At 34.5% G+C, this 57,671-nt stretch carries 48 protein-coding genes; 21 read left to right on the top strand and 27 right to left on the bottom strand.

The window, feature by feature from the left end; translation table 11 throughout:
• Nucleotides 1-9: 9 nt before the first annotated feature.
• Together JST55_09645 and JST55_09640 are read right to left on the bottom strand one after the other, a co-directional pair.
• Nucleotides 10-711, bottom strand: a complete 702-nt coding sequence (locus JST55_09645) for an SDR family oxidoreductase (protein ID MBS1493765.1) — start codon at nucleotides 709-711, stop codon at nucleotides 10-12.
• A gap of 438 nt (nucleotides 712-1,149) precedes the next feature.
• Nucleotides 1,150-2,991 carry a T9SS type A sorting domain-containing protein gene (locus JST55_09640; protein ID MBS1493764.1) on the bottom strand — a complete coding sequence of 614 codons (1,842 nt, stop codon included), beginning with the start codon at nucleotides 2,989-2,991 and terminating at the stop codon, nucleotides 1,150-1,152.
• Nucleotides 2,992-3,735: 744 nt separating this feature from the next.
• Between JST55_09640 and JST55_09635 the strand changes: the two genes are divergently transcribed.
• From JST55_09635 to JST55_09610, 6 genes are all read left to right on the top strand, one after another.
• Complete coding sequence (locus JST55_09635; GenBank protein MBS1493763.1) at nucleotides 3,736-4,200, top strand: thermonuclease family protein; 465 nt, start codon at nucleotides 3,736-3,738, stop codon at nucleotides 4,198-4,200.
• A gap of 455 nt (nucleotides 4,201-4,655) precedes the next feature.
• Nucleotides 4,656-5,162, top strand: a complete 507-nt coding sequence (locus tag JST55_09630; protein MBS1493762.1) for a hypothetical protein — start codon at nucleotides 4,656-4,658, stop codon at nucleotides 5,160-5,162.
• 8 nt (nucleotides 5,163-5,170) lie between these two features.
• A complete protein-coding gene (locus tag JST55_09625) occupies nucleotides 5,171-7,534 on the top strand; it encodes a TonB-dependent receptor (GenBank protein MBS1493761.1) in 2,364 nt (787 codons plus the stop codon).
• Nucleotides 7,535-7,626: 92 nt separating this feature from the next.
• The gene (locus tag JST55_09620) at nucleotides 7,627-8,133 is read left to right on the top strand and encodes a hypothetical protein (protein MBS1493760.1); all 507 of its coding nucleotides are present in this window, start codon (nucleotides 7,627-7,629) and stop codon (nucleotides 8,131-8,133) included.
• A 47-nt stretch (nucleotides 8,134-8,180) separates the two neighbouring features.
• Complete coding sequence (locus JST55_09615) at nucleotides 8,181-8,849, top strand: phosphatase PAP2 family protein (protein MBS1493759.1); 669 nt, start codon at nucleotides 8,181-8,183, stop codon at nucleotides 8,847-8,849.
• A 68-nt stretch (nucleotides 8,850-8,917) separates the two neighbouring features.
• A complete protein-coding gene (locus JST55_09610; protein ID MBS1493758.1) occupies nucleotides 8,918-9,328 on the top strand; it encodes a hypothetical protein in 411 nt (136 codons plus the stop codon).
• Between the two features lie 207 nt (nucleotides 9,329-9,535).
• On the opposite strand, the gene JST55_09605 is transcribed toward JST55_09610, so the two are convergent.
• Complete coding sequence (locus tag JST55_09605; GenBank protein MBS1493757.1) at nucleotides 9,536-12,655, bottom strand: PD40 domain-containing protein; 3,120 nt, start codon at nucleotides 12,653-12,655, stop codon at nucleotides 9,536-9,538.
• Between the two features lie 247 nt (nucleotides 12,656-12,902).
• Here JST55_09605 and sprA point away from each other — a divergent pair, with 247 nt between their 5' ends.
• Together sprA and JST55_09595 are read left to right on the top strand one after the other, a co-directional pair.
• The gene (gene sprA, locus JST55_09600; GenBank protein MBS1493756.1) at nucleotides 12,903-19,514 is read left to right on the top strand and encodes a cell surface protein SprA; all 6,612 of its coding nucleotides are present in this window, start codon (nucleotides 12,903-12,905) and stop codon (nucleotides 19,512-19,514) included.
• A gap of 89 nt (nucleotides 19,515-19,603) precedes the next feature.
• Complete coding sequence (locus tag JST55_09595; GenBank protein ID MBS1493755.1) at nucleotides 19,604-20,158, top strand: GNAT family N-acetyltransferase; 555 nt, start codon at nucleotides 19,604-19,606, stop codon at nucleotides 20,156-20,158.
• Nucleotides 20,159-20,219: 61 nt separating this feature from the next.
• Here JST55_09595 and JST55_09590 read toward each other — a convergent pair whose 3' ends face one another.
• The 5 genes from JST55_09590 to JST55_09570 all read right to left on the bottom strand — a co-directional run bounded on the left by JST55_09590 (nucleotide 20,220) and on the right by JST55_09570 (nucleotide 24,458).
• Entirely contained in the window at nucleotides 20,220-21,260 is a 1,041-nt protein-coding gene (locus JST55_09590) for a BMP family ABC transporter substrate-binding protein (GenBank protein MBS1493754.1), read from the bottom strand.
• A 41-nt stretch (nucleotides 21,261-21,301) separates the two neighbouring features.
• Nucleotides 21,302-21,859: a thymidine kinase gene (locus JST55_09585; GenBank protein MBS1493753.1), complete on the bottom strand. Its 558-nt coding sequence runs from the start codon at nucleotides 21,857-21,859 to the stop codon at nucleotides 21,302-21,304.
• 38 nt (nucleotides 21,860-21,897) lie between these two features.
• Complete coding sequence (gene cdd, locus JST55_09580) at nucleotides 21,898-22,311, bottom strand: cytidine deaminase (GenBank protein MBS1493752.1); 414 nt, start codon at nucleotides 22,309-22,311, stop codon at nucleotides 21,898-21,900.
• Between the two features lie 189 nt (nucleotides 22,312-22,500).
• Nucleotides 22,501-22,782: a hypothetical protein gene (locus tag JST55_09575; GenBank protein MBS1493751.1), complete on the bottom strand. Its 282-nt coding sequence runs from the start codon at nucleotides 22,780-22,782 to the stop codon at nucleotides 22,501-22,503.
• A 692-nt stretch (nucleotides 22,783-23,474) separates the two neighbouring features.
• Entirely contained in the window at nucleotides 23,475-24,458 is a 984-nt protein-coding gene (locus JST55_09570) for a hypothetical protein (protein MBS1493750.1), read from the bottom strand.
• A gap of 173 nt (nucleotides 24,459-24,631) precedes the next feature.
• Here JST55_09570 and JST55_09565 point away from each other — a divergent pair, with 173 nt between their 5' ends.
• The 7 genes from JST55_09565 (at nucleotide 24,632) to lepB (JST55_09535) (ending at nucleotide 30,949) form a co-directional block, all read left to right on the top strand.
• Nucleotides 24,632-25,504: a DUF4238 domain-containing protein gene (locus JST55_09565; GenBank protein MBS1493749.1), complete on the top strand. Its 873-nt coding sequence runs from the start codon at nucleotides 24,632-24,634 to the stop codon at nucleotides 25,502-25,504.
• A 149-nt stretch (nucleotides 25,505-25,653) separates the two neighbouring features.
• Entirely contained in the window at nucleotides 25,654-26,841 is a 1,188-nt protein-coding gene (locus tag JST55_09560; GenBank protein ID MBS1493748.1) for a glycosyltransferase family 9 protein, read from the top strand.
• Nucleotides 26,842-26,852: 11 nt separating this feature from the next.
• Nucleotides 26,853-27,974, top strand: a complete 1,122-nt coding sequence (locus JST55_09555; GenBank protein MBS1493747.1) for a Glu/Leu/Phe/Val dehydrogenase — start codon at nucleotides 26,853-26,855, stop codon at nucleotides 27,972-27,974.
• A 147-nt stretch (nucleotides 27,975-28,121) separates the two neighbouring features.
• Entirely contained in the window at nucleotides 28,122-28,283 is a 162-nt protein-coding gene (locus JST55_09550; protein ID MBS1493746.1) for a hypothetical protein, read from the top strand.
• Nucleotides 28,284-28,323: 40 nt separating this feature from the next.
• A complete protein-coding gene (locus tag JST55_09545; protein MBS1493745.1) occupies nucleotides 28,324-28,668 on the top strand; it encodes a DUF3127 domain-containing protein in 345 nt (114 codons plus the stop codon).
• Between the two features lie 73 nt (nucleotides 28,669-28,741).
• Nucleotides 28,742-29,842, top strand: coding sequence for a signal peptidase I (lepB, locus tag JST55_09540; GenBank protein MBS1493744.1), 1,101 nt, complete (start codon nucleotides 28,742-28,744; stop codon nucleotides 29,840-29,842).
• A gap of 36 nt (nucleotides 29,843-29,878) precedes the next feature.
• A complete protein-coding gene (lepB, locus tag JST55_09535; GenBank protein MBS1493743.1) occupies nucleotides 29,879-30,949 on the top strand; it encodes a signal peptidase I in 1,071 nt (356 codons plus the stop codon).
• Nucleotide 30,950: 1 nt separating this feature from the next.
• Here the strand turns inward: lepB (JST55_09535) and JST55_09530 are convergent, their stop codons facing one another.
• The 9 genes from JST55_09530 to JST55_09490 form a co-directional block, all read right to left on the bottom strand.
• A complete protein-coding gene (locus JST55_09530; GenBank protein MBS1493742.1) occupies nucleotides 30,951-31,559 on the bottom strand; it encodes a deoxynucleoside kinase in 609 nt (202 codons plus the stop codon).
• A gap of 118 nt (nucleotides 31,560-31,677) precedes the next feature.
• Complete coding sequence (gene rplS, locus JST55_09525) at nucleotides 31,678-32,076, bottom strand: 50S ribosomal protein L19 (GenBank protein MBS1493741.1); 399 nt, start codon at nucleotides 32,074-32,076, stop codon at nucleotides 31,678-31,680.
• Nucleotides 32,077-32,300: 224 nt separating this feature from the next.
• On the bottom strand, nucleotides 32,301-32,969 hold the full coding sequence (trmD, locus tag JST55_09520; protein MBS1493740.1) for a tRNA (guanosine(37)-N1)-methyltransferase TrmD: 669 nt from the start codon (nucleotides 32,967-32,969) through the stop codon (nucleotides 32,301-32,303).
• 124 nt (nucleotides 32,970-33,093) lie between these two features.
• Entirely contained in the window at nucleotides 33,094-33,633 is a 540-nt protein-coding gene (gene rimM / locus JST55_09515; protein ID MBS1493739.1) for a 16S rRNA processing protein RimM, read from the bottom strand.
• A gap of 5 nt (nucleotides 33,634-33,638) precedes the next feature.
• Complete coding sequence (locus JST55_09510; GenBank protein ID MBS1493738.1) at nucleotides 33,639-33,893, bottom strand: KH domain-containing protein; 255 nt, start codon at nucleotides 33,891-33,893, stop codon at nucleotides 33,639-33,641.
• 200 nt (nucleotides 33,894-34,093) lie between these two features.
• The gene (gene rpsP, locus JST55_09505; protein ID MBS1493737.1) at nucleotides 34,094-34,504 is read right to left on the bottom strand and encodes a 30S ribosomal protein S16; all 411 of its coding nucleotides are present in this window, start codon (nucleotides 34,502-34,504) and stop codon (nucleotides 34,094-34,096) included.
• 47 nt (nucleotides 34,505-34,551) lie between these two features.
• Complete coding sequence (gene ffh / locus JST55_09500; GenBank protein ID MBS1493736.1) at nucleotides 34,552-35,904, bottom strand: signal recognition particle protein; 1,353 nt, start codon at nucleotides 35,902-35,904, stop codon at nucleotides 34,552-34,554.
• A gap of 229 nt (nucleotides 35,905-36,133) precedes the next feature.
• On the bottom strand, nucleotides 36,134-37,165 hold the full coding sequence (locus JST55_09495) for a hypothetical protein (GenBank protein ID MBS1493735.1): 1,032 nt from the start codon (nucleotides 37,163-37,165) through the stop codon (nucleotides 36,134-36,136).
• On the bottom strand, nucleotides 37,166-38,173 hold the full coding sequence (locus JST55_09490; GenBank protein ID MBS1493734.1) for a hypothetical protein: 1,008 nt from the start codon (nucleotides 38,171-38,173) through the stop codon (nucleotides 37,166-37,168). It abuts the gene before it with no gap.
• Between the two features lie 169 nt (nucleotides 38,174-38,342).
• Between JST55_09490 and JST55_09485 the strand changes: the two genes are divergently transcribed.
• Complete coding sequence (locus JST55_09485) at nucleotides 38,343-38,882, top strand: hypothetical protein (protein ID MBS1493733.1); 540 nt, start codon at nucleotides 38,343-38,345, stop codon at nucleotides 38,880-38,882.
• 90 nt (nucleotides 38,883-38,972) lie between these two features.
• Here the strand turns inward: JST55_09485 and JST55_09480 are convergent, their stop codons facing one another.
• From JST55_09480 to JST55_09465, 4 genes are read right to left on the bottom strand one after another with little or no spacing between them, the layout of a single operon-like run.
• Nucleotides 38,973-39,374 carry a response regulator gene (locus JST55_09480; protein ID MBS1493732.1) on the bottom strand — a complete coding sequence of 134 codons (402 nt, stop codon included), beginning with the start codon at nucleotides 39,372-39,374 and terminating at the stop codon, nucleotides 38,973-38,975.
• A gap of 9 nt (nucleotides 39,375-39,383) precedes the next feature.
• Complete coding sequence (locus JST55_09475; protein ID MBS1493731.1) at nucleotides 39,384-42,053, bottom strand: PAS domain S-box protein; 2,670 nt, start codon at nucleotides 42,051-42,053, stop codon at nucleotides 39,384-39,386.
• A 3-nt stretch (nucleotides 42,054-42,056) separates the two neighbouring features.
• The gene (locus JST55_09470) at nucleotides 42,057-42,500 is read right to left on the bottom strand and encodes a response regulator (GenBank protein MBS1493730.1); all 444 of its coding nucleotides are present in this window, start codon (nucleotides 42,498-42,500) and stop codon (nucleotides 42,057-42,059) included.
• Nucleotides 42,501-42,509: 9 nt separating this feature from the next.
• Nucleotides 42,510-44,414: a PAS domain S-box protein gene (locus tag JST55_09465; GenBank protein MBS1493729.1), complete on the bottom strand. Its 1,905-nt coding sequence runs from the start codon at nucleotides 44,412-44,414 to the stop codon at nucleotides 42,510-42,512.
• Nucleotides 44,415-44,885: 471 nt separating this feature from the next.
• Between JST55_09465 and JST55_09460 the strand changes: the two genes are divergently transcribed.
• The 5 genes from JST55_09460 to JST55_09440 all read left to right on the top strand — a co-directional run bounded on the left by JST55_09460 (nucleotide 44,886) and on the right by JST55_09440 (nucleotide 50,766).
• A complete protein-coding gene (locus JST55_09460; GenBank protein MBS1493728.1) occupies nucleotides 44,886-47,939 on the top strand; it encodes a PAS domain S-box protein in 3,054 nt (1,017 codons plus the stop codon).
• Nucleotides 47,940-47,963: 24 nt separating this feature from the next.
• Nucleotides 47,964-48,377 carry a response regulator gene (locus JST55_09455; protein MBS1493727.1) on the top strand — a complete coding sequence of 138 codons (414 nt, stop codon included), beginning with the start codon at nucleotides 47,964-47,966 and terminating at the stop codon, nucleotides 48,375-48,377.
• A gap of 845 nt (nucleotides 48,378-49,222) precedes the next feature.
• A complete protein-coding gene (locus JST55_09450; protein ID MBS1493726.1) occupies nucleotides 49,223-49,471 on the top strand; it encodes a hypothetical protein in 249 nt (82 codons plus the stop codon).
• Complete coding sequence (locus JST55_09445; GenBank protein MBS1493725.1) at nucleotides 49,471-50,310, top strand: S9 family peptidase; 840 nt, start codon at nucleotides 49,471-49,473, stop codon at nucleotides 50,308-50,310. The genes JST55_09450 and JST55_09445 overlap by 1 nt, the downstream gene beginning before the upstream one ends.
• 18 nt (nucleotides 50,311-50,328) lie before the next feature.
• Nucleotides 50,329-50,766, top strand: a complete 438-nt coding sequence (locus JST55_09440; protein ID MBS1493724.1) for a BrxA/BrxB family bacilliredoxin — start codon at nucleotides 50,329-50,331, stop codon at nucleotides 50,764-50,766.
• 61 nt (nucleotides 50,767-50,827) lie between these two features.
• Here JST55_09440 and JST55_09435 read toward each other — a convergent pair whose 3' ends face one another.
• From JST55_09435 to JST55_09410, 6 genes are all read right to left on the bottom strand, one after another.
• Nucleotides 50,828-53,164: a response regulator gene (locus tag JST55_09435; GenBank protein MBS1493723.1), complete on the bottom strand. Its 2,337-nt coding sequence runs from the start codon at nucleotides 53,162-53,164 to the stop codon at nucleotides 50,828-50,830.
• Between the two features lie 15 nt (nucleotides 53,165-53,179).
• A complete protein-coding gene (locus JST55_09430) occupies nucleotides 53,180-53,608 on the bottom strand; it encodes a response regulator (GenBank protein ID MBS1493722.1) in 429 nt (142 codons plus the stop codon).
• Between the two features lie 39 nt (nucleotides 53,609-53,647).
• The gene (locus JST55_09425) at nucleotides 53,648-55,333 is read right to left on the bottom strand and encodes a PAS domain S-box protein (protein ID MBS1493721.1); all 1,686 of its coding nucleotides are present in this window, start codon (nucleotides 55,331-55,333) and stop codon (nucleotides 53,648-53,650) included.
• 22 nt (nucleotides 55,334-55,355) lie between these two features.
• Nucleotides 55,356-56,495, bottom strand: a complete 1,140-nt coding sequence (locus JST55_09420) for an FIST C-terminal domain-containing protein (protein ID MBS1493720.1) — start codon at nucleotides 56,493-56,495, stop codon at nucleotides 55,356-55,358.
• Between the two features lie 25 nt (nucleotides 56,496-56,520).
• The gene (locus JST55_09415; protein MBS1493719.1) at nucleotides 56,521-57,114 is read right to left on the bottom strand and encodes a GNAT family N-acetyltransferase; all 594 of its coding nucleotides are present in this window, start codon (nucleotides 57,112-57,114) and stop codon (nucleotides 56,521-56,523) included.
• 253 nt (nucleotides 57,115-57,367) lie between these two features.
• Nucleotides 57,368-57,671 (bottom strand): T9SS type A sorting domain-containing protein (locus tag JST55_09410; protein MBS1493718.1); only part of this gene is annotated, 304 nt, incomplete at its 5' end.

Below are 57,671 nucleotides of genomic sequence, written 5' to 3'. Positions count from 1 at the left end.
TAAAATTAGTTAAAACGGATTCGTAGCCCATACAGTTACTTCAGGAATGAATCCTTTATTTTCCATTTCAAGAACAGATTTTATAGTATAAGCAATTTCCATTGAAGATAATTTTTTTCTGTCTTCTTTTCTTTCAATTCTTGAATCGTTATTGAAGGCAGTTGTAACTTCGCTTGGATTTATCAGGCATACTCGTACATTAAATTTTCTTAGCTCTGCCTGCCAGCATTGAGTCATTCCTCTTAATGCAAATTTTGAACCGACATAAATGGTGCCGCCTTCAAAACCTTTAGATGCAGCAGTTGAAGCAATGTTAATTATGTTGCCTGAATTTTGCTTCATGAAAATTTTCGACATTTCTTTTGTTAGCAAGGTAAGCCCGAATACATTTGTCGCAAAAACTTTTTCAAGATCTTCTATTTCAATTTTTTCCAGTCTTTTAAATTCACCTATACCGGCGTTGTTTATAAGTACATCTATTCCTCCAAGTTTTTCAATTATTTTTTCTGAGTTTGATTGAATACTTTTATAATCCGAAATGTCGAACAAAAAAGGCTCTGCCCCGGTGTATTGTGCAGCTTCCTGAAGACGGGCTTCATCTCTGCCGGTAATAATCACTTTTGCACCGATATCTACTAATAATTTTGCTGTTTCTTTTCCTATGCCGAGGCTGCCGCCTGTGATTAGGACTTTTGATTTTTCAATTTTCATAATTTTTAAGATAAATTAATATTACTCGCGATATGGTTAATAGGGGAGAATAATTCTACAATAATGTATGATAAGAATTTAAATTTAACAATGTAGAATTAATTAGAATTGTAATGTAACGCATTAATATGTCACCACCGCTGCCCCTCCTCTTTACATCAACCTAAATACGAGGAAGAGGTGCGAGATGATTGGTTGGAATTTTGTGATGAAAAAATAATTTATTCCAATTAACATAGTTAAAAGCTAAGGAATAAAAATTTTATGAAGTCTCCCCCTCCTTACCAAGGAGGGGGATTAAGGGGGTGGTTAAAGGTAAGCAAATTTGATTTGCTCTTATCTTAACCCCTCCCTAACCCTTCCCTTAGTAAGGGGAGGGAACTTTACAAAATAAATTTTAAGAAATTTTAATAACCGGTTAAAAATTAAATACTATATCTATTTCAACAGCATCATCTTTTTTGTTTCTCTGAAATCTCCTGCAGTGATTGTGTAGAAATATACTCCACTGGCAAGTGTTGTTGCATTGAATGATACTTCTTTTGTTCCTTCGCTGACTATTTCATCATTGATTAATGTCGCTACTTCCTTTCCATCTACTCCATAAACTTTAAGAGTTACATTAGCAAGTTTTGGTAATGAGAATCTTATGTTTGTTACAGGATTAAAAGGATTAGGATAATTTTGCTTAAGTTCAAATTTATCGGCAATTGAACTTACAGGATTTATTCCTACTGGTGCCGGATAAGATACTCTTATATAAAAAGGGTCTGCATATGTGTCCGTATTAGGGGTATTAACATTCGCTCCAGGAATTGTATCTCTTTGGCAAATCATATTTATATAATCAGTATTTGCAGTTTTATCGTTTATAGGTGAAACTGTTACATAAGCCCAGTCCATTCTTGGAGAAGTGGGAGTAATAATAAATGGTCTCTTCCATGATGCGCCATTATTTCCGGAGACAGTCAGATAAATATCAGTATAAGATGAAGAATCTGTTCCTCCTACTGCTTCATTCTGTACCATAAATGCAACATACAAATCAGAACCGTCTGAAGCTTGTCCTATTGACGGTCTGCATACAGGACCTTCAACATCATTAGAGCCAACCATCGGTGCATAAGGAACATTATTAGAGTCCGCAATTATTATGCTTCTGTTTGGATCTGCTCCCGGTAAAGACGTCGACCAGAAGCGAATGTTATTTGGTGCGCCTCCGAAATAATTTCCTGCTGTTGTTTGCTTTATTGTTTCAAAAACTACCTTTGGAGTGTTTCCCTGATATAAAAGAGAAATACCTCTTAATCCTCCAAGAGAATCTGTTCCGAAATTAGCAGAGAAAATTTTTGTTGCTGCAGAGAACGTGTTACCATTATCAGTTGATTCTGTGAAGAAGACACTTCCGTAATCTGAAGGGAATCTGTTTCTATCAACAATATAAGCAAGACCTATTCTTCCGTCTGCAGCTCTTGCAAGTGCATATGTCTCAGCCTGACTTGAATTAATTAATTTATATCCGGTAAAGTCAGGAGACGTAAAAGATCTGCCGATATTCATAAAAGCTGAATCCTCAGGCTGTCCTGCAAGTGAAAGAGAAGATGCACAAAATACAAATTTATTTACCGGTGAGCTTGACTGAGTTAATACTAATCTGGGCCATGAATATTTATTTGCAACACCGCCTGCGTCTAAGATAGCAAAAGAACCAAGTCCGGTGAAAGCATCCACAAGTATTTGAGTTCTTACATTTGTACTTGCACCAAATCCTCCGTGAAGAGCTATTATAGCTGCACCGGATGGAAGACCTGTAACCATTCCGTAACCTGCACGGCCTGTTGACGGCACTCTTGAAACATATGTCCACGTAGTTCCTCTGTCAGAGCTGAAGTAATACTGCATGGCTCTATCGGGCCATGTTGTACCGGGATCTGAAGATAGCATATATACAGCATGAATATTATCAAGATTGTTAGGGTCCTGCCAGATCTGCATTGCAGTACCGTTAGACTGAATATCATAATAATTTCTTACATCGGTCAATCTATAAAATGTTGCAGTTGCATTATCCGTAAAATAACTTTGGGTCATCCCGTTTTTATTTACTGCTATGCGGGGAGCACCACTAACATATTCACCTTTAATTGCATCACCGTTCAAGATAATTTTACTTTGAACGCGGGAAAGCTCATCTATCTGCTCTTTTGTATAAATAGAATTTCCAAAAGAAACAGCAGACATACTGAATAAAACCAGGAGTAAAAATAATTTTCTGAACATAACAATCTCCTTTTTCAAAATTAATTGAAATTTAAGTTGAAGAAAACTGAGGGAGTGTATGTATTGAAAAGGGTATTAAAATCCGAGGGTTTTGAATTATAAAGAGATGTACAAATTTTCTTAGAGGAAGATAATACAAGTGAGGGAAAAAATTGAGGGATTAGTATATGTGAGCATGACTTAACAATATATTATAAGAAATATAATTATTCAATGGAGTAAATCGTTAATTTTTTTAAGTAAAAAAGAAGGTTCTGTACTACTAAGGTTATCTATCTAAAAATTGAAATTTAGTTCAAAAAATTAATTTTATTTTAAAAAGCGCAATAGTAGCTAAAAATCAATATTTTTTCCTTAAAATGTATATAGTATCCAAACTACAGTAAATATTGGAATACTATCTGAGAGAAATGTAAAAAATCTTAAATCCATTGTAATTCCCATGTATTTTCACACTTTTGCTTTGGCACAGGAAATGTAATAAAGGGTGTATCAGTTAACCAAAAATTATAAAAACCATGTTTAAACCATTTATTAAACTTTCCAGCAGAGTGCTTGAAGTATCAGTTTCGGTATTATTTGTTTTGATATATCTTATAATGATATTCACGATTTAATACTGTTTTAGACTGCGAGATTTATTATTTTAAAATTCCAATTAAAGCAAAATAACTCGCTCTGAATTACAAAATACTTCTAATACTTTTTTTAGCATCTGCAAATATTATTTATTCACAGGATTCTTTGCAGGTAAGAGTAAAAAAAATTCTAAGCGGGGATCGGTTCCTTACAGATAACGGGTTAGAAGTAAAGCTTATTGGAATTAACACACCTCCAAAAGATGATTCCCTAAAAATAGACGAGCTCTCACAAAGTACAGGAATTAATTCCGATACTATAAAACTGCTCGGCGCTCTTTGCGCAGAATTCACTGAGAACTATCTTAAGAACGAGAAAGTATTTCTTGTTAAAGATATTAACAATGAAGATACTGATTCAACAGGCAAAATTTCCCGTTATGTTTTCCTTGATGACGGGACAATGTTCAATAAAACAATTTTATTATACGGATACGCATTTGTAAATCCGGACGAGAGAAATTCTTTCAGGGAGTGGAAGGATTTTTCGAGTATAATGCTTTATATACGAAGTTACTTTCTGGGATTGTGGATAAATCCAAACTTCAGAAAACTCCAGCCGAAATTATAATCATTTCAACGTTCAAGAACAATTAATACAAAAAATACTTACTGAGTTTTTCTTTTCGCATATCTAATACTTATTAAAAAAATTATTTTTGAGAGTAATTTTTATTAAAATATTGTGGTTTATTCATTTTATAGCTTTTTTTAAGGGTTTTTAAAATATGATATAAATCACATTTTTTTTTGAGTAAAGTCATAGGATAGCTTACTAACTTGTGACTATTTTTGTATAAGCTTTTTAGATAACCTAACCTTCTTGATACTCTTACGTATTAAGAATAAATAAAAAAGATAAAAATTAGGTTTGAAAATAAAGCAGGTTTTAGTTATTTTTAATTAGACTGTGTATAAATAAGAAACCAAAAATATTTAAAATTAGTTTATTTTAAGCTTTTTTATTTCTCGCACACCTAATCATCCATAGAAAAAAACATTTCATTAATCAAACGTTTTAAAAAATTGAAAACAAAATTCTTCGGTAATCTTGTATTTGTTCTCTGCGCAGTAGCTTTAATAACTATTGCTTATAGCTGTAAAAGTGACGACACTGTAGTAACTCCATCAGGTCCTGATGCGAACTCAATCAATGGTACATTAACATTTGTAGATACAGGCTTTGTATCAACAGGCGGAACATATCTTATCGCTGCTTATTCATCATGGCCTCCGACAGCTGGTCCATCATCTTATGATACAGTAAGAATCTCAAGAAATTCTTCAACTGGAAAATGGAATCAGTCATACTCATATAAGTTATCCAATGTTGCAAATGGAAATTATGCCGTGTCTGTTGGTTTCAGAAAGAACACCGGCGGTCAAAGCCCTATCATGGGTGTTTACGGATGTGATACAACACATAACTCATGCGTTGTAACAACAACATCAAGAGCAACTATCACAAATAACGCTGGCGTTACCGGTATTGATTTCAAATGCTGGGCAGATACCACTAAGAAATTATATTAATCCTTATAATGGATAATCTTATAAATATTTTAAGAAAATTTTCAGGCAGAGCATTATATGCTTTGCCTGTTTTTTTTCTTTTCCTGAATATCGCTTTCTCACAAAGCGAATATGAAAATTATGAAACAGGTATAAAAGGTATTGTTCTCGATAATGAAACAAATGAAGTTGTAAATTCCGTTCAAATTATATTACAGGATGAAGGCGGAAAAAAAGTATTCGAGACAACTACTGATTTAAAAGGAATTTTTACTATTAACAGTCTCAGACAAGGTATTTATAAATTATTAGCAAAGCGGATTGGTTATAAACCAGCTGAGAAGGATATAGTACTTACTGAAAAAGCTTCTTTAGATGTAAAGATTGAACTCTCACCCGATGTAATCAACACAGAAAAAATAAATGTCACTGCTACTAAAACTGAACAGACTCTGCAGCAGACTCCTTCATCTATTTCTATAGTAACTTCTGATGATATTAAATATAAAAATATTTTAACATTCGATAACGTATTGCAGGGAGTTGAAGGTGTTGCAGTTACACGCACAAGCGGAATAAATGTAAACTCACTTTCAATCCGCGGTTCATCTGATGTTGCCGGCGGGGGTATAGGGAACAGAGTTCTTCTTCTTTTAGATGGAAGACCATCTTTAACCGGTGATTCTAAAGGAGCATTATGGGCACTCATCCCGGTATCAATTATTGAAAGAACTGAAGTTGTAAAGGGAGCTTTCTCTTCGCTTTACGGTTCATCTGCAATCGGCGGAGTTGTAAATGTAATAACAAAAAAGCCTACTTATACTTCTTACACAGGAATAAATCTAAATTACGGATTCTATAATAAGCTTAACGACAGCTTAAAGTTTTCAAATTCACTGCAGACATTCAAAGGTGTTGATGCAATCAATAGCAACACACTTGGAAAATTTTCATATCTATTAAATTTTAACTATAAAAAGAACGACGGACATGCTGAACAAACTGACTATGAATTTTACGGCGGTATGGGAAAGTTTATGTATGATTTATTTGCAAACAGAGATTTAGAGTTCACCGTTCAATATACAAAATCAAATTCTGCATATCCCCATTACTGGAGAAAAGATGCAGGAAGCGGTTCTGAGCCATATAAAACAGCACCGATGTATTTGGGCGACAGGATAAGAAAAGAAACATCAAGCTACGATTTATATTACAGAGCTGTTCCGAATGCAAATTCAAAATATACTTCAAGATTTTATTATTACAGCTTAGCTAGTGAATCATTCTATAATCCGAATAATCCGGTATCAGCTCAATTTGGTTCAACAGTTGACGGGTTAAATACATATATTAATTCATACAACTTCGGAAATATTTCACAGGTAGATTTTCAGCTGGGAAGAAAAAATTATTTCATTACAGGCTTTGATGCTCAATGGAATATAGTACGTTCAAATCCCGAAGCAATTCTTTATGGCGACCAGCAGCAGAATAATTTTGGCGTATATGCGCAGGATCAGTTTAAAATTATTACAAATAATGTTGGAGATGAAGTTTTAACTTCAACTATCGGTGGAAGAATTGATAGAAATCTATTTGTCGGCGGAACTGCAACTACTCAGTTCAGTCCTAAATTTTCACTGGTGTTCACACCTGAAGTCAGCGGGAATTTATTAAATAATGTATCATACAGATTACTGGTTGGAAGAGCTTTCCGTTCACCTTCAATAGCTGAATTATTTTTCAAGAAAGAATTATTCGGCGGTTTTGATTTTGTTTACAATCCAAACCTGAAGCCTGAAGAAATGGTAAGTTATGAAATCGGATTTATGAAACAATATAAGAACAGATTCACGATTGATTTTTCTGCATTCATAAATGAATACGATAATCTTATTCAATACGTAAATATCGGAGGCGGAATATACGGACCGTTCCAGGTTCAGAATATTGCAAACTCACAGATAAAAGGTGTGGAATTTATGATTGATTACAAATCAGGATTCCGATTTATGCAGCATGATTTAGGCTATCACTTCAGCGTAAATTATACTTATATGGATGCTAGAGATTTATCTCCTAACCGCTCAGATGATTTTTTACCATACAAACCAAACCATCTTATAAATTTTACAACTGATTTAAACTACAGAGATTTTTATTTTAATGTTACCGGAAAATATGTAAGCAAAATTGACGAGGACTTATTTTATAAATACGAAGAACCGAAAGCTTATCTTGTAGTTGATAGCAAAATTTCAAAAAGATTTTCAAATAAGTTCACAGTATTTTTTGCAGTAAGTAATTTATTTGATGTTCAGTATCAGGAGCTTGAAAGAACACAAGCCCCTAACAGAAACTTTAACTCAGGTGTAAGTATAGAATTCTGAATCACTTAGTACAATTTTCTCACGCAATTCTTCCCCCTCCTTTATAAGGAGGGGGATAGGGGGAGGTATAAGCCAAATGGAATTATAAATTTATGCTCGAAAACTTTTCAAAATATAATCTCAATTTTAGAAAAATCATTGAAGGTTACTCTCCTATTTCTATCTCATCCTTAAATTTAGATCAAGAATATTATCAGGAATTTTTAAATAGTAAAATTTATTATAACAATGGATATTACACTACTGATGATAAAATAATTGATACAGATTTACTCAGGAGTACAAATTTTTATGATGATGATTCAAGATATGAATATTCTGCTAACAAATTATTTGTTAACGATTTTTTAGCTGATAATATACGGGACAATAGATTGTTATTCATTGGAGTTGAGCTTATACTTAAGTTAAAAGATAAATTGACGTTTACATTTCCCAACAAAAAATTTAAAATGGTTGTTTCATATGATATGATTAATGAAGGCGGGTTTGAAGATTGTATTATTACGTTTTATAAATACAGAGAGAGTGATGGAGACATTTTACTTGAAGATTTAAACTTGTATACTAATTCAGCAATTGCCGTTATTGAAACTTAAACCTCCTCCTATTCCCCCTTATGAATGAGGGGAAGACAGAATAGTAAATGAATAGTTACTCATCCATCTGGAAAACGTTTTTTTCTGACAGGAAGAATATTTATCTTTTCCCGCTCACAGTAATATTTTTAGTTTTTACAATGAGCAGCTTTGCAAGATTTCTTGTATTCAACGAAGCAAGGACTTACTCGGTAAAAATCAATGACCCGCTTTTCAATTTCTTCAATGCGATAGATCTAAACATCATTGCATTTCCTGTAATTTACGTCGCCCTCATCACATTTATAATTTATAATTCATTCAGGCCGAGAACATTAATGTTTGCATTTAACTGCTATGCTCTTATGGTATGGATAAGAATGTTTGCAATGTATATAACTCCGCTTGATGTATCTGCCGGAGCAATTGACTTAAGAGACCCTATAGTATTTTTTCTAGGGACAGGAGGTATGGTTCAGAAGGATTTGTTTTTCTCCGGTCACACTGCATCACTGACTCTTCTTGCAATAATAGTTTTTAATGCGAAAAAAATATCGGGGCAAGACTATAATCTGAAGGCAGATACATTTATGAAGTTCTTTTTTTTCTTTTGCTTAATAATTGTCGGTTCAAGTGTTGTTTTGCAAAAAGCGCATTATACCATTGATGTTTTTGCTGCCTTATTTTTTGCATGGGGAGCGTATTCAGTTGTTAAAAAAGTGTACAGGATAAGTTAAATATATATTATATATATGGAAATAATACAAAAAGATATTTATATTGATATTCAAAAAAAATCAGCAGTATGAATAAGTTTTTATTATTAATCATAATAGTTTTTTGTTTTTTATCAATTGACTGCAAAGCTCAGGATATAATAAAATTTCGTGCAAAATATACATCTGATATGGAATATAAGCACGGCCGGTGGAGCGAATGGTCAGACTGGGAGACAACTAATATTCTTATCACTATAGATATAGTAGACCAGCGGATTAAAATATTTGCCAGTTCAACAAACGTTTTGGACATCTATGACTATGAAACAAAAGAGAGTTCAGGCTCTTCTGTACTTTTTTTGTATTGTATTGATGATGCCGGAGATAAGTGCAGGGTGAGATTCAGATATAATGAAGATGAAGATGACAGGGAATTGTATGTTGATTACCCGACGTTCACTGTTGCTTATGCATTAAAACCGTTATCCAATTATTAATTTAACATTTGCTACATGGATTATCCCGTAAGTGGAAACAATTTAACTGGAAGTAGTAGTACCCACCTTAACTTTCTTCATATAAATAACAATTGAATAAAAAAAGACCTGACAGTTCGCCGCGGCGAATAAATCCTGTCAGGTCCTACAATCAATTTCGTAGAGACACAAAATTTTGTGTCTCTACGATATATCCAAAATTCTTATTTAAAAATCAAATCCAAAGAGCACGCCGAAGTAAACTCTCCACTCTTTACCGTAAGTTACATCTGTACCCTGAAAGCGTTTTGTAAACTGATCAAAGCCGTATGCTGTGTTCAGGAAGATACTTGTAGGGAATACATACCAGCTGAATGCCTGCAATCTTAACTCTGCGCCCACATCTTTTTTGAAGTCGGCAAAATTTACACTGTTACCATCCCATGCATTACCATAATCTCCATAGATTGATAAATAAAGCTTATCAAGATACAGAGGAGAAATTCTGGTGTCAATTTTTTGTATTAATGGCATTCTGTAAGTAAGAGTTGCAACTCCCATTCTTCCGCCGCCGATTGCATAGAAAGGATATCCTTTCATTCCCGGCAATCCGGATGCATAGAAGTTATAGAAATCTTCTACCTGAGGTCCGAAGATTGTAGCGCCTTTTAATTTTAAGCCGAGTGAGTGTGTCTTAAATAAGCTGATGCTCTGGCTTAGTTCAGCCTGAAGTTTATGAAGCTTTCTGTTCTCGTATAATGTTGTTGTAGTTCCGTCATCATTAACAACAATATCGGGATTTATTTTACTTACTTCATAGTCATATTGAATATCAACTTTTCTACCTATGGGATTTATATCAGAGTTCTTTCCGGGCTGCTCATAATTATATCTGTAACCGAATGAAAAATTGCTTGCAAGGAAATAATTTTCAGAGGAAGAACGGACTGATACTCCAGACGGCAATGCAAATGCATCAAGCTTGTAAGCGTATTTGCTATATGTATAGAGGAATCTGAAATCGTGATTAACATTTATCATCTTCCATGACATCCCTGCATCAAATGAAAGCAAATCATATGTAATAGGAACGTTTAATGTATCTGCGCCTGCAAGAAGTTGTCCTGTTGAAGAACGTGATACGTTATATCCTGCAAATGTAAATTTTGGTTCAAAGCCAAGTTTTCTAGTAAAGAATTTATCGAAGATAGGCATACCGTTATCATACTCGAACTGAGCGAATAAATCTCTTTCACCTTTTCTGTTTATCGCTGCTCCGCCGAAAATAGAATAGCGGTTAATAACTTCACTGGAGAAAAAGTATAATCCGGGCTTTATAGCGTCAAGGAAGTTTCCGTCTTTATTATAATTATCAATTCTTAATAACGGGACTAAGAATAAAGGAGTGAACTGGCTTCTGTATTCTTTCTTTTCGTTCTTAACAAAATTCTTATCGTTGAATGCTTTAAGTGAATCCCAGTTATAATTATTTTCAGGAAGATTCGGGTCATAGTTCTCCGCATATTTCTGAATTAATCTCGGAGGTTTATCGTATGCTTTTAATTCTCCTGCAGCATGAGTTTTATAATTATTAAGCAAAGCAATTTTGTAACCAGTTGAAGTGTATTCAGAAAATGTTATGTTGCCTTTGCCGTCAACTGATGGCATAAAAGCGCCGCCTGTTACGTTAGTGATTTGCGATGTCTGCTTCGAATCGAAATCATATTGATAGACATTAAAAATTCCTGTAGCGTTACATGAATAATATAACTTACTGCCATCTTTAGAAAACACTGCGCTTCTGTAGTCGACACCTTTATCACCAAGAACATCGGTAAGCACTCCTGTTGCAATATCTACACTTACAATTTTTCTTGACTCTTCAAATGCATAGTCGAAGATGATTGATTTTCCGTCAGGTGAAAACTTCGGATTGAATACCTGCTCTCCGTTATTAAAAGCGGTAAGCGGCTCATAATTTTTTCCGTTAGCATCTGCGTATTCAAGATTCATTGTTCCGTCACCGTTAACCACAAAACAAATTTGTTTTCCGTCAGGTGAATAAGAAGGGGAGTATGCTCTTAAGTTTTCTGTTAAGCGGGTTTCTTTTTCTGTCTTTAATTCATAGTGATATAAATCATATACAACTGCGCCATGTATTGTCGGCGGAGTATTTCTTTTTGCAAAAATTATTTTTGAACCATCAGGTGACCAGTTATAATTTGTAGAAACCGGCGCAGTTATCAATTTTGATTTCTTAGTTGCCAAATCATATACAAACAATCCTGTCGCACCGTAATCATAATCCTGATTTGATAGATATGAAATTTTTGTACCATCGGGTGAGAACTGAGGATAATAGTTTGCAAAGCCGAGTTTCTCTATTAAGTCACCTTTGACTTCTGTTTCTTTAACGCCTTTCATTCTTTGAGCGTAATCATTTTCTAAGTACTTTTTCCATTCTAAGTAAACATCTTTGCCGTCTTTTCCCAATGCGTCTTTCATTGCTCTATCCATAGAGAAGTTTGTTAAATCACCAAGAGCATGTGAAATTGTTCTCAGCTTATCTTCTCCGTACGTTGCGGCAATATATCTTACAAGTCCGAATCCTAAATTATAAATTGATTCAGCTTTCAAAGATGTTATAGAAGAGAACTGTCCCATTTCTTCCCATGATAGCAGATTACCGTCAAGAATATAGCTTCTTAAAATCATATCTCGGTTAGCATCCCAGTAATCGTAGCTTAATTGTTGTCTCTGATACTGCGCAGTACCTTCTGCATACCAGGCAGGAACGCCTACGCCCGATATTGGGTAAGAGACAATGACATTAGGATAACCATATAACACGTCAGGTCTTCTTTCTTTTTCATAATTAAGCCATTGAAGGTAAATAGCCGGTACGTTCTGTGAAAACTTTAATGATGATTGAATCTGCACTGCGTGAGTAAACTCGTGAGTGATAACATTACGCAGCCAGTTATGGGTACCGCGAAGATCATAATCCAATGCAGAAGCAAAGATTTCAATTCGGTTTCCGTAGTAGTCCGTTGCTCCGTTTGCAATATCGGAAACGTCATTAATAACGAAAGTAACTTTTTTATCGGGTTCGTAATGATAGAGGGCTGTAATAGGTCCATATATTTCCTCGGCAATCTTAGCGATTGTATTGGCTGTTCTCTCTGTTCCGCTGTGATATGTAATAAAGAAGTGCGGAGTTTCAATAGTGAACCAGTCAAGCTCCGGATGCGGTTCAAACTGAGAGAAAACATTGCCAGAGTTAAACAATGGAACTAAATTAAAAAATAAGCATAAAAACAGAACAACAATAACTTTGCTTTTTAACATTAAAGATTTTTTTTTGGTTTTGCAAATCGGATTAAAATTATTTTTTATTTAACGAAGCAATGAAACTCTTAGTTCCTTTGATTCGGATTTTTTAGCGGAAGTGAATTCAGCAGGTAGAAATTTTTTTCTATATTTTAAAGATTTGATTTTATATTATTGTTAAGCAATCAGGCACAAAAAACAAATTAAACCTTAAACAAAACTTATCGAGACGACCTCTACGATTTTTAATTTAAGCAGAGTGTAATTGAAATTAAAGTCAAACATTACATTTCAATCGACTTTATTCCTTCTTGCCATCTTCATTACTTTTATTGCTTCCTTCGGCGATGCACATGCTCAGGGAAGAAGAGGGAAAGATATCGTCATTATTACCGGTAATCCGCTGGATTCGTCGTTTACTTCAGTCCTGGATTCCGTTGATAAGGCCCGGCAGGACTCTATCCGAAAGTTACCTGTTGACTCCACAGCGCGTATAAAATATTTCAAGTACATTGCTCCATATACTTACGGAACAAAGCCAAATACCACAATTTCACCAATAATTTTAGGAAATTCCGAAGAAATAAAATATGAAGTAACATTCGATTCGCTTAACCATGTTATAGTTCGGCAGACATTCAACGGTGAAGATATAAAAGCGCCTCTTGTTATGTCTATTGATGCATATTTAAAATTACTGGGTGAACAGAAGCAAAGAAGCATATTTAATGATATCGTCTCCGCAAAATTTCAGGGAAATACTCAGGATGACCTCAGTAAGCTCTTTGAAAAAATTACAAATATTACAATACCGCTGCCGTTTAAATCGGAAACAATCTTCGGTCCGCCTACAATTAATCTTAGTATAAACGGGATTATAGATATCACTGCCTCTTATCAGAAAATTACAAGTGAGCAGACCAACACACAGGTTTCAGATAATACTCAAAACAATATAAACTTTAAGCAGGATGTTCAGGTAACAGCCCGTGGTAAAGTAGGTGATAAACTTAGCATTGATGCTGACTGGAACACAACAAGAACATTTGATTTTGAAAACCAGTTGAAACTGAAGTACGAAGGTTATGCCGATGAAGTTATTCAGAAAATAGAAGCAGGTAACGTATCTCTCGATACCAGAAGCAGCTTGATACAATCTTCACAGGCTTTATTTGGTATCAGAGGCGAATTTAAACTCGGCCCTTTAACACTTACAACCGTAGTTTCTCAGAAGAAAAGTAAGCAGGAGACAAAGGATTTTTCAAGCGGTTCCTCACAGACTTCAGATAACATTGCTGTTTATAATTATTCGGATAATCATTATTTCTTAGATACGGCTTACAAGAGTAACTTTGTGGATTTTATGGAAGACGGACAGCTGCAGTCAATTGAAAATATTGCAAGGCAGGTATCCAATACTAATTTTGAAGTCTGGGTGCAGACACAAAATACAACAGCAGACAGAAAGAACGCTTCGTTGTTAATAGATTTACCCCCTTTGCCTCCGGGGGCAAATACAAATTATCGTGATTCTTTCTATACGCCTAAGCAAATTCCCGGACACAGATATTTTGGTATTTTCAGAAAATTATCACCGACAGAATATACCGTAAATTATCAGGCAGGATTTATTAGCTTGAAAACCCCTGTACAGGATAATGATTATATAGGCGTATCATATTCTACTCTTGGCTACGGAACTATTCCTTCGCAGACATATGGAACGAACTCTAACTCTTATGCTCAGGATACTTTAGTGTTAAAAATGGTTAAGGCGGGAAGTATTGTGCCTCAGACGGATACACTTGCATGGGCGTTGAAGATGAAAAATATTTATCGTTTAAATGTTTCAAGAATAGTAGAAGATGGTTTTGAATTTAAAGTTAACTATGTAGATCCATCCAATCCTACACCATCTCCAAGTTTGCCGAACGGAAAGTCGTTATTGGAAGTGACCGGTCTCGATAGATTCATAGGTAAAGGTCCGCAGTTAGGTCAGGATAATAACTTTGACTTCTTGCAGGGCAGAACCGTAAATACTGAAACAGGAGATATAATTTTCCCTACGCTTGAACCGTTCAATCAGCCTATTCTTACTGCAACGGGTGATACAAGTTTAGTCTTCAGAGATATTTACACAAAATTAAAATCTGAAGCAGGAATTGCTCCTAATAACTCAAAATATATCTTAAGTTATAAAGCAAGAGGGGAAGCAGGGGTAAACAGTACAATTAACCTTGGCTTTAATGTTGTTGAAGGAAGCGTAACTGTAAAAGTCGGAGAAACTCCGTTAGTATTAAATCAGGATTACTCTGTTGATTATACCACGGGTACAGTTACAATTAAAAATGCCGCTGCGCTGCAATCTAAAGATTTGAAAATCTCTTATGAGCAGAACGAATTATTTTCTCTTGCATCAAAAACATTCATAGGAGCCCGCGGTGATTACAAAATAAGCGATAAAACATCATTAGGATTTACTTATGTTAACCTGAAACAGGAGACGCTAAACGACAAGGTAAGAATAGGTGAAGAGCCTACAAATAACTCAATGTTCGGAGTAGATTTTACAACTGAAATAAAATCAAAATTCCTTACTAAAGTTGTTAATACTCTTCCCGGATTTAACTCTAAAGAAGAATCAGGATTTACTTTTAAAGGTGAGTTTGCAATGATAACAGGTGACCCTAATACAAAGAAGAGTCAGATTCCTTCCGATAATAATGAGTCTGTAGCATACGTTGATGATATGGAAGGCTCTAAGAAAATTATTTCAATGGGCTCTAACTACAGTTCATGGACTGTAAGTTCTATCCCTGCAACTTATAAAAACACTTCAAATATATCTCTGCCGGATTCAGTTACAAGAAAGTTTCAGCCTTTCAGGGGACGTATGCGCTGGTATAATATTCCTAATGATGTCAGCATAAAAGATATTTATCCGCTGCGTGATGTTGCAGCAGGTCAGGATAGAATTACTCCTTTCTACATTACGTATGACCCGAATAACAGAGGACAATATAATTATAACCTGAAGTACAATAACCCTGATTTTGGAGATACTATGGCAACCCATAAAGCTGAAACGTTTAATGGGATAATGAAATATCTGAATTCGACAACTACTGATTTACAAAGTGAAAATATAAATTTTATTGAGTTCAGTATGCGTGTGGATAGCAAAGTATCACTGGTTGGTAATCAGAATGCTAAACTGAATATTGATTTAGGTTTAATTAGTGAAGATGCCATTCCAAACGGAATTTTAAATACAGAAGATAAGAACAATAATGGAACATTAGAAGTTGATGAAGACATAGGTCTTGATATGCTTCCTGATAGTTTGGAAGTAAGACAGTATCCGGGACTGGGAGGTGACCCGAGTTTGGATGATAATGCTAATGGAAATATTAATTACGATGTAATTAATGGAACGGAAGGAAACAGATTTTATGACGGCGGAAATAAACCTGATACTGAAGATTTAAACAAGAACGGAACACTTGATTCATACGATTCATATCGTTCATATTCTATTTCGCTTGATACTGTAAATAATTCAAGAATTGTCGGTAAAGGAGCTAACGGCTGGGCGCAGTACAGAATACCGCTCTCTGAGTTTACTCAAAATATAGGGAATGGAAGTCTTAACAATGTTCAGTATGTAAGAATATGGGTTACAGGATTAACAGATACAATAAGAATTTCATTGGTAGATTTAAATTTAGTTGGTAACCAATGGGTAAAACCAAACAAAGGTGATACTTCATACAGTATTTCTGTAGTAAGTATTGAAGAAAATCCTCAGATATATCAAAGTCCTGTAGGCGGCGATATTCTAAGACAGACAATTATAAATCAGAATTCAGCGAATACAAAATCAAACGAGCAATCCTTATCTATTGATGTAAGAAATCTTTCAACAAGCGGAGATAGAAAATATGCGCGTAAAGATTACGGCTCTGCCCCATTGGATTTGTTTAATTATAAAAGATTAAAGTTATTTGTTAACGGTGACCCGACGTTTAATTATACAAATGAAAATATTTACGATGCTGCAATGGTTGTACGTTTCGGTACTGACTCAAATAACTATTATGAGTACCGCGCGCCGGTTCATCCTGATGTTCGTCCGGGGCAGCCATGGAATTCACAGAATGAAGTTACAATTAATTTTACAGACCTGACTGCTATAAAACTAGCAAGAGACTCCTCCGGAATTTCACAGGCATTCCCTGTGCCAAACGGCCCTCCGGGGGCATACTATATTATAAAAGGAAATCCGGCATTGAATATTATACGGGAAATTGTTCTCGGTGTGGAAAAAAACCGGAGTGCACTTAATTCTACAATTACGGGAAGTACATGGTTTAATGAAATCCGGCTATTGAAAGTAAATGATGATAATGGTTATGCATATAATTTTTCGGCAGGTTTAAAACTCTCTGATTTGATGCTCATGAACCTTAACTTCTCCAAAGTGGATCCGAACTTCCATTCAATTGATGCCAGAGTTGGCAGCAGAAATACAGGACAGAACTGGGATCTGAGCGCAACATTCAATGCTCATAAGCTGATTAATAATGCATTGGTTTCATTATTCGGTTCTGATAAGTGGGGTAATTTTTTAACGCTGCCTATTACATTCAGACACAGCGAAAATTTATTGAAGCCTAAATATTTCCCGGGAACAGATGTAGATGTAACCACTGCATCCGACCAGAAATATCAGCAGGTTCTGGCTTCAACCGGTAATACACAGCTTGCAAAAGACCAGAGTGAAAATCTTATTTTCGAATCGCAAACGTTGGGTGTTCAGAACAGTATTAATATATCAGGAATGCAATTTAATATTCCTGTAGATAATTATCTTGTGACTCATATACTCAACAGATTTCAGTTCAATCTAAATGCTAATCTCAATAACTCAAGAGATAATACATATTCATCTCAGAGCCAGTTTAACCTTACCGGAGGTGTAGCATTTGCAACAGATTTTGGTTTAGCAGATAAAGTTAATATTCACTTAGGGAAACTTCTTCCTTTAGGTGAAAAATATAAAGATGCTAAATTATATTTCTTCTTTCCTTTTATAGGAATGGCTCCTTTATTTACATCTAATTTTAATGCAGGGACTGATTTCAGCAGAACTAAAAATGAATCGCAGCAGCGCAGACTTTTAAATGCAGATGCGACAACTCGTATATTCAGTGCCAATAGAAATTTCGGATTTGATTGGAAATTTATTGAGAACTGGATTGTAGATATGACAGGAAGCTATCAGTTCAGAGTTGGCAGTGATTTGACCGGACTTGAAACCAATCCTGACAGTTTAAGAACTCAAAGATTTACAAATGAGATTTTCGGAGATATATTTTTCAATAACGGAGTCATTAATTTCGGTAAAGACCTCAACTATACTCAGTCAGTACTTATGCATCCGAAATTTAATTTCCCGGTCATAGATAAATTTATGACATTTAATCTTGATTATAATGTTACGTACGGATGGACTAACCCTAATACGACTCAGAACATTGGTTATAATGTAGGATTTCAAAATTCCGTTACATCCGGGGCTAATATAAAATTATCCGAGCTTTTTAATATTTTCAAGAAAGGTGACACTCAGCCACCGGGTACAACTGATCCCAATGGTAAATTCAGGATAAAGTCATATTTGAGAAGTGATTCTACAACAGGCGGAAAAACTGATCCCGCAGAATTGTTTAAAATTTTTAAAACATTTTTCCCTGATAATATTACAGTTTCGGTAACACAGACAAATCAGGTATTCAATACGAATATCTCAGGCATTCCCGGTTTTGCCAACTTCTGGTTCTATCCTACAACAAATGATAAATATGGACCTTCGAGAATGTACCAATTGGGATTGAACAGAGACCCGGGTCCAAGATATCCTAATGTAAATAATATGTCCGATTCTTATAACTTAAGTAATGATTTACAGTTCAGCACTACTATAAGTCCTATTTTTCCTGAAGCTATTAGAATGAGTGTCAATTTCAAGACCTCGTGGGGAAATAATACATCACGTTTATTCAATACAGGACCTTTTGGAAATGATACAGGTACGACAAGTGTTTCGAACTTAAGAACCAAAGGTTACTCAACTTTCTTCGTTGGGAATGTAGAAAATTTTACTGTTGAAGGCGATTCTATTACAGGTACTGTTTTTGCTGATGCAATTAAATCAAAATTAAAGGGTTTTGCATTCCCGAACTGGACTCTCACTATTACTGGTCTGGAAAAATTCCCGTTGTTTGCTCAGTTTGCTCAGTCAGTTACTCTTGATAACAGCTTCCAGTCTGAATACAGCGAAGGCACTTCATCTGACAAAACAGATATTACTACAGTTACTAATCAAAGGGTTGTACAAAGCTTTAATCCCTTAATCGGATTAAACTTTAATTTCAAACAGTTATTGGGCGGTAATATGACTGCGAATTTTAAATACAATAAAGCTACCTCGTATATAATAAATCCTCAGTCAAATCTTATTCAGGCTACAAATACAAGCGACTGGAGTATTAATGCTAACTTTACAAAGTCAGGTTTTGATATACCACTGTTTGGATTATCTTTGAAGAATGATATTTCTTTTGCACTCACTATTGCCAGGACTTTAAATGACCCCATAGATTATGTTTATCCAAGAGGTATAAGAGATAAACGACCCGGTGCAGGTTCTACTCAGATGACCATAAATCCGTCTGTACAGTACAACCTTAGCTCTAAAGTAGCCATGCAGTTGTTCTATAAATATATCAAAACAGAGCCTACTGAAAATACAGTTGCCATTACTCCGCGTACATCAAACGAAGGTGGTTTAAATATTAAAATCACTATTCAGTAGCGGAGTACAACTTCCTTTAATATAAGGGATTTATATAAGCGCATATAAAATATTTTGAGGGGCGAAAGCCCCTTCTTTATTTCACTAAAATGTTCGAATATAAACAGGCCGAGACTGACAAAGAACTAAAGCAAATCCTTGAGCTTCAGAAGAAAAATCTTCCCAAAAATCTTACTGGAGAGCAAAAGAATTCACAGGGATTTGTAACGGTCAATCATGATTTTGATACTCTCCATAAAATGAATTTGTTGGAAAACGCCGTTATTGCTAAAGCTGATGATTCCGTAATTGGTTATCTGCTTGCAATGAGACCCGAGCTGAGAAATGACATTGAAGTGCTTGTTCCCATGTTTAATACTTTTGATAAACTGGAATACAAAGGAAAGCAGCTTTCGGATTACAATTATATTGTTGTTGGTCAGGTTTGTGTTGCCCGTGAATACAGGGGAGTTGGAATTCTGGATGAGATGTACAAAAAATACAAGGAACTGCTTTCAGGTAAATATGACTTTGCTGTAACGGAAATCGATACTGAAAATTTACGTTCAATAAATGCACACAAGCGGATTGGATTTGATTTGCTGCATAACTACACTTCACCTGATAAAAGAAACTGGGATATTATAATCTGGGACTGGACATAAAAAAAGGAAAGCCTCTTTCAAAGCTTTCCTCTTTCTGCTTAATACTTTCTAATTAAAATTCTTACTTAGCGCTTACTTTAATCTCTCCGCTGATGATTTTTGCTCTTACCTCTTCAACTTTTTTGCGGATATCATCCGGAATTAAATTCTTGTTTGTGTCATCATATACATAATCTACACCTTTCTCTTTTAAGCCTAAAGTCTTCGCTCCTTTGGTAAAAGAGTTTTCTCTTAACTCCTTTATTGCTGTGTAAACTGCCTGGTCAACCATTTTTACCATGCTTGTAAGAACATATCCCGGAGCTTCTTTTGACTGGTCAAGATCAACTCCGATTGCAAGCTTCTTTTTCTCTCTTGCAGCTTCAAATAATCCTAAGCCTGATAATCCTGAGGCATGATAAATAATATCTGCGCCTTTATCGTACTGGCTTAAGCAGATTTCTTTTCCTTTGCCGGGATTTTTAAATCCGTCAGGATTAACGCTTACATACGCTGAATATACTTCGCAATTCGGATTGCCATACTTAACGCCTTGCTTGTAACCTGCTTCAAATTTCTTTATTAAAGCAGATTCCATACCGCCTAAAAATCCTACTTTGTTAGTCTTAGTAGTTAATGCTGCAAGGTAGCCGACTAAAAATGAACCTTCTTCTTCTTTAAATTCCAATGCCTGAAGATTTGCAGGTATCATTGTCTTTTCATCGATAGAATAATCCACGCATGCGAATTTCTTATCCGTAAATTCTGTAGCAACTTTTGTGATGTCTTCAGTGAAAATAAATCCTACACCGAATACAATCGAAATTCCTTTTTTGAAAGCAAGTTTTCTTAAAGCAGATTCTCTGTCGGCGCCGTCACCCGGATCGATAACTTCGTAATCAATTCCCATATCTTTCTTAGCGCGTTCAAGTCCGTTGAATGCAGCATCATTGAAAGATTTATCACCGCGTCCTCCTATATCAAACACAAGTCCTGCTTTTATTGGAGCATCTTTCGGCACATCCGATTTATCTTTTTCAGAGCATCCGTTCAGTGATGATAAAAAAATCACTCCGGGAATTAATAAAAGCGAAAATAGAAACAGTCTAAGAGAATTTTTCATGTATGAGTTTTCTATTAATTTGTTATAAAAATTTTCTAAAATTATTCGTTGGGGATTGTATGATGCAGCCTGCATCTTGCTTCGTAATGGTCTTTTGCGCCGACAAGCACTTTATCGCTGCTCTGTGTATTGCGCTGAGTCCTGTTTGCAGGCGCTCCGCAGATAACACATATAGCCATTGCCTTGGTTACGTACTCTGCAACTGCAAGAAGCTTCGGCATCGGGTCAAACGGCTGCGCGCGGTAGTCCTGGTCAAGTCCCGCAACAATTACACGCTTGCCTGAGTCAGCCAGTCTCTGGCAGACATCTACAAGGTTATCGCTGAAAAACTGCGCTTCATCTATTCCGATTACTTCGTAGTCAAAACTTTTTTCTAAAATCTCCTCTGCGTTCTCAATCATTTCCGAAGGATATGACTGCTCGCTGTGAGAAACGATTTCAACATCGCTGTAGCGTGTATCTATCTTAGGTTTAAAAACTTTTACTCTTTGTCGCGCAATTTCTGCGCGGCGGATTCTTCTTATAAGCTCTTCTGTTTTGCCCGAGAACATGCTTCCGCATACAACTTCAATGTGTCCGCTTTTTTTGAACGTGCGGATTTGTAAAGATTCATTCAAAGTAATTCGCTCAGTTAAAATTATTTTAAAGTAAAACTATATGGGAGTAAATCTTTTAACTTATGTATTTCGTACTTCTCTGCCGAGAGCGCAAGTATGACAGTAAGCTGAGGGTTGAATTCAACCATGAACTGCCTGCAAACTCCGCACGGGAAAACAAATTCATCGTACGATGACGTGATTGCAATTGCGCGCAAGTCCTTTTCGCCCTCTGATAGCGCTTTTGTAAATGCAACTCTCTCTGCGCAGATTGTGGCAGGGAAGGAAGCATTTTCTATATTGGTACCTGTGTAAATTTTGCCGCTTGATGCAAGCACTGCTGCACCGACTTTGAAGTTTGAGTAGGGGGAATACGAGTATTTCCTTACTTTCAGCGCCTCTTCAATAAGCTCTGTGTAATCCTGTTTGTCTTCTGTGTTGCTGTCTTTTGTCAAAATATAAGTCTTAAATTGATAATATATTTATTTCAAGTGTCATTGTCAGTGCAAAATAAATTTTTGCCGTTTGTAGTATTGTAAGTATCGTAATTGTACTCGCAGGATTTGTCATCCCTGCCCGCATCAATTGCTGAATAAATTCCGTAAGGGATTCAGACATGTTTTCAGTGGACAAAGTGCTTTTATTTATGTTTCACTAAACAACACAATGTTTGTCATCCCTGCGAAGGCAGGAATCCAGTCATCTATATCGCTATGTAGAGACGCAATACTTGCGTCTCTTGTTCTTTTTGTCTTGATACAAAAAGAACCAAAAAAATCAATCCGCCTAGGCGGACTATAAATTTCCCTAAAAATCACTCCGAAAATCGCGCTCGAAGTAAACTCGCTTCGCTCAGACATACTTCTCGCTAGCGATTGTTCTCGTGATTTTCTTAACGGAAAATTTATAAGGCTGGCTTTGTTCATTTTGTTCTTTCAATATCGAAAACATTTATTTTAAAAATAGTCGGGTAAAAGTCGGATTCTTTTAATTTCAAATTTGTAATTTCAGAAATCAAATTTTTAAATTTTGATGAATAATTGTCGGGTTTTATAAACCCCAATATTGTTTTTTCAATACCGATATTTTTATTTTTAAAAAAAGTCGGAAAAAAGTCGGGTTATTATTTCATTTACAAATTTCAAATTACGAATTACGAGTTATTAAATTTTTTTCAAAATTGATGATTAATTGTCGGGTTTTATAAACTCCGATATTGTTTTTTCAATACCGATATTTTTATTTTTAAAAAAAGTCGGAAAAAAGTCGGGTTTTATTTTCATCAGACCTGACAGGTTTTTAATCCTGTCAGGTCATTTTACGAATTAAACTTAACCTGACAGGATCTCCGAACCTGTCAGGTTTATATTAAAAGTCGTGAAATAGTCGGATTTTATTTTGCTGTTCATTGCTAATTGTTAATTATTAATTGCTAATTGAGAAAGGTTATTATGTAAAGTTGAGATTATACCCGAAGAACATTCGGGCGGTAATAATATAAACAGAATGGATTTATAAAAAAAGAAAAGCTTACCTATTAGTAGGTATAGGGAATAAATGTAAAGTAGAATTTTTTTTTTAGGTGATGGTAAAGTTAGAATTTAAAAAATTCAATTTTTTACCAAAATACTCTTTCATCCCCGCAAGGTCCATAATCAGTATATAAATCATTCAATGTCCAGTTTTCGGTTAAATATAAATAATACAAGCAATTTAGATTTTCTTTGATTTTTATATTTCTGTCGTTGTTGGGGTGTTCATAATATCTGAGACATTCTTTAACATACGCAGCAATCCAATTTTTTTCATTCAATTCACTTTTAGGATCAATAAATTTTAGTTGTACCCCTGCACCATACCACATATTCCAATTAACAATTTTTGTGTAAACATCAACTAAAATCCATAGTGGTGTTCGCGTATATGGAGAATAATAATTGTCATTTGCATCTTCAATTTTTGCATCATTTTTTTCCAAAATATTTGTAAGTTTGAAATTATTGAGTAAATAAGTACTATCCGAAGTTTCTCTGTACAATAATATTCTTAAACATCTCTCGACTCTTTTCTTATATAATCCTTTATCATAGTATTTTCTATTAATCTTATATCTTGGGAAGGTAACTAGAGTTTTAAACATAGTATTATGAATATTCGCTATGACCTCGAATAATTTTTCTTTTTTTAAAGAATCGTTAGAGTTTTTAATTATATTTTTTAAAAAAGGTATTCCTGAAGAGTCATTATTTGTCTCTATATATTTGATAGCTAAATCTTCATATCCTAACATTCTATAAGCTTCATACCCCATTTCTCTTTCACTTACGTTTGTAGAGTTAAGGTATTTTATAAATTTATCAGTCACATCAATTTTTTGAATCTGATTTTGATTTTCGTAGTTTTGTTTTTGAAGATCTAATTGATTTGAATTATAACTAATCGTAAAAACTAACGCTATTAATCCAATTATTCCCCCAGATATTAAACTAGAAATTGAGTTTAATTTATCCCACCAATCTTTCTTTTTATCTAATTTATATAAAGCATCAATTTTTTTCTCAAGCACCTCTATCCTAGCTTTTACAGTGGTTCTTTTCAGCATAAAGTTATATTTAACCAAATATACAAATATTTTTTTATTTTCTTATGGTAATTAATAAGTGTTATTAGGAATAAGTGAATTTCAAAATATTTCTTTTTCTTAATAACAAAGTCTATGTTAACAAAAACACTTATATTTCTTTACTAATTAAATATTACTACTTTTGTTAAAAAGTGAATATTAAAAAGAACAGTAATCCAAAGAAACAACATTATATTTCAGATTTTTATTTGAAATATTTTGCTGATACAAATTCAAAAATTCATATTTATGATAGAGAAAAGAATGAATATAGATATCAATTAACAGAAAAAGTTGCAAAAATTGATAATTATTACACCCTTTATAAGGCAAATGGTGAAAAGGATTTTACAGTAGATAATATTATTGGAGACCTTGAAACTCAAGCTAAACCAATATTTGAAAGAATACTTAAAAGAAAATTAATTAATAAAGAATCAAAAAAGATATTAGCTCAATTCATTTCCTTATTTAAAAATAGAACACCAGAATTTGAAAAATTTTTAGAAGATTTTGATGATAAAGCAAATAGGGAATTAGAATGGAGAATGCCGGAAATTAAAGATGGACGTAAACCTTTAGAAATACTTTTTGGTTATTCTGGAAATACTAGAGAAACAACTATGTATGTGATGTTAAGAATGTTAGAAAAAATGCCATACCATTTATTAAATAAAGATTGGAGTATTTTACTTTCAAATAATGAAGAAACTTTTATTACTTCTGATAATCCCTTTATATTGATACCAAACGAGACTCATATTAACAGTAGATATGGATATGGTATTGAAACTCCAGGAGTAATTAAATGTATTTCTCTTTCTTCAAAGCATTGTTTAACAATCTGGGATGAAGGGACTATTTTCAGATATGGAGAAATAGGAGGAAAAAATATTGAAGAAATTAATTGTAATATTGCCATAAATTGTAATAGATTTTTATTTTGTAATAATAAAGCAACTTTGGAGAAAATAGTTGTTATGACTGGTATAAATGAATATCAAAAAGGTCCAAGAGTTGTATAGAAATATAAGTGAATTTATAGCAAATAATCTTTAAACCTCCCCCTGCCCCCCTCCTTATAAAGGAGGGGGAAGGCATCCTCACCCATTGTTACTATTCCCCCCAAAATTATGAACTTTAAACCCTGCGGAAATAGTTGTAAATTATATAAATGAAAAGACGGGCTTTATTCAGAATATTCGATAGATACGTTGGGATTCCAATTGTAATACTTCTTGCCTTCTTCTTAAAAAGCAGGAAGCGCCTTCCGATTGAAAACATCCATAACATTTTATTCATCAAGCTTGCAGCAATAGGGGATGCCATATTATTAATTCCTACGCTGCGGACTTTAAAGCATAAGTTTCCGAACTCAAAAATTACGTTTGTATGCTCGCCGATAAATTATTCTATCTTAAAAAAAATTCCTTATATAGATGAATTAATCAGCGTAGATATTCATTCATACTTAAAGCATCCGCTTCACTTTTTTGATTTTTTAAAACAGATAAGAAAAAAGAAATATGAAGTCGTTATAGATGCCGAGCAGTGGCCGAGGATTTCCGTAATGATGTTCGCTCTTACAAAATATGATTACGCAATCGGCTTTTCTACAGAGGGACAGTACCGTCATTTCCTTTTTAATGCAGTGATTACCCATACAAGAGACCGTCATGAGCTGGAAGATTTCCTTGCATTGCTTGAGCCTTTGGGAATAAATATCACGGAAGAGGATAAAAAATTAGAGTATTTTTTAAATGATAAAGACTTTAAATTTGCAGAGGAGTTTTGGTCTACTCACAATTTTGAAAACCGTACCGTAATTTGCTTGCACCCCGGATGCGGGGAGAACGGATTACCCCGTGAGTGGCCGGTCAAAAACTATATTGCGCTTGGTAAGAGACTTATAAAATATGATAAGAATATTATCATACTGATAACCGGAGCGAAGTTTGAAAAGGCAAGATGCGATGAAATAGCCGAAGGCATTGGCGAAAATGTTGTGAACACTGCCGGGCAATATGAGATTGATAATGTAGTAGCTCTTGTAAAAAAAGTGAAGCTTATAGTCTGCAGTAATACAGGCATGCTGCACATAGCTTCCTGCGTAGGAACAAAAACGCTGGGTCTTCACGGTCCCACAAATCCAATCAAATGGGGTTCTTACAATAAAAACTCTGTTCTTATTCAAAGCGATAAATTTTGCAGTCCCTGTTTGTATCTGGGACACGATTACGGCTGCCAGGAACCGACTTGCATGAACCATATTTCAGTAGATGACGTATTTATAAATATAAGAAAGGCTATACAGCCGGAATTATTTCCGGTCTTTAATATACTTAATAATCAGTTAATCTAATTAAACACTTTATGGAAAATATTTCACAAACACCTTTTGAATTGATTGATGAATTGGAACACGAACAGGTTGTCTATTGCTCGAACAAAGAAACAGGTTTAAAAGCAATTATCGGTATTCATAATACTGCTTTAGGTCCTGCGCTTGGCGGAACGAGAATGTGGCATTATGCAAATGATAAGGAAGCACTTGTTGACGTATTAAGACTCTCCAGAGGTATGACCTACAAAGCCGCAGTAGCCGGGCTGAATTTGGGCGGCGGTAAAGCAGTAATCATAGGAGATTCACGCACACAAAAATCCGAGCAGTTATTCAGAGCATTCGGAAGGTTTGTTGAAGGTCTCTCAGGCAGATATATCACTGCTGAAGATGTGGGCACTAACGTAAAGGATATGGAATATATAATGATGGAAACACGTCACGTAACAGGTATTCCTGAAGAAGTAGGCGGAAGCGGAGATCCTTCTCCTGTAACAGCATACGGAACATATGTTGGTATGAAGGCATGCGCGCATGAAGTATATGGTTCGGACTCATTGAACGGAAAAAAAGTTGTAGTACAGGGCGCAGGCGGAAACGTTGGAAAGCATCTATGTAAGTTTTTACATAAAGAAGGCGCAGTACTTTTTGTAAGCGATATGTATGAAGAAAAACTGAAACCGTTGGTAGATGAATTCAAAGCAACAGTTGTTGGTATGGATGATGTTTACTCAATCGATGCAGATATATTTTCACCTGCAGCATTGGGAGCAATTTTGAATGATGATACAATTCCGCAATTAAAAGTAAAAATTATTGCAGGAGCTGCAAACAATCAGCTTAAAGATGAAAAGAAACACGGACAGATGTTAAAAGACAGAGGCATTTTATATGCTCCTGACTATGTAATCAACTCAGGCGGTCTTATCAATGTTTACACAGAGCTTGAAGGTTACAACAGAGAGAGAGCTATGAAGAAAGCATCAAGCATTTATGATATCGTACAGAACATTATAAATATTTCAAAATCAGAAAACATTCCTCCTCATGTAGCATCTGCTCAGGTTGCCTTGGAAAGAATTAACAACATTACCAATGCAAAGAAAATCAGAGTCTACAGAGATATGAATCTTTTCAAGATGAGAAATTCGTAATGAACTTGTAATAAGAAATTGAACACTAATGACCTGTCAGTCCTAAGAGGCTGAAAAAGAATTCCGTCAGGCCACCGGTGATAATCAATAATAATCTTTGCCGCGCTTTAGAAATGAATCGCGGCATATTTTTTAAAGGAGAGCTTTATGGATACATTTGTTTGGGTAGCTGTAGTTATTTTGATAGTCGTAATTGCAATTGTTACAGTTGCAACCTCCGTGAATAAATACAGTAATAAACTGACAAAGAAATATCTGGATAAATCATTTGAACAAGACGAGGATCCGGGTTCAAAGGATGCTAAGTAATAAAATTAATAAAATTCTATTCAATAATTCAAAATACTAAATGACATTATCAGGTAAACTTTTAGAGATATTTCAAACTAAAAACATAACGGAAAAATTCAAGAAGCGCGAGTTTGTTGTTGAGTATGCAGAAAATGCAAACTATCCGCAGACCATTTCAATGGAAATGCAGCAGGATAACTGCGAAGCATTGAGCAAATTCAATGTGGGTGACTATGTGGAAGTGACTTTTGATTTGCGCGGAAGAAAATGGGTAAGTCCTCAGGGCGAAACCAAATATTTCAACACGCTTGTTGCATGGAAAATTGCAAAGGCAAGCGGAAGTGATTCCGGCACTGAGGAAGTTCATATTGATCCGCAGGATCCGAACGACTTGCCGTTCTAATATCTCTCAATAAAAAGTTAGTTGTAAAGTTTTTTATTCCCTCAGGATTTCTATATAAATCAAAATAATTTTTATGTCGGAAACAATTACCGGCCGAAAAACTGAGGGGAGAGAAGAATCCTTAAAGAAAAAATACAGAACAAGAAATTTACTACTTGCTGCGTTTTATAATTTAATAATGCCCGGCCTTGGGTATTTTTACATAGGGAAGTTCCGCTTTGCAATATACTTCTCGCTTATTTATCCAATTCTATTTGTATTCGTAAATTACATTTCTATACACCTATCGGAAGGTTTAAATTCAATATTTTTTATAATATGCAATGCTGTATTAATTTCCGTTCCTGTTATTCATGTTGTCTATACTTCTATAAAAAATCAGCTTAACAAGTTTTACGTTCTAAAGAAGTTTAACAAAACTTATTTATATATAATATTTTTTGTAGCAGGATTTTTATATACAAGCTATATAAAAGATTTCACATTCGAGCTTCACAGCATCACTACTTCCAGTATGGAAAATACTTTAATGATTGGTGACAGGATTCTTGTAAGATATAATTACTACGGAGTGTATGAATCAATATTTGAAAAAAGGCTGTTCAATTTTCACTCTCCGGAAAGAAATGAAATTGTAGTATATTCTACAATGGGAAGACAGAGAAGAGTGGTTTATTTGAAAAGATTAGTTGCAATCCCCCGTGATACTCTTACCATAGTTGATAAAAAACTTTACATAAATGAAACTCCTGAAGTACAGAACAAGACTTATAAATACGACGGCACAAAAATCCCGAAGGATTACGTAAATAATAAATTGTACCCCGTGGGTTCAAAGTGGAATGAAGATTATTATGGTCCCTTGTATATTCCGGCAAAAGGAGACTGCATAAAAATTGATTCATCCAATGTAAAATTTCTTACTCCTATTATTAAGAAAGAATTGAGAGATGAAGGAGATGCAGATGCGAAGGAAAAAAGAGTTGAAGCAATAATTAAATCAGGTGAGTACATTGTGCAGAACAATTATTATTTTATGATGGGCGATGACCGAGATAACTCACTTGATAGCCGCTATACCGGGCTTGTAAGTGAGGAAGAAATATTAGGCAGAGCTGAATTTGTCGTGTTTAATATTTATGAGTGGGGTAGATTAGGGATAAGTTTGAGGTAAGAAATACATTCTTTTATTTGTTAATTTAGTACATATATGGAAAAAGAAAATATTAACTCCGAAAATTCGCATGGTGAAATGATTCAGGAAAAAGCTTCCGGCGAAAAATTTTCTCCGAGAAAACCATGGCTTGCAGTTCTGTTAGATTATCTCTTTACCGGATTAGGATATTTTTATATTGGACAGGTAAAATTAGCGATAATGTGGGCGGTGTTATATCCATTGATGATACTTGCTGTTGTACTCATTGCATTGGAACTTCCTTCAAGAATAAATGTCATATTTCTCTCTTCTGCTTTTATTACCATACCTCTTATTCGGCTAATTGACGTTTTTAAAAATGCAAAAAAAGAAAAGGACTATATTCTCAAACCTTTTAATAAAGTTAAGTTCTACATTCTTTATGTTGTAATTATTATGATATACGGATTAATAATTGATTCATTTTCCGGTTACAAACATTATAGATTCCCCACAGCTTCAATGGAAAGTTCAATTTATCCGAATGATTATTTTTTTGCCAGGATGAATAAATCCCACGAGAGAAATGATATTGTTATACATTATCCTGCCATACATTTTGAGGATGAAGAAAATGTCCCTTATGTTAAAAGAATTATTGGAATGCCCGGAGACACAATAAAAATTTCCAACAAAATAGTCTATATTAATGGAGAGAAAGAAAAGAACACAGCAGAGTATAGTTACGATAAAGTTAACAGAGAACCTGATTTTGCTAATCCCAGAATATACCCCAAAGGAGCAAAATGGAACGAAGATAATTATGGTCCGCTATATATTCCAAAAGCAGGCGACGTAATTTTTCTTGATTCAGTGAATATAATGTTTTGGAAGAAAATTATTTTACGCGAAGGAAATGTAAAAACTAAAGACGAAGCTGTTAAAGAAAGCTATATAACATCAGTTTTAAAGGGTGGGAAGTTTGCTATAAAAAATAATTATTATTTTATGATGGGAGATAATAGAAACAATTCTCTAGATAGCAGGTTTACCGGGCTTGTCATTGAAGATGATATCCTTGGCCAACCTAAATTTGTATATTTCAATCCTGATAAAATGGAAAGAATAGGCTTGCTGATAAAATAATTTACACTCCCACTTTCTTTTTAATCAGATCAATAATGAAATCATAATCCGGTGCATGCTGTACGAAATCTAAATCATCTGAAGGAACGATTAAAATAGGGGAGAGATTGTAATTCGAAATCCATTCTTCATAGCTTTCATTCAGCAATTCAAGATAAGATACATCAATATCTTTTTCAAAAACTCTTCCGCGTTTTTGAATCTGCTTTACAAGAGTTTCAGTATTTGCTTTTAGATAAACAAGTAAATCCGGCGGCTTAAGAAAATAAGTCATCTCCGCAAAAAGCTGACGGTAGTTAGCATAATCTCTGTCGCTCATATTTCCCATGGTGTGCAGGTTCTTCGCAAAGATTTCAACATCTTCGTAAATGCTTCTGTCCTGTATCACTGATTTTTCATTCATAAGAATTTCCTTATGAGTTTTAAATCTGTGCGATAAAAAATAAACTTGAAGGTTGAATGACCAGCGTTTCATATCACCGTAAAAATCCTGAAGATACGGATTATCATCAACTGATTCGAAGTAAGGTGTGAAGTCAAATTGCTCTGCAATTTTTTTAGTGAGCGAAGATTTGCCCGAGCCGATATTTCCGGCGATGGAAATAAAGATTTTCTTTGAGGTCATGGGTTAGGTACCTTAAGCAAAATTTATTAAAGAATATTTGTACAGTTGGGAATAAAAAAACCGTCCTGCTTTCACAGAACGGTTCTTGATTGGAATGATAAAACTATGCTGTCACTTCTGATTTTTTGTCAACAGCGCCTTCTAGTACTGCTAATTTCTTTTTGTCCTTAATCTTAGTAGCGGCTTTACCTGTTAATCCTCTCAGGTAATAAAGCTTAGCTCTTCTGATGGAACCTTCTTTTACGATATCAACTTTAGCAATTCTTGGTGAGTTGATAGGGAAAATTCTTTCAACGCCTACGCCGTTAGAAATTTTTCTGACGCGGAATGTTTTGCTGATGCCGCCGCCTTTTATTCCCATAACAATTCCTTTGAACTGCTGGATTCTTTCTTTATCGCCTTCGATAACCTTCACAGAAACCGAAATTGTATCGCCGACGTGAAAATCCGGAATGTCCGTTCTCAATTGCGCCGCTGTTACTAAATTAATTATTTTTTCCATTGTCGTTTACTCCTTGTGTCCTAATGGTGTTTTTTATTTTATATTAAAAACTCTGTGATTTATCGTTCAGTTCTCTTTCCGAAACTCCTGTTTCGGAAAGCATTGTGTGCGAAACTCTGTTTCGCTTATTTAATGTGAAACGGAGTTTCACACCATATTTCCGTCCCAAACGGAGTTTGGGACGGAGTAAATAAATTTTCTTTCTCACTACTCACTACCTTATACTAACGCTTCTTACTCTTTCTGTATTTCGCCTTTGCTTTCTTCTCTCTCCACTCTTTTATCTTTGCATGATTGCCTGAAAGCAAAACTGCAGGCACTTTATATTTACCATATTTCTCAGGTCTTGTATATAACGGCGCATCAAAAACTGTATCTACCTGAAACGTATCTGTTAAAGAACTTTCCGCATCGCTAAGGCTTCCAGGAATTAATCTTGCAACTGAATCCATAAAGATAACTGCAGCTAAATCTCCGCATGATAAAACAAAATCTCCTATAGAAACTTCTTCTGTTGCCAGATATTTTATAACGCGTTCATCAATTCCTTTATAATGTCCACAGAGAAGCATAAAATTCTTCTTAAGAGAAAAATCATTAGCTGCTTTCTGGTTCAATCTCTTACCTTGCGGTGAGAAATTTATGATAGCATCGTATTCTCTTTCACTCTTTAATTTTTCAGCACATCTGAAAAACGGCTCCGGCTTAAGTATCATACCCGCTCCTCCGCCAAACGGTGAATCATCTATCTGTCTGTACTTGCCTTCAGCATAATCTCTAAGGTGGTGAACGTGAACTTCAACCAGTCCTTTTTTTCTGGCTCTTCCTATTAAACCATTTTCAATAGGTGAGGTAACAATCTTAGGGTTTGCCGTTAAAATATCAAATCTCATTCTAAACTTATTCTATTATCTCACCACAAAAACACAAAAAACTCTAAAGTTCACAAAAAATATAATTAATACTTAGTGAATTTAGTGCGTTTAGAGATTTAGTGTTAAATTAAAAAATTTAATATTACTCAAGCATTCCCTCAATCAGTTCAACATCTATTCTTTTTTGTTCAGCATCAATTTTTTTTACGAACTCTTCGCGGTATGGAATGAGAATTTCTTTTCCTTCTGCGTTTACGACATTTAATAAATCGTGTGAGCCGTAATTATCAATCTTTTTCAAAACACCAAGAAGGTCACTTCCGTTAAAAACATTGAATCCTATAATTTCATAATGAAAAAACTTTCCCTTCGGAAGTTTGACTCTCTCTTCTTCAGGTATGAGTATTTCAAAATTTACATATTCCGCTGCTGTTTCTTTGGAGTCAATTCCTTCAAGCTTTAATGAAATCTGCGATGCAGTTGCTTCACATTTTTCAACTTTGAATTCAAATTCATCCTTTGGATTCAGAGCGAACAAAGATTTTCTATCGTCAAAAAGAAAAATTCTTTTTAATTTGAGAAATCTCTCAGGGTAATCTGTAATAGGGGTTATTTTCAATAATCCTTTTATGCCAGAACATCCGCTGACTTTTCCTATGCAAATGAAATCTTCGTATTTCAATATAATTATTGTTGCTCGTGTTTCTCGTGTCTGTCAGGAATTTCAAGAATTGCAATTCTGCCTTGTTTGGCAGCTATTGCGCCAAGTAAAGTACGGATAGCTTTTGCAGTTCTGCCCTGCTTTCCGATTACTTTTCCTGTTTCCAATTCGTCAACGAAAAGTTTGTATTTAATTTTATTTCCGTCTTCTGTTTCTTCAATTACAACTGCTTCAGGTTTATCTACCAAGTGCTTGGCGATAAAATCTATGAAGTTTTTCATGTTGATTCTCCTTTGGGGTAGTTTTATAGGAAATCTTACTGCTAAAGAAAAACTTTTTCATTAATACGGACTCAAATTTAGCCGTGTAATATGCCTTAGCATATTAGCCGCATTTCTATTCTCGTTTTTGCCCGCCCTGATATAACTTAATGCTCCCAACAGTAAATGAAGGGGGAACTTATAAATTACAACTTAAAATCTTAAGCGGTTTTTTCTGCCTTAGCTTCAGCTTCTTTTTTTGCTTTGTTTTCTTTTCTTCTTACTTTCTTTGCTTTTGCTGTTTCAAGCTTTCTGCTTCTATCAGCAATGAATTTATTGTATTCATCGGTTATCTTTGTTTCGTCTGCGCCTTTTCTTGTTAAGTGAAGTTTAAGCATAAAACCTTCTTTGCTAAGAATGCTTCTGACTGTATCTGTTGGCTGTGCGCCTGAGTTTAACCAGTAGCTTACTCTTTCATCTTTTAATGTAACTACAGCAGGTTCTGCATTAGGATTATAATGTCCTACTGCTTCGATAAATCTACCGTCTCTTGGTGAGCGGGAATCTGCAGCAACTATTTTGTAAACGGGATAAGCTTTCTTTCCCATTCTTTTTAGTCTTAATTTAACCACGTTTTTGTGTATCTCCTTTTATATTATTAATTATTTTATTTTCTGTTTTAGAATTTCATTTGGTTCATAAAGTTCGGGGGCATTTTCATTTTCTTCATAAGTCCTTTAGCTTTATTTTCATTAAAGCCTTTCATCATCTTTGCCATATCTTCAAACTGCTTAATAACTTTATTTACTTCCTGTATCGGGTTACCGCTTCCGTCTGCAATTCTTCTTCTGCGCATTCCGTTAATGATTTTCGGATTTGCTCTTTCCTGTTTAGTCATCGATTGAATCACTGCTTCCACTCTTACCATTACTTTTTCGTCAATCTCTTTGCCCTGCATTGCTTTAGCTGCGCCGGGAATCATAGAGAGCAGGCTTGTTAGCGAGCCCATCTTTTTAATTTGCTTTATATACATTAAGAAGTCATCGAAGTCGAATTTATTTTTGGAAAGCTTCTCTTCCATTTTTTCAGCTTCGCTGAAATCAAAATCCTGCTGGGCTTTTTCAACAAAGGAAACTATATCGCCCTTGCCTAAAATTCTTCCAGCCATTCTGTCAGGATGAAACTCTTCCAGTGCATCAAGCTTTTCACCAATACCAACAAACTTAATCGGCTTCTGTACAACTGCTTTAATAGAGAGAGCAGCACCGCCTCTTGTATCACCGTCTAATTTGGTAAGAACTACTCCGTCAAAATTTAATTTTTCATTGAACGTTTTTGCAGTGTTAACTGCATCCTGTCCGGTCATCGAGTCAACTACAAATAAAATCTCACCGGGATTCACTGCTTCTTTAATAGCACGTACTTCATTCATCATCTGTTCATCTATTGCAAGACGTCCTGCAGTATCGATTAACAACGTATCTCTTGCATTCTCTTTGCAATATTGAATTGCGCCTTTGGAAATCTTTACGGCATCTTTTTCACCGTCAATTGAAAATACGGGAACATCAATCTGCTTACCTAAAACTTTTAACTGCTCTATAGCAGCAGGTCTGTATATATCACAGGCAGCAAGCACTGGCTGTTTGCCTTTTGACTTTAAATATCTTGCAAGCTTAGCCGAGAAAGTTGTTTTACCCGAACCCTGAAGACCGACCATCATAATAATGGAAGGAATATCATTTGTAAAATGTATATCAGCTTTTTCCGAGCCGAGAAGATTTATCAATTCATCGTTGATGATCTTAACGATTAACTGTCCCGGAGTAATGCTTAATAAAACGTTTTGCCCAAGTGATTTTTTCTTTACTTCTTCAAGGAAGGAAGTTACAACTTTGTAGTTTACGTCGGCATCGAATAATACTCTGCGGATCTCGCGGAGGGACTCGTCTATATTTTTTTCAGTAATCTTGCCTTCACCGCGTATCTTTTTTAATACACCTTCAAGCTTCGTCGATAAGTCGTTAAACATTCGTTAATCTTTCGTAGTTAATTCAGTAATTTTTTCTATACAAAAAATACGTTCCAACGCTAAAGCCCTGGAACGTTCTTATTGTAAATTAATAGTTATGTATTGCAAATTACCGAATTATAAAGATTTTTACAAGGGAAATTACGATGTGTGAACGGGAAAATTTACACCTAAGTGCTGTAAAAATAGAATTTGGATTTTTGGTTAAGGAGCAGAATATGTAACAAAATCATTTTAATGTACCTTTGACAAGTTTTGCTCCACTGGAATAACCATAAAAATAGAATGAACCGTTTTTAAACTCTGTTAAAAATGAACCGGGGGAGGACTGATTATAAGTTATTCCCTGAGGAAAATTTGACTGTGTGGTCAGCGAAGTTCCATTCCAAACTTTCGCCTGATAGTTATTTGTAGTATCGTTGCTAAAAAATACTAAATTATTGGGGTAAGTGCCGGTAGGCAGGATACTGTAATCATCATTAGCTAAAAATTCTATCCAGCCTGTTTCTGTAAAATTTGCATAGTGATAATAAGGAGATGGAAATGATTCAGTCCTTCTTATAAAATTGCTTCCTGTATAATTATAAGAACTCCCATAAGTACTGTCGGAAACCACTCTTACTATTTCTGTAGGAAGAATTTTATAAACTACTTTATCCGAAATATAACCATTTGTGGGAGAAGTAATAAAATAAAGATTACTGTTTATTTTGCCCATTAAAAAAACGGCATCATTTCCATATCCATTATTTTCAGGCACTTTTATCGTGGTAACAATTCCGTTATTAAAAAGATAAAGACTATCCCAGCTAATAGAATAAACATAAAATTTATCACGAGAATCAATATATACCCTTAAGAGTTCTGTTGTCCACGGTGTAAAATTGTAGGTTCTTATTGCTCCGTTATCATAAATTTTTATTGCTGTTTTCTGGTCAGAAGGTGTGTAACTATACCCTAAGAAAACTGCATAATCTTTATCGTAAGCATCTACATATATCGGGGAAAAAGAAGGTTCATTGAAGTTAATCTGCTGGCTGGTTCCATCTGTGATTCTGAAGGATTGAAATCCTGAAATGAATAATGAGTGGTCATTTCCCTCAGACATATGGTTAAAATTTGAAGCGGGCGAATTTATTACTGACCACTCATAATATTTGTCACTTGTTGTAAATCCGGAAGACAAAGGATCGTCACTTTTACATGCAAAAAATAAAAGAGAAAATAATATCAGTGTGCTTATATTTAAAAATAATTTCATCTATTTCAATTTTCCTTTCACAAATTTTGTCGGATGATATTTATCTATTATATAATAAGTGTTATCAGCGTAGTTACTGACCGTTCTTACTGCGGGAATACTTACCGTGATTGCACTTGTAGGGAAATTTGTCTGCTCAATTTTTGCATTAACCGAAAATACCGATGCGTACGCTTTTGCATTATAATCGAACCAAATCCATAGAAACTGATTTCTTGTATCGCCTGCTAAATACTGTATGTAATATGTATTTGCCGGAGTTGTAAAGCTGAAAAAATTTATCCAGTCGGAGCCGTTAAAATAATCCAACAAATGATTCGTAGAGTCTTGTGTTACTCTTACAATATCGTTATTTAGAAAGTGTATTCTGCCCTGAGGGGCAACGCTTGAAACAAGCAGAAGCGTATTACCGACTATTCTGTAAGCTCTGTCCTGATAAAATGAAGATGAATTAAACGATGTAAATAAATAAGTACTTCCACCTGCCTTTCCGAAACCTATGGGTGACTCAGATGGGGGAAGAGCGGAGCCTGTCAGAGTTCCGTTATCAAATAAATAAAAGTTATCGTATGAAGCATAATAAAATTTATTTTTAGATATGAAAGTTAGTTTTGTGTAAGGGTATGCATTGGAAAATGTGTAAGTCGTAAGTGCTCCGGTATCATATAATTTAAATTTAAACTCAGAAGTTGTTGCGGATGTGCCGCCCCAAAAGACTGCACTGTTCTTATCAAAGGCTTCTACTCCTCCGCACTTGAAGGCTGTATCCTGAAAGTCTATTCGGGTTACTGTACTTCCTGAAATTTTGTAAGATGAATTTCCACCTATAAATGCAACGTCATCGTTAGCTGCGGAAATTCTGTAAACGCTGTCCATTGATACAGGTGTGACTGTCCAGTTATAATAATTAGAACCGTCCGTGTCAGGGTCAACAGGTGAATCGGTATTACATGAAATAAATTGAATTGAAAAAATTAAAAGAAAGGAGGTATAATAAATTAATCGCATAATCTTATTAGATGTAAATCAAATTACTAAAATAATTCTTTACTTTAAACTAAGATAATAATATTCAATATATAATATAAATGTATATTAGAAATTAAAACTCCGTTTTAGGAACTGTTTCAGTGTAATTTCAGTTGGAAGTATTAATAATTTAAAATCATAGCCCCAAATGAAAAAACTTCTTACTCTTTTCCTCTTTTGTTTTGTATTAATCTGTGCCAACGAAATTTTTTCCCAGCCAAAACAGGAAAAAATGCTGGAAAGACTTGCATCTTTGAATGGTAACTGGATAGGTTCTTTGGAATATCTTGATTACGGAGATAACAAATCTAAAACAAAACTACCAACAGTTTGCGAAGCAGTTTATAATAAATCCGGCAGCGATAAATATCTTTCAGTAAAATTTATTTTTGATGAAGGAAAGGGAAGAACTGTGACAGGGGAGGATGCATGGACAATAATAGATGAGAAAACTTTCTTCTATGATAGTACAAACTATAAAATAACAAATTTCTATACTCAGTTTGATAACAACGACATCACTGTTTTTGAGCTTGAAAAGGATGGAATGGATAATAATAAGCCGTGTACTATAAAGCAGACATTTGAAATTCACAATGATTCTTTCTTTATAAAAAAAGAAGTGAAGTATAGTGATGCTGAATCTTACTTTGTAAGACATGAATTTTCGTTTACAAGAAAGAAATAGGTAAAATTTTAAAACTTAAATAATACGCGAATCTCACCCCCTGCCACAGCCCAAGGGAGGGCAGGGAGTGCGCTCCGGTGAATTTATATCCTACCCCTCACCAAGCAGCAAAACTTTGAGAGTTTCTCTCTTTAGCGGCTTTGAGATATAACATTTTATAAGATTATTTTTCCCCGCACGTTCCATATCTTTATTATCTACAGAAGATGACAGCATATAAATTGTAAATTGTTTCTTTATCTTATCTGGAAATTTATTAAATTCTTCAATAAATTCCCAGCCCGTCATACTCGGCATATTTATATCAAGAAAAAGCGTAGTAAAGAAATCTTCTTTTGAAGCATAATTATCCTGAATATAAGCTAATGCCTCTTCGGGAATTTGAAATGCTTTTACATTTGCACCTTCAAATACTTTAGTTATCACTGCCCTGCAAAGAGTGTTGTTTATACCATCATCATCTACAAGAATAAAATTTAAGTTGCTATCCATTATGGGTGTTTAAGAGTTAGTGTTTACAGGTATTTCAATTTTAAATTCAGCTCCGGTATTTGGCGTACTCTCTATTGAAATGTTTCCGCCAAGGCTTTCCACCTGAGTTTTTACCATAAATAGTCCCATTCCTTTTCCTTCTATTCCTGAATGGAACCGTTTGTATAATCCAAAAATGTGCTCTCCTTTTTTTTGCAGGTCAATTCCGCTTCCGTTATCTTTAAAAGTTAAATATATTTTATCATCCTTTTTTTCACTGGAGATATGTATAACTAAATCAGTACCGGGTTTTCTATATTTTATACTGTTTGAAATCAAGTTGTAAAAAATACTGTGCATGTAACTTTTAAAAGTCATTATGCTCGGTGCAAGATTAAAGGATGTTTTAATTTCAACCGTTTTATCATCAAGCAGCTTATGGAGTATAGTTTTCACATTGTAAACTATCTGGGAAAAAAATACTTCTTCATGAATTTCTTTTACAGTGTTATTTACCTGAAGTATATTGTTAAGATCTATGATTACTTCATCCAGACGATTTACTGCAGATGAAAGCTGATTAAGAAAACTTTGTCTTTCTTCGGGAGAGTAATCGTCCGAATTAAGCTCTTCGTTAAATCCTATTATGTTAGCTACAGGTGCTCTCAGATTGTGGGAAACAATATATGTGAACTGCTCAAGGTCTTTATTTCTTTTAAATAGGTCTGCTGTAATTTTATTCCTCTCTGCTTCAGCATTTTTCCTGTCAGTTATATCAATTACACTAAGCCTCATAAGATTTTTATCGTAATCAGAGAGTATGCTTGAACGTATCTCTGTGAAAATTTCTTTTCCTTCAGAATCAATTACCAGCCATTCTGTTATAAGTTTTTCTCCTTTCAAAATCCGGCTGATATTCTTATTGAATTTTTCTTCTGCTGTAATTCCTTCAGGCTGTACAGGGGCTGTTACCATCATGGGAGATTTATTCATCAATCCGTCATAGCTGTATTTTAGAAGCTTCAAAGCATTTTCATTAAAATCTACAAATGCATTTTTTTCTAAATCAAGAATTAAAATTGCCTCGGGAGCAGTTTCAAAAAATTGCCTGAATTTTTTTTCATTTTGCATTATCTCTGCTTCAGCTTTTTTCCTTCTTGTAATATCAATTACACTTACACGCAGCTGCTTTGTATCAAAATCCGAGAGCATACTTGGTCTTACTTCACACACAATTTCTTTTCCTTCGGAGTCAATTACTATCCATTCTATAATCGGGTTTTCTCCTTTCAAAGTTCGTTCAATAACCGCTGGAATAATTTCTTCCGATTTCTCTCCGTTAGGTTGAACTTTTGGACTTATATCCAGCGGAGACATTTTCATTAATTCTTCCCGGCTATATTTCAGCAACTGTAGCGCATTATTATTAAAATCTCTAAAAGAAAAATTCTCTATATCTAAAATAAAAATAGATTCAGGTGCAGTTTCAAAAAATTGCCTGAATCTTTTTTCACTTCTAATCAGGTTTTCTTCCGCCAGCTTGCGGGCTGTTATATCTTTACGAATTGCTAAATATTGATATGGTTTAAGTTCATTGTTTAGGAATGGAATTATTGTAGTATCTACCCAATAGAAAGTGCCGTCCTTAGCTTTGTTTTTGAATTCTCCATGCCAGACTTTGCCGTTAGCAATGGTAACCCACATTTCTCTTATATATTCTTTCGGGTGGTGGCCTGAGTTGATTATTCTGTGGTCCTTTCCAATGAGTTCGTATCTCTCGTATTTGGATATCCGGCAGAAATTATCATTAGCATGTTTTATAATTCCTTTTTGGTCAGTGATTGCGACAATAGATGACTGGTCAATCGCGTATTTATAATCTGATATTTCCTTTAAACTTTCAAATAAAGCAGCTTCAGCTTTTTTTTGTTCGGAAATATCAATATTAAATCCTATTAGTCTTTCGTTCTGATTATTTTTATCGCGTTCAACAACAAATTCACTTTTGATTACCCTCATTTCTTTATCTTTGCCAATTACTCTGAATTCCATTGTACCTGTACCGCCCGAAATTAAAGCGCTCCTTACTATATTTTCCACTCGTATACTGTCATCGGCATGAACTTTTGCAAAAAAGTTTTCTCCGGAAGGTTCAACTTCTCCGACTTCATACCCGAGTATTCTGAAAGTTTCATCAGACCATCTTGTCTCACCATTCAGAATATCGTTTTCCCAAATTCCGAAGTGAGCAATTTTTTCTGCTTTCTTTAATAATTCTTTTTCAGCAAGTATTTTTTCAAAAAAACTTCTTCTTTCATTTTCAATCCGGCATTTTTCAATCGCATTTAAAAGAGCTGAAGGAAGCCGTGTCATTCTATCTTTTATTATGTAATCATGTGCACCTGCATGTATCATCTGAACTGCAAACTCTTCAGAGACTGAACCTGTTACAAGAATGAAAGGGATATGAGCATTTTTATTCTTAAGAGTTTTCAAAGCAAGAATTGAATCAAACTGCGGAAGAGAGTGGTCACAAAGAATGGCATCAGGCTTAAAATCTTCAAGAGCTTCTTCAAAAGCTTGTTTTGTTTCAATAATTTTTGCTATGAAATTTATTCCTCCGTGCTCAAGATGGAATTTCATGAGATTTGCATCTTCGGCATAATCCTCAATTATTAATATTTTTAATGGAGTTGTCATATTTTATTCGCAGCCGGGTTGATTTATCTGAAGCCAGTACTCACCAAGTTTAATAATTGTATTATTCAATATATCAAACTCAATGGGTTTCACAATGTAACTGTTAGCTCCAAGTTTATAAGCTTCTTCGATGTCTCTCTCTTCTTTTGAAGATGTAAGAATTATAACAGGAATACTTTTTGTAAGTGAGTTTGATTTTACCCTTCGTAAAACTTCAAGCCCGCTTACTTTTGGAATTTTTAAGTCAAGAATTATCAGTTTCAAAATTTTATCTTTTTGTCTTTCCGAATATTTTCCTTCCGCATATATAAAATCAAGAGCCTCTGCACCGTCTTTTACATGAAAAATTTTCGATTTAGTTTCATTTGCATTTAAAGAAGAAAGTGCAAACTCTGCATCATCTATATTATCTTCTACAAGCAATATTTCTACATTATTATAGCTCATTTAAAAAATTTAAACTCCATCCGGGAGCGTAAAATAGAATGTTGCTCCTTCATTTTCTTTACCCTCTGCAAATACAGAGCCTCCATGCTTTGTAACGATTTTCTTTACAATTGCCAGCCCGACTCCAATGCCTTCAAACTCTTCTTCACTATGCAGTCTCTGAAATACATTGAAGAGCTTATCAGCATAGTCCATATTAAATCCTACTCCGTTATCGGTAATAAAATATTTTACAAAATCGTTTTCTGCCTGAGAACCTATTACAATTTGTATCTTCTCCTTCTTGGATGAGTATTTTATAGCATTGCTGATTAAGTTTTCCCAGACCTGTCGTATCATGGTTATATCAGCGGTAGCATTTTGCTTTACATCCACTGTTACCATCAAATCAGGAATTTTATCACTCTGTTTCATTTCCGCCAATATGTTTTCAATAAGGCTTTGCATGGAGAATGGAATTTTCAGAATTTCCTTTCTTCCTAAACGTGAAAAAGAAAGTAAGTCATCAATTAGCAGCCCCATCTTTTTTGTATTCACTATTATCCTGTTGAATAATCTTTTTCCTTCTTCATCAAAATTTTCTTCATACTTACTTTGTATTATATATGAATAACCGTTAATCGCTCTTAGAGGAGCACGCAGGTCATGCGAGATTGAATAAGAAAAAGATTCCAGCTCATTGTTGAGCACTTCAAGCTGATGAGTCCTCTGAGCCACTCTTTCTTCAAGTTCCTCGTTGAGCTTTTTTATTTCCTCTTCAGCCTGTTTCCGTGAGGTTATATCGGCACGGATTGCAACATACTGATACGGCTTTCCGTTTTCATCCAGGAACGGAACAATAGTTGTATCTACCCAGTAAAAATTTCCGTACTTAGTTTTATTTTTAAGTTCACCTCTCCATATTTTTCCGTTTGCAATTGTTCCCCATAAATTTTTGATAAATTCTTTCGGATGATATGAAGAATTGATTATTCTGTGGTCGTGGCCTATGAGTTCATCGCGGCTGTATTGAGATATCCTGCAAAAATTTTCATTTGCGTGCTTTATTATACCCCGCTGATCTGTTATTGCAACTATTGAAGATTCATCCAGGGCATATTTATAATCCGAAATTTCCTTTAAGGTTTTTTGTAAATCATCTTCAATTTTTTTTCTTTCAGTTATATCAGCTCGTATAGCAATGTACTGGTATGGCTTTCCGGCTTCATTAAGAAAAGGAACAATAGTTGTATCTACCCAATAGTAAGTTCCGTCCTTTGCTTTATTTTTAAGTTCACCCTTCCATATTTTACCGTTAGCAATAGTAGTCCAGATATTTTTTATGAAACTTTTAGAATGGAAAGAGGAATTTATTATTCTGTGGTCCTGACCGATTAGTTCTTCGCGGGAGTATTTTGATATTTTACAAAAATTATCGTTGACATGTTTTATTATCCCGCGCTGGTCAGTGATAGCTACAATAGAAGATTCATCAAGAGCATATTTGTAATCAGAAGTTTCCTTCATGCTTTTTAGAAGGTCATCTTCTATATTTTTCCTTTCTGCATTTTGCCTGGAAGCATTTACATACTCGGAAAAAGTAACTGAACCTATTACTTCATTATTATCATTAAATATTGGTGAGATGGATATTCGGGCAGTGATTAATTCACTCTTGGATTTTCTTTGGGTAATATAATCATTAACAGGCTTACCTGATTTGATATTATTTGATATATCCAGATTTTCAAGGGTACTGTCTTCAGGTAGAAGCAGTGAAGAGTTTTTACCTAAAATTTCTTTCGATTTGTAACCGTAAAATTTTTCTGACCCTTTATTCCAGGAAGTGATGGCTCCGTCATTGTCTTCAGTGTAAACAGAGTTTCGGGAAAATTCGATTATGCTTTTATAATAAGCTTTATAATCGAGGAGCATTGAATCAGAAAAATTGTTTTTATTGTGCAAGCCCATACACATTTATAAACAATTTAATCTTTAGCTGAATATTTTTGAAGTGAGACAGTTTAAACAAGATTCAGATTAAAACATCAGCGTAAAGATTTTACTTCACGCATATCACTATACAAATATATTCAAATTCTTGCTTTAACACAACTTCTATTCGATAAGTGAAACACATACGTATTAGTGGGTAGGTGTATTTTAAATTTTGTTTTTATTTTTTTCGAAAATTGTTAGACAAGAAATTAGCTTCAATAAAATAATTCTTAATAAAACTCTGTATTTCCATAAATAAATAAAAAAGTATAGTGAAGAAATTGAGACTACAAATACTTATGCAGGCAATATAAAAACTTGATGTAAATCATATTTTAACACTCGAATAATCTGTAATTTTATTTATAATTTTTTTGATTGAACTAAACCTCTAAGAAATTTTTAATAATGAAAACCCCGTTTCCTGTTATATCGGATGAAAATTTTTTAAGTAATATTAAAATTCTTACTTCTTCTATTACTGAAGGTGTAATAATAACTGACGCAAATGAAAATATTTTATGGGTAAACCCGGCATTTGAGAAAATATGCGGATATAAATTTAAAAAACTTGCAGGAAGGAGACCTGATATTCTGCAAGGTATTGATACTGATAAAAAAACTGTAAGCTCTATACGCAAAAAAATTAATGAAAGGAAACCTGTCGATGTCGAATTGATTAATTACAAACCTGATAAAACTCCTTATTGGATAAAACTTAATATCACTCCTATTTATAATAAAAACAAAGAGCTTACACATTTTATTGCTTTTGAACATGATATAACTGAAGAAAAAAATAATGAGATTAAAATAAAAGAGTCAGAAGCTTTTTACAGAAGTCTCTTTGAAACAAATCCGGGAATTATGTTTATCTTTGACCCGGATACTTATAAATTTTTAGAAGTTAATGAAGCAGCTCTGAATACGTACGGTTACTCCAGAGAAGAGTTTTTGAATCTGACTCTTAAAGATATAAGACCGGCTGAGGATTGGAAGGCAGTGGTAAATGATATTAAAACAGTGGACGAAGATATTATCAGCAGGGGAACTTGGAGACATAAGAATAAAAAAGGCGAAATATTTTTTGTAGAAATAAAAGCCAGCAATATTTTTTTTAATGGAAAAAAAGCAATTATTGTCATCCCAAATAATATTACTGAAAGAATTAATTTTGAAAATGAATTACAGGAGCAGCTAAAATTTATTCGTGAAATTAGTGACAGCATACCGGGAGGTATATTACAAACAGTTTATTATCCTGATAATAGAATTGAAGTTACATTTATAAGCGACGGATTTGAACAATTATGGGGATTTTCCTCTCTGGAAGTAATAAATGATGTTTCAAAAAGATTAAAAGCAATCCACCCTGAAGATATTGAAGAAGTAAAAGCCGATATTGAAAATGCAGTCAAGAATCTAATATCAATTGATCATAAATTCAGATACATAAATCAAAAGACAAATGAAATAAAATGGGTAAGGGCTAAAGTCCATCCTGAAAGAAAACCTAATGGAAGTGTAGTTTTAAACGGAGTTTTTCTTGATATAACAGAGAGTGAAAATTATTATTTAGAGCTGGAAAAATCCAATGAAAGATATAAATATATATCGAAAGCTGCAAATGAAACCATCTGGGAATGGGATTTAAAAACTAATATACTGGAAATGGGAGGAAATTATAAAAAAATGTTCGGTTACTCTTTTCCTGATGATAAAGTGAACTTTTCATTTGTGTTGAGCAAAATACACCCTGAAGATTTAGATAACCTTCAGGAAAGTATTAAGAGAGCACTGACAGATACAGAAAATCAGTTCAGAGAAAATTACTTCAGGATTTTCAGGAATGACAACACGATTGCGCATGTATATGAAAGGTCATATACAATTTTTGATACATTTACTAAAGAACCTTTGAAAATTTATGGCACTACTCAGGATATTACGCAAAGAAAAAATGATGAAGAGCAGTTAAAGAAAAATGAAAAATTCCTTACTGAAATAAGCGAATCAATGCAAGGGTTTATTTTCCAGACTGAGTATGATAACTCTTATGTTGCAAAGCTGAATTATGCAAGCAGGAACGCATATGATTACTGGGGCTTTTCTGTCGAAGAAGTTATGAATGACCAAACCAAGCTGCTGGATTCAATTCACTATGAAGATATCTCCGATGTGGTAAATAAAAGACTGGAATCAGTTAAAAATCTGACTAATATGAATATAAAATTCAGATATGTAAACAAAAAAACAGGTGAGATAAAATGGGTGCGCGCCATGGCAGTTCCGACAAGATTAGATAACGGCCATACCTTAGTGAACGGTACAATAGTTGATATAACTGAGACTGAAAATTATTATAATAAGCTTGAAGAAGCAACAAGAAGATATGAATATTTATCCAAGGCAACTCATGAAACTATTTGGGAAATGGATTTAAAAACTTACGAAATTCTTCTCGGCGGGGGATATAAAGAAATGTTTGGCGAAGAATTCCCCGAAAACAAAATGTCATTTAAAGACTGGGAGAAATATATACATCCTGAGGATTTAGCCAAAGTTGAATCTACGGAAGTGGTGGCCAGTGAAAAGAAAAAAAGGTATTGGGAAGGCGGATATCGTTTAGTAAGAAAGGATGGAAAGACATTCAATGTATTCGAACGTGCTTATATTGTTTATGATGAAAAAAATATCGTGCCTTTGAAAATTATCGGTTCAACACAGGATGTAACCGAACTTACAAAAGTTCAGGAAGAGCGTGATAAGATGTTCAGCGATTTACTTAAGAGGAACAGCGCACTCGAACAATTTACTTATATGGTATCGCACAATCTGCGCGCGCCGATTGCAAATATACTTGGAATAAGCGCTCTCCTTGAAGAAAATAATCTGGATGAAGAATCAAGGCTTGAAATGAATCAGCTGATAAAAAAATCCTCATCAAGACTTGATGAAGTTATCAGAGATATGAATGACATTTTAAGTATTAAGAAGAGATTTGAGGAAGATAAGTCAGAAGTTGTATTTGAAACCATACTCTCTGAAATAAAAAATATTGAGGAACACGCAATTCAGAATTCGGGAATAAAAATTATTTCAGATTTCGCGGCAAAACGTTCCATGTATTCAGTGAAAAGTTTTATTTACAGTATATTCCAGAATCTTGTGACTAACAGTGTAAAATATAAAAGCGACGGAGCTTCTTTTATAAAAATCACTTCCTCGGAGGATGCGGATTATATTTATCTGAAGTTTGAAGATAACGGAATCGGTATAGATTTATTAAAGAATAAAGAAAAGATATTCGGACTTTACAACAGATTCCATCTACATAAAGAAGGAAAAGGTATGGGGCTGTTTATGGTAAAGAGTCAGGTAGAATCAATGAACGGTGAAATATATGTTGAAAGTGAAGTTGATAAAGGAACTACATTTACAATTAAATTTAAAAAATCTTAAAATATAAACAGACGGATAGCCCAAATGAACCCCGGAAATAAACTTATTCTATTAGTTGATGATGATTCGATTTGCAACTCCATAAATAAATTACTTATCAGTAAAAAAATTTTGAAAGAAGGAAGAAATGATACATTTATATTAGCCTATACAGAGCCGGTAGAAGGGATGAAATTTTTGAGCAATGCATTAGACCAAAAAAGTTACGGGAAAATAATTATTCTACTGGATATAAATATGCCGATTATGACAGGCTGGGAGTTTTTAGAAGAGTATGCGAAACTCTCACAAAATGAAACTGAAGTCAAAGTATATATTCTTACATCAAGCGTAAATTACAGCGATATTGAACGGGCAAAAGCAAATGAGTATGTAGAAGATTTTATATCCAAGCCGATAACAAGCAAAAATTTAGATGAGCTGTTTAAGCTCATTTGAAGTTACTCATAAAAATAAATTTCCTCATACCTACTAATAGGGAAGAATAGATTTCAATTTGTATTCTTTCTATATAAATTCGTATAATTTTTAATTATTTATTAATATTGTTGAGAGTTTGAAAAATGCTATTGATGAGTTACGAAATATCCCGGTATTGAAAAAACAACAATTGTATTTTGAAAATCCGTCAAAAATCCGTCATTTCAAAAAAAATTCTGCAAACGAATTTTTATTATTAACAATTAGTAGAGAATAATGAATAATAAAACCCGACCAATTCGTGTAATTATTAATTAGTAATGAATAATGTAACCAGATTTTTTTAAATAGTAAAATGCTGTATTAATTTACAATATCGGATGTAACATAAAACCCGACAGAAACCCGACATTTTTTAAATCTGAAATCTGAAATCTGAAATTAAAAGAATCCGACTATTTCCCGACCAATTTTTATAATTAATAATTAGTAATTAATAATGAATAATAAAAACCGACTATTTCACTATAAAATTGAATTACTTCCCACCTTTGGATTTTGGGAACGAGCATGGCAGACCCCCTCCTTTTTCTAAGGAGGGGGAAGGGGGTGGTCAGATATGTAGAATAATACTGTTACAATATGGAACTGGTTAGTTTTTACTACGTTAAAAACGGGAATTAATTAGTAAAAATTAACATTTAATATTCAGAAGGTTAGATACGATTCGCCAAAAAACGAATTATTTACCGAAAACCGGCAACCGGTTGCTGACAACTAAATTACCTTAAATACATCATTTAATTTGTGTATCTTTAAGGCTAATCTGATGTAATATCATTTTGAACTATCTTATTTAATTAATGAAGCACAATCTTAAAAAACCTATTAACGAAAATCTCGTTACGGGACATACCTACAGAGTTGAGTACAAAGGAACTGAACTATACGATGCCAGTGTTATCAGTTACGATGGCGGATGCTGGGCCACAGTAAAAGTTGAAAACGTTCTTCCTTCCCCGAATGAAAAAATTTACAGAAACGGTCAGACGTTCGATTTAAAAGTTGCTCAATATAGATTTTTTGAGCTCGAGGAGAGCGCAAATATTTAATGTTTATATCCCAAAAAGAAATAGAGCTGCAGCCGGACCAATTAAACTTAATTAAAAAAGGCTGGGGCGAAGAAGTAATAGATTCCACTAAAGTTTACAGAATAAAATATGAGTCAGATGGTCTTGAAGTAAACGGTTATCTTGCTCATCCAGTCGATACGACAAAGAAATATCCTCTGATAATCTGGAACAGAGGCGGAAACCTTAAAAACGGATTGATAGATGAATTCCTTGCAAGAGGAATGTACGGTGAAATTGCTTCATGGGGCTATGTAGTCCTTGCAAGCGAATACAGAATAGGCGAAGAGTTCGGCGGTAAAGATATTAACGATGTAATGAATTTGATTCCGCTTGCAGAAGAGCTTGATTACTGCGATACGACAAATATCGGAATGGAAGGCTGGAGCAGGGGAGGAATGATGACCTTTAAAGCGCTGACTTTAACTGATAGAATTAAATGCGCAGTTGTCATTTCAGGACTTGCAGATTTAATTCGCACCGAGAAAATGCAGAACAATCTTTCTGAGGCGTTTAAAGTTCAGTTCGGAACAGATAATCCGCATGTATTTGAAGAAAGAAAAATAGAACGTTCTCCGGTTCACTTTGCAGACAAAATAAAGAAGAATGTTGCAGTGCTTTTAATTCACGGCAAAGCAGATACACATGTAGCCGCGCAGGATTCAGTTGATATGTTTAATCTTTTGAAAGAAAATAATGTTTATACTGAGTTAAGATTGATACAGGGCGGTGACCACTATCTTACAAAACAGAAAAAAGAAACAGCGGTGATGAGAAGACGCTGGTTCGATAAATACTTAAAAAATAACACACAGGTTTAAATAAAAGAATAATATACTATGTACGATCCAATAATGGTTCAACCAATGAGAGATGAAGCAAAGGAAATAGGATTCACTGAGCTTTATACTCCCGAAGAAGTAAAAAACGAATTAAGTAAAGAAGGTACTACCTTCGTCTTTGTAAACTCCGTATGCGGTTGCGCAGCAGGTAAAGCAAGACCCGGACTTGCGGCAGCAATTGACTGGGCAAAAGAAAATAACTATATGCCGGATAGGCTTGTAACAGTTTTTGCAGGTATGGAAAAAGATGCAGTGAACGAAGCAAGAAATTATTTTGAAGGATATCCGCCATCATCGCCTCAAATGGCAATGCTGAAAGACGGAAAGCTTGTTCATATGATTGAAAGACTTGATATAGAAAACAACGATGCAAACACAGTTGCTAATAAAGTTGCTTATATATTAAAATCAGCTAAGGAAACGCAGGAAGCGTAAGAGATTATAAGAAGTGTAAACAGGGATTTATTGATGCAAATCCCTGTTTTATTAATTCAAATTAATTTAAGTACTTTGTAATCTTTTCATAAAGTTCCTCTTGTTTGAACGGCTTCATAAGGAAATCGTTCATACCTATATCAAGCACCTTGCCTTTAGTTTCACCGAATGCATCTGCAGTCAAAGCAATGATTGGAATGTTATGGTCAAGTACGGCAGAAGATTTATCGCGAATAAACTCAGTGGCTTCGTAACCGTTCATCTCAGGCATCTGTAAATCCATAAGCACAACATCGTAATGTTTCTCACTTAGAAGCTGAACAGCTTCAAGTCCTGTATTTGCAATTTGCAGATCGACATTCCATTTCTTGAATATCTGTTTTGCAACAAGCTGATTCATTCTGTTATCTTCGGCAATTAGGACTTTTACTCCTGATAGGTCTTTCGTTTCCTTCGCAGCTTGAGTTGTTTCAGGTTTGTGTTCCTTCTTATCAATTGCTAAAGAAAGCTCAAAATAGAATTTGGAACCAACACCGACTTTGCTCTCAACTCTAATTTCACCTTTGAGCATTTCTATGAGCTTCTTGGAGATAGTTAGCCCAAGTCCTGTACCGCCGAATAATCTTGCAGTATCTGTGTAAGCCTGCATGAAGCTTTCGAATATCAGGTGAAGTTTGTCATCAGGTATTCCTATTCCTGTATCAGTTACTGAGAAGAGAAGTTTAACTTCATTTGAAGACTTGGTTATTAATTCAGCCTTAACTTCAACTTTACCTTTATGAGTAAACTTAATAGCATTACCGGCAAGGTTAATTAAAATTTGGTTTATGCGTACAGGGTCTCCAATTAAATATTGAGGGCAGTTTGCATCTACTTCAGAGGTAAATTCAATACTCTTCTCTTTAGCTTTAAGTCCGATTGATTTTTCAAGTTCTCTGAATATTTGTTTGATATCGAAGCTGATGTTTTCAACTTTAACTTTTCCTGCATCAAGCTTTGAGTAGTCTAAGATTTCGTTTATAATAACTAAAAGATTATCGGCAGAGAATTTTACCGACTGAAGGTTCTCAAGGAATTTTTCATCTTTAGTTTCCTGAAGCATTAATTCAGTCAAGCCTATGATTGCATTCATAGGAGTTCTGATTTCATGGCTCATATTAGAAAGGAAGTCGGCTCTTTGTCTTGCGGCTGTTTCTGCTTCCAGTTTTGAGCGCTTTAAGCTTTCTTCTATTTTCTTCTTCTCAGTAATATCTCTTTGTATAAATACCCAGTGAGTTATTCTGCCTGAGTCATCCGGGATAGGAGAGATGTTTAGATTTACCCAATACTCACTGTGATTTTTTGTATAGCAGATTATCTCAACTTCTGCTTTTTGCTTGAGATAAATGGAATCATATAATTTGTTCAGCTCGATTTTATCGGTCCGCTCGCCGAACAGCACAGCATATTTCTGACCTAATATTTCAAATGATTCGTATCCTGTAAGCTTTGTAAATGCATCATTAATAAATATTGTCTGCAATTCCTGAGTTTCGTTATTTACAACTTTCATCAGAGAGATTGCTTCGTTGGAATTGAGTATAACAGATTCAATAAGTCTCTTATGTTCTTCGTCCTGTTTCTTTAAAGTAATATCGGTGAACGTTGCAATCATAAACTTATTGCCATGCTCATCAGTGAAAATCTTTTCTGTAACAAAAAGATTAACAGGTTCGTTTTCATCGTTCATAATTACATGTTCGTAGGTATTTTCATTCCCCTTTGCCATGAAGTCTCTGAACTTATTAACTGCTGATTCTTTGTTCTCTTCTGCAATGTAATTCGTAAAATCATTTCCTACTATATCATCTTTTTTATAACCGAAAAGATGGCAATAAGCATTATTAACACGAAGGATTATACCATTCTCATCGACCAAAGACATGCCGACATTGGTCGAGTTGTAAACCAAGTCAAGCAGACGTTCATTTTCCTTAAGGGAGATTGTTGCCTGGTTTTTTTCTTCCTCTATTGATTGCAGTTTTAAGCCTGTATGCAGCACCTGCATCAGCCTTTCGGAAGTGATGTAGGATTTTGGGAAGTAATCAAAAGCTCCGTTCTTCATCATATCAACAGCTATTTTTTCATCTCCCTGTGATGTTATAACTACAACAGGTATATTCATAAACTCCAGCTTGATTTGCTGAAGGATTGATAGCCCGTCCGCCCCGGGTAACTGATAATCGAGAAAGATAAAATCAAAAGACTGCGTCTTGAGCAATGGAACAACCTTATCGCCCTCGGTGCATACCTCAATGTTGAAATCGAGGTAGGTTTTTTTCATAGCCCGCCGGAATACAGTTGCATCAGCCTTATCGTCCTCTATTAATAAAATATTTAATGGTTTGAACTGGTTCATAGGGTTTTATAAATATTAATTTGGATACTCACATAGCATCCAATAATTCTTCAGCGTAGAAACTGCAGCAACAAAGCTTTCCATAGATAATGGTTTCAATATGTATCCTGCAACGTTCAGGCTGTAAGCATCCACTTTATCATTATCTTCGTTTGAAGTTGTCATTACAAATACACTGATGTTTTTTAATTCATCATCCTGTCTTATTTCCTTAAGAAATTCAATGCCGCCCATTTTAGGCATGTTCAAATCAAGGAGTATAATTCTTGGTCTCGGAATTTTCTCTACTCCATGTTCTCCGCGCAGCATATTTAACGCTTCTATTCCGTTTCCTGCAACGTATAAAGGATTTGTTATATTGTTTTTTTTGAATGCTCTTTTCACATTCATGATATCAACTTCATCATCTTCTACTAAGAAAATGTTAATGATTGATTCAGGCATTTTATTATTAGTTTAATTAAATTTTTTATTTGGTATTTGTTATTTATGCCAGGTGAAATAAAATCTCGTTCCTTTCCCTTTATCCGAATCTACCCATACAGTTCCGTTCTTATCTTCGACTATTTTCTTCACTATAGCAAGTCCAACACCTGTACTTTCTATTTTATCGCGTGATTGTAAAGTCTGAAATATTACAAATATTTTATCATGAAACTCGGGAGCAATTCCTTCGCCGTTATCTTCCACACAAAATTTATAATGCTTATCCAGTTCTTCATATGTTATATTTACAGCAGGCTCGGGTGAATTATTATATTTTATAGCATTACTGATCAGATTAGAGAAAACTTGTTCAAGTGCAACTTTCTCTGTTGAGATGGAAGGCATACCGGGTTGAATCGTAATTTTAACATTATCAGCAGGTGCTAAGTTCTGAACAATCTCTTCAATAAAAGAATTCAAAGCAACGGATTGAGAATTAAACTTCATTCTTCCTGCTCTGGAGTATTCAAGTATTCCGTTTATAAGAGCTTCCATTCTGTTCACTCTTCCTCGAAGCAGTTCAAAATTCTGAGCAGTTTCTCCTTCTAGCACTCCCTCTAAATCCTCTTCAATCCATTGTGATAAATTATTAATAGCACGTAGCGGAGCTTTTAAATCATGGGATACTACATATGCGAACTGGTCCAGTTCTTTATTGATTTTTTCTAAATCATTTGAGTATTCTTTTAACTTCTTCTCTGCTTTTTTATTCTCGGTGATATCTAAAGCAAAACCAATTAAATTACCTTTTGAGTTTTTATCTTCGAATAAAAAGTTCTCAAAATATTTTGTGCTTCCGCGCATTGAACTTGTAAGTACGAACGAAAAATATTCTCCGGATAATGCCTTGGGAATATTCTCGTGAATGCCGGGGAACTGTTCTTTAACATCTACTCCAAGTAAGCTGGCGTCATCTAATCCTAAAGATTTTGATGCACCTGCTACTTCAGTAAATTTTCCTTCCTTATTTATTTTGTAGATTAATACAGGAAGACTTGAAAGTATTCCATTCAGAATCTGACTCTTCTCAATAATTTCCGCCTCAGCTTTTTTTCTGTCCTCTATGTCCCTGGAGTTGACAACAATTCCGGCAATACTATCATTATCAAGAAGATTATTGCCAATAGCTTCAAGAGTCTTATAATTGCCTTCTGTAGTTTTATATCTGAACTCAACAGACACAATCTCTTCAGGGTTCTGAATAAGTTTTACAAATTGTTCCTGAACTTTTCCTAAGTCGTCAGGATGAATATATTGAAAAGCGCTTTTACCCAAAATTTCCTTTTCACTATATCCGAATATTCTGAAGAATGAAGGACTTTCATATTTAATGATACCTTCTTTATCGAGAATTGTAATTATATCAGAAGAATTCTGTACAAGATTTCTAAACCTGTGCTCACTTTCCTTGATTCTCTCTAATGCCTTTACTAATTCCTGCGTTCTTTCCTGAACAGTATTTTCCAGCAGTAGTTTAGAATCATTAAGCTGTTTATTGGCCTTAAATAATTCGTTAAGGCTGAGCTCTAAGGTTCTTTCAGATTGTTTATGGTCATCTTCAAATCCGAGATATGCATCATTAACAGATTCTATAAAATCATTTAGTTTCTTATGCTCTAAATCCTCTTCAGAAAAAACTTTTTTTATCTGTCTTTCTAATAACCTGTGTCGTTTTTTATCCATTAAGAATTACGATTGTCCTTATTTATTTTTCGCTGATTGTTGTAATGGTCATTGTCTGATTATGAAGCTCGCATTTTGCATCTTTAGAGAAAGGTGAAATTTCTCCGTAAGAATAAAATCCCGTAATGGCTGTATCATTCCCGACAACATTTCTGACACCTTCAACTTCTTCTTCAACAAGCTGCTTTAATACAAGTTTTCTGCCAACGCAGCTGATTAATATTGCAAGGTCAGGATGTGATTTTGAAGGTTCCAGACTTGTATGTGCAGCTGTTACTGCGCCATCGATTAATCTGTCAACATTGGCTTTCATTAATCTTACATACGAACCTTCCGGAATATCACCTGCAAATGTTAGACTTTGGTCATCTTCATTGACTGCTAAAATTGTTCTTACTACCGGCTGCGAATCAGTTTCCATTCTCATACTTAAAGGGAATAACAATCCTGATGCGGGAAGTGCTTCAGCCTGGTCACCCAGGAATGATTTATATAATTCTAAAGCAGGGGAGTTATCCAGTTCATAAAGTACATTTGCTTTGGATTTTGTAACTAAACGGTCTATACCAAAACTATCCCATCCGCCAAACGAACCATAACCAATTGTAAGGTCTTCACCATATAAAGCAATTGCATTAATGACTTTGGATTCTGCCGTACCATGGCTATTTATTACAACTGTTTCTTTAAAGTCTGCACCGTCACCTGCTAATCCGCCTGTGACCTGTACGCCTTCAGGAAGAACAGAACGCATACCTGCAACTAACTCTGAGCCGTTAATATTCAAACCATCTGAAAGTACAAAAATATGTTTTAAACCGCCCTGATTAAATCCTTCAACTAACTTTCTTCCTATATCAAAACTTTCATCTGTGGAACCTATTTTCAAACTATGTTCTGCCAGATGTGAAGACTTGAACTGAACGGCAGTAGCAATGATAGAGTTATCTATTACGTTTGTTCCTACTATTTCACCTGATGTTGAGCACCCAATAATTTTTGCCAGAGGGTATCTTTTTTTAATATCGTTTATTAATGATGCATCTTTTAGATGCTGTCCTTTTCCAAATAATAATAATAACTGAGCACCTTCATTAATTTTAGTATTCGTTAAGTGTTCCCAGCCGCCTTCCGGTGTCCATTTTGATTGTTCGGTTTTCATTTCTTATGTGGTTTAAATTTTCGGGTTAATATTTTTTTATAAGTAAATTTTCCAGATGGGATTTTACGCTTTCCCATTCCGGTTGTATTATACTGAAATAGACTACATCTACAAATTCACCGTCAGAAGTTTTTCCTATCCATCTTAAAGTTCCCTCATGCTTTGCTCCGATTCTAAGAATAGCATTTTGAGAGCGCTTATTAATTGATAAAGTCTTAAAACAAACTCTTACGGTTTTAAGTGTTTCGAAGCAATGCTTAAGAAGCAGATATTTGCATTCAGTATTTACTTTTGAACGCATTACTTCGGGAGAAATAGAAGTCCAGCCGATTTCCAGAAAATGATTTTCCGGCGAGATATCTGCAAACCTGGTTGTTCCAATTATCTTACCTGTTTCGTTATCAATAATTGTGAATGCATAAATTTCTTTCTCTTTTTCTCCGTCAAGAGCTACTTGCATAAACTTTCGAAGTCCGTCTTCAGTAGTAATTTTTTCTAATCTGTATGCCCATACATCTTCGTGAATGATTGCATCATATAGTCCGTCTAAATGTTCAATACTGAGGGGAATAAGTGTTACTCTTTCGCCTTTTAAAGTTACAGGCTGTAAATTCATCATAAATTTTAAACAGTAATTTCGGTGGTAAAAAAATCTTCAGTTGATTTCAGTCCATGGGGGTGAGTTTCCTATAAACTTAGATTCTGCCTGCTAAGACAAGAATACATGCAAATATAAAGAATTTAACCTAAAAAAACCCCTCATTTAAGTAAGTTTTGAAGTATTTTAAAGACTCAGTGTGAAAACAAAAAGCCCGTCCGGATTCATAATCCGAACGGGCTGTACTCTAAAAATAATACTAAATTTATGAGATTTACTTAATAAGCATCATTCTTCTTGTATCGGTAAATTCTCCTGCTTCAATTCTGTAGAAGTAAACACCACTTGCAAAGTTTGATGCATTGAAATCAACTGAATGATATCCTGCTTCTGTAACTTCATTAACAAGCTTAGCAACTTCTCTGCCCGTTACATCAAATATATTCAAGCTTACAAAGCCCTGCTTTGGAAGTGAGAAGTTGATCTTTGTTGTCGGGTTGAACGGATTCGGATAATTCTGTGCAAGCTCATATTTATCAGGTGTAAGTGTTAACTGTGTTCCTACGCCTGTTACAAGT

Source organism: Bacteroidota bacterium, from assembly GCA_018266835.1.
Classification (GTDB): Bacteria; Bacteroidota; Ignavibacteria; order Tepidaquicellales; family Tepidaquicellaceae; genus JAFDZO01.
The sequence above is the reverse complement of the archived record's forward strand: the minus strand, read 5'-3'. Positions and strand labels throughout refer to the sequence as shown.

Bases quoted from the DNA above. Each gene is read 5' to 3' on its own strand.
- JST55_09470 (MBS1493730.1), bottom strand. From the start codon at position 42,500: ATGAGCTATAATAATGTAGAAATATTGCTTGTAGAAGATAATATAGAT.
- JST55_09610 (MBS1493758.1), top strand. From the start codon at position 8,918: ATGAATAAGTTTTTATTATTAATCATAATAGTTTTTTGTTTTTTATCA.
- JST55_09495 (MBS1493735.1), bottom strand. From the start codon at position 37,165: ATGAAATTATTTTTAAATATAAGCACACTGATATTATTTTCTCTTTTA.
- JST55_09445 (MBS1493725.1), top strand. From the start codon at position 49,471: ATGTTTATATCCCAAAAAGAAATAGAGCTGCAGCCGGACCAATTAAAC.
- JST55_09615 (MBS1493759.1), top strand. From the start codon at position 8,181: ATGAATAGTTACTCATCCATCTGGAAAACGTTTTTTTCTGACAGGAAG.
- JST55_09425 (MBS1493721.1), bottom strand. From the start codon at position 55,333: ATGGATAAAAAACGACACAGGTTATTAGAAAGACAGATAAAAAAAGTT.
- JST55_09415 (MBS1493719.1), bottom strand. From the start codon at position 57,114: ATGATGAATTTACAGCCTGTAACTTTAAAAGGCGAAAGAGTAACACTT.
- JST55_09480 (MBS1493732.1), bottom strand. From the start codon at position 39,374: ATGGATAGCAACTTAAATTTTATTCTTGTAGATGATGATGGTATAAAC.
- JST55_09490 (MBS1493734.1), bottom strand. From the start codon at position 38,173: ATGCGATTAATTTATTATACCTCCTTTCTTTTAATTTTTTCAATTCAA.
- JST55_09455 (MBS1493727.1), top strand. From the start codon at position 47,964: ATGAACCCCGGAAATAAACTTATTCTATTAGTTGATGATGATTCGATT.
- JST55_09435 (MBS1493723.1), bottom strand. From the start codon at position 53,164: ATGAACCAGTTCAAACCATTAAATATTTTATTAATAGAGGACGATAAG.
- JST55_09625 (MBS1493761.1), top strand. From the start codon at position 5,171: ATGGATAATCTTATAAATATTTTAAGAAAATTTTCAGGCAGAGCATTA.
- JST55_09645 (MBS1493765.1), bottom strand. From the start codon at position 711: ATGAAAATTGAAAAATCAAAAGTCCTAATCACAGGCGGCAGCCTCGGC.
- JST55_09545 (MBS1493745.1), top strand. From the start codon at position 28,324: ATGACATTATCAGGTAAACTTTTAGAGATATTTCAAACTAAAAACATA.
- JST55_09560 (MBS1493748.1), top strand. From the start codon at position 25,654: ATGAAAAGACGGGCTTTATTCAGAATATTCGATAGATACGTTGGGATT.
- ffh (MBS1493736.1), bottom strand. From the start codon at position 35,904: ATGTTTAACGACTTATCGACGAAGCTTGAAGGTGTATTAAAAAAGATA.
- JST55_09555 (MBS1493747.1), top strand. From the start codon at position 26,853: ATGGAAAATATTTCACAAACACCTTTTGAATTGATTGATGAATTGGAA.
- rplS (MBS1493741.1), bottom strand. From the start codon at position 32,076: ATGGAAAAAATAATTAATTTAGTAACAGCGGCGCAATTGAGAACGGAC.
- lepB (MBS1493744.1), top strand. From the start codon at position 28,742: ATGTCGGAAACAATTACCGGCCGAAAAACTGAGGGGAGAGAAGAATCC.
- JST55_09475 (MBS1493731.1), bottom strand. From the start codon at position 42,053: ATGACAACTCCATTAAAAATATTAATAATTGAGGATTATGCCGAAGAT.
- JST55_09570 (MBS1493750.1), bottom strand. From the start codon at position 24,458: ATGCTGAAAAGAACCACTGTAAAAGCTAGGATAGAGGTGCTTGAGAAA.
- trmD (MBS1493740.1), bottom strand. From the start codon at position 32,969: ATGAGATTTGATATTTTAACGGCAAACCCTAAGATTGTTACCTCACCT.
- JST55_09420 (MBS1493720.1), bottom strand. From the start codon at position 56,495: ATGAAAACCGAACAATCAAAATGGACACCGGAAGGCGGCTGGGAACAC.
- JST55_09450 (MBS1493726.1), top strand. From the start codon at position 49,223: ATGAAGCACAATCTTAAAAAACCTATTAACGAAAATCTCGTTACGGGA.
- JST55_09440 (MBS1493724.1), top strand. From the start codon at position 50,329: ATGTACGATCCAATAATGGTTCAACCAATGAGAGATGAAGCAAAGGAA.
- JST55_09575 (MBS1493751.1), bottom strand. From the start codon at position 22,782: ATGAACAAAGCCAGCCTTATAAATTTTCCGTTAAGAAAATCACGAGAA.
- JST55_09550 (MBS1493746.1), top strand. From the start codon at position 28,122: ATGGATACATTTGTTTGGGTAGCTGTAGTTATTTTGATAGTCGTAATT.
- lepB (MBS1493743.1), top strand. From the start codon at position 29,879: ATGGAAAAAGAAAATATTAACTCCGAAAATTCGCATGGTGAAATGATT.
- JST55_09465 (MBS1493729.1), bottom strand. From the start codon at position 44,414: ATGCTCCTCGATTATAAAGCTTATTATAAAAGCATAATCGAATTTTCC.
- JST55_09430 (MBS1493722.1), bottom strand. From the start codon at position 53,608: ATGCCTGAATCAATCATTAACATTTTCTTAGTAGAAGATGATGAAGTT.
- JST55_09595 (MBS1493755.1), top strand. From the start codon at position 19,604: ATGTTCGAATATAAACAGGCCGAGACTGACAAAGAACTAAAGCAAATC.
- JST55_09510 (MBS1493738.1), bottom strand. From the start codon at position 33,893: ATGAAAAACTTCATAGATTTTATCGCCAAGCACTTGGTAGATAAACCT.
- JST55_09640 (MBS1493764.1), bottom strand. From the start codon at position 2,991: ATGTTCAGAAAATTATTTTTACTCCTGGTTTTATTCAGTATGTCTGCT.
- JST55_09620 (MBS1493760.1), top strand. From the start codon at position 7,627: ATGCTCGAAAACTTTTCAAAATATAATCTCAATTTTAGAAAAATCATT.
- JST55_09590 (MBS1493754.1), bottom strand. From the start codon at position 21,260: ATGAAAAATTCTCTTAGACTGTTTCTATTTTCGCTTTTATTAATTCCC.
- JST55_09485 (MBS1493733.1), top strand. From the start codon at position 38,343: ATGAAAAAACTTCTTACTCTTTTCCTCTTTTGTTTTGTATTAATCTGT.
- JST55_09605 (MBS1493757.1), bottom strand. From the start codon at position 12,655: ATGTTAAAAAGCAAAGTTATTGTTGTTCTGTTTTTATGCTTATTTTTT.
- JST55_09460 (MBS1493728.1), top strand. From the start codon at position 44,886: ATGAAAACCCCGTTTCCTGTTATATCGGATGAAAATTTTTTAAGTAAT.